The 54,271-nt window shown below is 61.9% G+C and carries 58 protein-coding genes (1 of these 58 cut by a window edge); 26 read left to right on the top strand and 32 right to left on the bottom strand.

Annotated features, from left to right (window positions below; genetic code table 11):
* A protein-coding gene (mnmC, locus tag ACXJKE_RS00290; protein ID WP_457278586.1) for an FAD-dependent 5-carboxymethylaminomethyl-2-thiouridine(34) oxidoreductase MnmC crosses the window boundary here: on the bottom strand, positions 1-844 show its start. Its footprint begins 1,070 nt before the window's first position; the window shows 844 of its 1,914 coding nt (coding positions 1-844); its start codon is at positions 842-844; the stop codon falls past the left edge of the window.
* A gap of 150 nt (positions 845-994) precedes the next feature.
* The gene (locus tag ACXJKE_RS00285; protein WP_457278585.1) at positions 995-1,267 is read right to left on the bottom strand and encodes an oxidative damage protection protein; all 273 of its coding nucleotides are present in this window, start codon (positions 1,265-1,267) and stop codon (positions 995-997) included.
* A 145-nt stretch (positions 1,268-1,412) separates the two neighbouring features.
* Here ACXJKE_RS00285 and ACXJKE_RS00280 point away from each other — a divergent pair, with 145 nt between their 5' ends.
* From ACXJKE_RS00280 to ACXJKE_RS00270, 3 genes are all read left to right on the top strand, one after another.
* Positions 1,413-2,453, top strand: a complete 1,041-nt coding sequence (locus tag ACXJKE_RS00280) for a sulfate ABC transporter substrate-binding protein (RefSeq protein ID WP_457278584.1) — start codon at positions 1,413-1,415, stop codon at positions 2,451-2,453.
* Positions 2,454-2,595: 142 nt separating this feature from the next.
* On the top strand, positions 2,596-3,195 hold the full coding sequence (gene ssuE / locus ACXJKE_RS00275) for an NADPH-dependent FMN reductase (protein ID WP_457278583.1): 600 nt from the start codon (positions 2,596-2,598) through the stop codon (positions 3,193-3,195).
* A gap of 107 nt (positions 3,196-3,302) precedes the next feature.
* Positions 3,303-3,518 (top strand): TOBE domain-containing protein, encoded by a 216-nt coding sequence (locus ACXJKE_RS00270; RefSeq protein WP_457278582.1) that lies wholly within the window; start codon positions 3,303-3,305, stop codon positions 3,516-3,518.
* A gap of 133 nt (positions 3,519-3,651) precedes the next feature.
* Here the strand turns inward: ACXJKE_RS00270 and ACXJKE_RS00265 are convergent, their stop codons facing one another.
* The 3 genes from ACXJKE_RS00265 to ACXJKE_RS00255 are packed head-to-tail and all read right to left on the bottom strand — an operon-like array spanning position 3,652 to position 6,963.
* A complete protein-coding gene (locus tag ACXJKE_RS00265) occupies positions 3,652-4,695 on the bottom strand; it encodes a Bug family tripartite tricarboxylate transporter substrate binding protein (RefSeq protein WP_457278581.1) in 1,044 nt (347 codons plus the stop codon).
* A gap of 58 nt (positions 4,696-4,753) precedes the next feature.
* Positions 4,754-5,962 carry a CaiB/BaiF CoA transferase family protein gene (locus tag ACXJKE_RS00260; protein WP_457278580.1) on the bottom strand — a complete coding sequence of 403 codons (1,209 nt, stop codon included), beginning with the start codon at positions 5,960-5,962 and terminating at the stop codon, positions 4,754-4,756.
* A gap of 23 nt (positions 5,963-5,985) precedes the next feature.
* Positions 5,986-6,963 (bottom strand): hydroxymethylglutaryl-CoA lyase, encoded by a 978-nt coding sequence (locus ACXJKE_RS00255; protein WP_457278579.1) that lies wholly within the window; start codon positions 6,961-6,963, stop codon positions 5,986-5,988.
* 125 nt (positions 6,964-7,088) lie between these two features.
* On the opposite strand from ACXJKE_RS00255, the gene ACXJKE_RS00250 reads away from it, so the two are divergent.
* The 4 genes from ACXJKE_RS00250 (at position 7,089) to ACXJKE_RS00235 (ending at position 9,673) form a co-directional block, all read left to right on the top strand.
* The gene (locus tag ACXJKE_RS00250; protein ID WP_457278578.1) at positions 7,089-8,000 is read left to right on the top strand and encodes a LysR family transcriptional regulator; all 912 of its coding nucleotides are present in this window, start codon (positions 7,089-7,091) and stop codon (positions 7,998-8,000) included.
* Between the two features lie 355 nt (positions 8,001-8,355).
* A complete protein-coding gene (locus ACXJKE_RS00245; protein ID WP_457278577.1) occupies positions 8,356-8,721 on the top strand; it encodes a hypothetical protein in 366 nt (121 codons plus the stop codon).
* Entirely contained in the window at positions 8,708-8,956 is a 249-nt protein-coding gene (locus ACXJKE_RS00240; RefSeq protein WP_436154840.1) for a hypothetical protein, read from the top strand. The genes ACXJKE_RS00245 and ACXJKE_RS00240 overlap by 14 nt, the downstream gene beginning before the upstream one ends.
* A gap of 162 nt (positions 8,957-9,118) precedes the next feature.
* Positions 9,119-9,673, top strand: coding sequence for a DsbA family protein (locus ACXJKE_RS00235; RefSeq protein ID WP_457278576.1), 555 nt, complete (start codon positions 9,119-9,121; stop codon positions 9,671-9,673).
* Here ACXJKE_RS00235 and ACXJKE_RS00230 read toward each other — a convergent pair.
* Positions 9,670-10,191 (bottom strand): N-acetyltransferase family protein, encoded by a 522-nt coding sequence (locus ACXJKE_RS00230; RefSeq protein ID WP_457278575.1) that lies wholly within the window; start codon positions 10,189-10,191, stop codon positions 9,670-9,672. The two genes, ACXJKE_RS00235 and ACXJKE_RS00230, sit on opposite strands and share 4 nt — an antisense overlap.
* A 146-nt stretch (positions 10,192-10,337) precedes the next feature.
* On the opposite strand from ACXJKE_RS00230, the gene ACXJKE_RS00225 reads away from it, so the two are divergent.
* On the top strand, positions 10,338-10,898 hold the full coding sequence (locus ACXJKE_RS00225) for a helix-turn-helix domain-containing protein (protein ID WP_457278574.1): 561 nt from the start codon (positions 10,338-10,340) through the stop codon (positions 10,896-10,898).
* Positions 10,899-10,917: 19 nt separating this feature from the next.
* On the opposite strand, the gene ACXJKE_RS00220 is transcribed toward ACXJKE_RS00225, so the two are convergent.
* On the bottom strand, positions 10,918-11,514 hold the full coding sequence (locus tag ACXJKE_RS00220) for a hypothetical protein (RefSeq protein WP_457278573.1): 597 nt from the start codon (positions 11,512-11,514) through the stop codon (positions 10,918-10,920).
* 134 nt (positions 11,515-11,648) lie between these two features.
* Here ACXJKE_RS00220 and ACXJKE_RS00215 point away from each other — a divergent pair, with 134 nt between their 5' ends.
* The 5 genes from ACXJKE_RS00215 (at position 11,649) to ACXJKE_RS00195 (ending at position 14,000) form a co-directional block, all read left to right on the top strand.
* Complete coding sequence (locus ACXJKE_RS00215; protein ID WP_457278572.1) at positions 11,649-11,972, top strand: DUF6172 family protein; 324 nt, start codon at positions 11,649-11,651, stop codon at positions 11,970-11,972.
* A 2-nt stretch (positions 11,973-11,974) separates the two neighbouring features.
* Positions 11,975-12,478, top strand: a complete 504-nt coding sequence (locus ACXJKE_RS00210) for a hypothetical protein (protein ID WP_457278571.1) — start codon at positions 11,975-11,977, stop codon at positions 12,476-12,478.
* A gap of 53 nt (positions 12,479-12,531) precedes the next feature.
* On the top strand, positions 12,532-13,014 hold the full coding sequence (locus ACXJKE_RS00205) for an ankyrin repeat domain-containing protein (RefSeq protein WP_457278570.1): 483 nt from the start codon (positions 12,532-12,534) through the stop codon (positions 13,012-13,014).
* Between the two features lie 53 nt (positions 13,015-13,067).
* Positions 13,068-13,463, top strand: coding sequence for a type II toxin-antitoxin system PemK/MazF family toxin (locus ACXJKE_RS00200; protein ID WP_457278569.1), 396 nt, complete (start codon positions 13,068-13,070; stop codon positions 13,461-13,463).
* 69 nt (positions 13,464-13,532) lie between these two features.
* The gene (locus ACXJKE_RS00195; RefSeq protein WP_457278568.1) at positions 13,533-14,000 is read left to right on the top strand and encodes a hypothetical protein; all 468 of its coding nucleotides are present in this window, start codon (positions 13,533-13,535) and stop codon (positions 13,998-14,000) included.
* Positions 14,001-14,178: 178 nt separating this feature from the next.
* Here the strand turns inward: ACXJKE_RS00195 and ACXJKE_RS00190 are convergent, their stop codons facing one another.
* From ACXJKE_RS00190 to ACXJKE_RS00175, 4 genes are all read right to left on the bottom strand, one after another.
* On the bottom strand, positions 14,179-14,958 hold the full coding sequence (locus ACXJKE_RS00190) for a hypothetical protein (RefSeq protein WP_457278567.1): 780 nt from the start codon (positions 14,956-14,958) through the stop codon (positions 14,179-14,181).
* Positions 14,958-16,094, bottom strand: coding sequence for an AAA family ATPase (locus tag ACXJKE_RS00185; protein WP_457278566.1), 1,137 nt, complete (start codon positions 16,092-16,094; stop codon positions 14,958-14,960). The genes ACXJKE_RS00190 and ACXJKE_RS00185 overlap by 1 nt, the downstream gene beginning before the upstream one ends.
* A gap of 183 nt (positions 16,095-16,277) precedes the next feature.
* A complete protein-coding gene (locus ACXJKE_RS00180) occupies positions 16,278-17,537 on the bottom strand; it encodes a DEAD/DEAH box helicase (protein WP_457278565.1) in 1,260 nt (419 codons plus the stop codon).
* Positions 17,538-17,766: 229 nt separating this feature from the next.
* Positions 17,767-19,242, bottom strand: coding sequence for an MFS transporter (locus ACXJKE_RS00175; RefSeq protein WP_457278564.1), 1,476 nt, complete (start codon positions 19,240-19,242; stop codon positions 17,767-17,769).
* A gap of 103 nt (positions 19,243-19,345) precedes the next feature.
* Here ACXJKE_RS00175 and ACXJKE_RS00170 point away from each other — a divergent pair, with 103 nt between their 5' ends.
* Together ACXJKE_RS00170 and ACXJKE_RS00165 are read left to right on the top strand one after the other, a co-directional pair.
* Positions 19,346-20,356 carry an ornithine cyclodeaminase family protein gene (locus ACXJKE_RS00170; RefSeq protein WP_457279759.1) on the top strand — a complete coding sequence of 337 codons (1,011 nt, stop codon included), beginning with the start codon at positions 19,346-19,348 and terminating at the stop codon, positions 20,354-20,356.
* 34 nt (positions 20,357-20,390) lie between these two features.
* Complete coding sequence (locus tag ACXJKE_RS00165) at positions 20,391-21,539, top strand: DSD1 family PLP-dependent enzyme (protein ID WP_457278563.1); 1,149 nt, start codon at positions 20,391-20,393, stop codon at positions 21,537-21,539.
* A gap of 102 nt (positions 21,540-21,641) precedes the next feature.
* Here ACXJKE_RS00165 and ACXJKE_RS00160 read toward each other — a convergent pair whose 3' ends face one another.
* Positions 21,642-22,439: an extensin-like domain-containing protein gene (locus ACXJKE_RS00160; protein ID WP_457278562.1), complete on the bottom strand. Its 798-nt coding sequence runs from the start codon at positions 22,437-22,439 to the stop codon at positions 21,642-21,644.
* Positions 22,440-22,638: 199 nt separating this feature from the next.
* Here ACXJKE_RS00160 and ACXJKE_RS00155 point away from each other — a divergent pair, with 199 nt between their 5' ends.
* On the top strand, positions 22,639-24,375 hold the full coding sequence (locus tag ACXJKE_RS00155) for an FAD-dependent oxidoreductase (RefSeq protein WP_457278561.1): 1,737 nt from the start codon (positions 22,639-22,641) through the stop codon (positions 24,373-24,375).
* 19 nt (positions 24,376-24,394) lie between these two features.
* Positions 24,395-24,655, top strand: a complete 261-nt coding sequence (locus ACXJKE_RS00150; protein WP_457278560.1) for a UBP-type zinc finger domain-containing protein — start codon at positions 24,395-24,397, stop codon at positions 24,653-24,655.
* Here ACXJKE_RS00150 and ACXJKE_RS00145 read toward each other — a convergent pair.
* From ACXJKE_RS00145 to ACXJKE_RS00100, 10 genes are all read right to left on the bottom strand, one after another.
* Entirely contained in the window at positions 24,652-24,912 is a 261-nt protein-coding gene (locus tag ACXJKE_RS00145; RefSeq protein WP_457278559.1) for a hypothetical protein, read from the bottom strand. The two genes, ACXJKE_RS00150 and ACXJKE_RS00145, sit on opposite strands and share 4 nt — an antisense overlap.
* A gap of 59 nt (positions 24,913-24,971) precedes the next feature.
* On the bottom strand, positions 24,972-25,469 hold the full coding sequence (locus ACXJKE_RS00140) for a hypothetical protein (RefSeq protein WP_457278558.1): 498 nt from the start codon (positions 25,467-25,469) through the stop codon (positions 24,972-24,974).
* A 112-nt stretch (positions 25,470-25,581) separates the two neighbouring features.
* Positions 25,582-26,202 carry an HAD family hydrolase gene (locus ACXJKE_RS00135; protein WP_457278557.1) on the bottom strand — a complete coding sequence of 207 codons (621 nt, stop codon included), beginning with the start codon at positions 26,200-26,202 and terminating at the stop codon, positions 25,582-25,584.
* 37 nt (positions 26,203-26,239) lie between these two features.
* Positions 26,240-26,662 (bottom strand): VOC family protein, encoded by a 423-nt coding sequence (locus ACXJKE_RS00130; RefSeq protein WP_457278556.1) that lies wholly within the window; start codon positions 26,660-26,662, stop codon positions 26,240-26,242.
* 74 nt (positions 26,663-26,736) lie between these two features.
* Complete coding sequence (locus ACXJKE_RS00125; RefSeq protein WP_457278555.1) at positions 26,737-27,381, bottom strand: glutathione S-transferase; 645 nt, start codon at positions 27,379-27,381, stop codon at positions 26,737-26,739.
* Positions 27,382-27,452: 71 nt separating this feature from the next.
* The gene (yidD, locus tag ACXJKE_RS00120; protein WP_457278554.1) at positions 27,453-27,794 is read right to left on the bottom strand and encodes a membrane protein insertion efficiency factor YidD; all 342 of its coding nucleotides are present in this window, start codon (positions 27,792-27,794) and stop codon (positions 27,453-27,455) included.
* A gap of 64 nt (positions 27,795-27,858) precedes the next feature.
* The gene (locus tag ACXJKE_RS00115) at positions 27,859-28,365 is read right to left on the bottom strand and encodes a hypothetical protein (RefSeq protein WP_457278553.1); all 507 of its coding nucleotides are present in this window, start codon (positions 28,363-28,365) and stop codon (positions 27,859-27,861) included.
* Positions 28,366-28,533: 168 nt separating this feature from the next.
* A complete protein-coding gene (locus tag ACXJKE_RS00110; RefSeq protein ID WP_457278552.1) occupies positions 28,534-29,628 on the bottom strand; it encodes an acyltransferase family protein in 1,095 nt (364 codons plus the stop codon).
* A 28-nt stretch (positions 29,629-29,656) separates the two neighbouring features.
* On the bottom strand, positions 29,657-30,988 hold the full coding sequence (locus tag ACXJKE_RS00105) for an MATE family efflux transporter (protein WP_457279758.1): 1,332 nt from the start codon (positions 30,986-30,988) through the stop codon (positions 29,657-29,659).
* A gap of 188 nt (positions 30,989-31,176) precedes the next feature.
* Positions 31,177-31,764 (bottom strand): DUF2239 family protein, encoded by a 588-nt coding sequence (locus ACXJKE_RS00100; RefSeq protein WP_457278551.1) that lies wholly within the window; start codon positions 31,762-31,764, stop codon positions 31,177-31,179.
* A gap of 265 nt (positions 31,765-32,029) precedes the next feature.
* On the opposite strand from ACXJKE_RS00100, the gene ACXJKE_RS00095 reads away from it, so the two are divergent.
* The 5 genes from ACXJKE_RS00095 to ACXJKE_RS00075 all read left to right on the top strand — a co-directional run bounded on the left by ACXJKE_RS00095 (position 32,030) and on the right by ACXJKE_RS00075 (position 37,024).
* Positions 32,030-33,091 carry a methionine ABC transporter ATP-binding protein gene (locus ACXJKE_RS00095; RefSeq protein ID WP_457278550.1) on the top strand — a complete coding sequence of 354 codons (1,062 nt, stop codon included), beginning with the start codon at positions 32,030-32,032 and terminating at the stop codon, positions 33,089-33,091.
* 3 nt (positions 33,092-33,094) lie between these two features.
* Positions 33,095-33,760: a methionine ABC transporter permease gene (locus tag ACXJKE_RS00090; protein WP_457278549.1), complete on the top strand. Its 666-nt coding sequence runs from the start codon at positions 33,095-33,097 to the stop codon at positions 33,758-33,760.
* A 171-nt stretch (positions 33,761-33,931) separates the two neighbouring features.
* Positions 33,932-34,726, top strand: a complete 795-nt coding sequence (locus tag ACXJKE_RS00085; protein ID WP_457278548.1) for a MetQ/NlpA family ABC transporter substrate-binding protein — start codon at positions 33,932-33,934, stop codon at positions 34,724-34,726.
* Between the two features lie 24 nt (positions 34,727-34,750).
* Positions 34,751-35,887, top strand: coding sequence for a sigma-54 interaction domain-containing protein (locus ACXJKE_RS00080; protein WP_457278547.1), 1,137 nt, complete (start codon positions 34,751-34,753; stop codon positions 35,885-35,887).
* Between the two features lie 198 nt (positions 35,888-36,085).
* Complete coding sequence (locus ACXJKE_RS00075; protein WP_457278546.1) at positions 36,086-37,024, top strand: TauD/TfdA dioxygenase family protein; 939 nt, start codon at positions 36,086-36,088, stop codon at positions 37,022-37,024.
* A 197-nt stretch (positions 37,025-37,221) separates the two neighbouring features.
* Here ACXJKE_RS00075 and ACXJKE_RS00070 read toward each other — a convergent pair whose 3' ends face one another.
* From ACXJKE_RS00070 to ACXJKE_RS00045, 6 genes are read right to left on the bottom strand one after another with little or no spacing between them, the layout of a single operon-like run.
* A complete protein-coding gene (locus ACXJKE_RS00070) occupies positions 37,222-37,548 on the bottom strand; it encodes a 4Fe-4S dicluster domain-containing protein (protein ID WP_457278545.1) in 327 nt (108 codons plus the stop codon).
* Positions 37,545-39,146: an FAD-binding protein gene (locus ACXJKE_RS00065; protein WP_457278544.1), complete on the bottom strand. Its 1,602-nt coding sequence runs from the start codon at positions 39,144-39,146 to the stop codon at positions 37,545-37,547. Before ACXJKE_RS00065 ends, ACXJKE_RS00070 begins: the two co-directional genes overlap by 4 nt.
* Entirely contained in the window at positions 39,146-40,498 is a 1,353-nt protein-coding gene (locus ACXJKE_RS00060) for an LLM class flavin-dependent oxidoreductase (protein ID WP_457278543.1), read from the bottom strand. Before ACXJKE_RS00060 ends, ACXJKE_RS00065 begins: the two co-directional genes overlap by 1 nt.
* 28 nt (positions 40,499-40,526) lie before the next feature.
* Entirely contained in the window at positions 40,527-41,366 is an 840-nt protein-coding gene (locus tag ACXJKE_RS00055) for an ABC transporter permease (protein WP_457278542.1), read from the bottom strand.
* Positions 41,359-42,213, bottom strand: coding sequence for an ABC transporter ATP-binding protein (locus tag ACXJKE_RS00050; protein ID WP_457278541.1), 855 nt, complete (start codon positions 42,211-42,213; stop codon positions 41,359-41,361). Before ACXJKE_RS00050 ends, ACXJKE_RS00055 begins: the two co-directional genes overlap by 8 nt.
* Positions 42,210-43,238 (bottom strand): ABC transporter substrate-binding protein, encoded by a 1,029-nt coding sequence (locus ACXJKE_RS00045; RefSeq protein WP_457278540.1) that lies wholly within the window; start codon positions 43,236-43,238, stop codon positions 42,210-42,212. The genes ACXJKE_RS00050 and ACXJKE_RS00045 overlap by 4 nt, the downstream gene beginning before the upstream one ends.
* A 332-nt stretch (positions 43,239-43,570) precedes the next feature.
* On the opposite strand from ACXJKE_RS00045, the gene ACXJKE_RS00040 reads away from it, so the two are divergent.
* On the top strand, positions 43,571-44,119 hold the full coding sequence (locus tag ACXJKE_RS00040) for an NADPH-dependent FMN reductase (protein WP_457278539.1): 549 nt from the start codon (positions 43,571-43,573) through the stop codon (positions 44,117-44,119).
* A gap of 324 nt (positions 44,120-44,443) precedes the next feature.
* Here the strand turns inward: ACXJKE_RS00040 and ACXJKE_RS00035 are convergent, their stop codons facing one another.
* Positions 44,444-45,355 (bottom strand): TauD/TfdA dioxygenase family protein, encoded by a 912-nt coding sequence (locus ACXJKE_RS00035; RefSeq protein WP_457278538.1) that lies wholly within the window; start codon positions 45,353-45,355, stop codon positions 44,444-44,446.
* Positions 45,356-45,497: 142 nt separating this feature from the next.
* Positions 45,498-46,400 carry a LysR family transcriptional regulator gene (locus tag ACXJKE_RS00030; RefSeq protein ID WP_457278537.1) on the bottom strand — a complete coding sequence of 301 codons (903 nt, stop codon included), beginning with the start codon at positions 46,398-46,400 and terminating at the stop codon, positions 45,498-45,500.
* Positions 46,401-46,585: 185 nt separating this feature from the next.
* Between ACXJKE_RS00030 and ACXJKE_RS00025 the strand changes: the two genes are divergently transcribed.
* On the top strand, positions 46,586-47,731 hold the full coding sequence (locus tag ACXJKE_RS00025) for an alpha/beta hydrolase (RefSeq protein WP_457278536.1): 1,146 nt from the start codon (positions 46,586-46,588) through the stop codon (positions 47,729-47,731).
* A gap of 206 nt (positions 47,732-47,937) precedes the next feature.
* Positions 47,938-48,294, top strand: coding sequence for a cyclophilin-like fold protein (locus ACXJKE_RS00020; RefSeq protein WP_457278535.1), 357 nt, complete (start codon positions 47,938-47,940; stop codon positions 48,292-48,294).
* 125 nt (positions 48,295-48,419) lie between these two features.
* On the opposite strand, the gene ACXJKE_RS00015 is transcribed toward ACXJKE_RS00020, so the two are convergent.
* A complete protein-coding gene (locus tag ACXJKE_RS00015; protein ID WP_457278534.1) occupies positions 48,420-49,070 on the bottom strand; it encodes an FMN-dependent NADH-azoreductase in 651 nt (216 codons plus the stop codon).
* A 243-nt stretch (positions 49,071-49,313) separates the two neighbouring features.
* Between ACXJKE_RS00015 and ACXJKE_RS00010 the strand changes: the two genes are divergently transcribed.
* Positions 49,314-50,219, top strand: a complete 906-nt coding sequence (locus tag ACXJKE_RS00010; RefSeq protein WP_457278533.1) for a LysR substrate-binding domain-containing protein — start codon at positions 49,314-49,316, stop codon at positions 50,217-50,219.
* A gap of 340 nt (positions 50,220-50,559) precedes the next feature.
* Here the strand turns inward: ACXJKE_RS00010 and ACXJKE_RS00005 are convergent.
* Positions 50,560-54,271, bottom strand: a 3,712-nt coding sequence (locus ACXJKE_RS00005) for a calcium-binding protein (RefSeq protein ID WP_457278532.1), incomplete at its 5' end; no start/stop codon positions are given.

Here is a 54,271-nt window from a genome sequence, read left to right as displayed (position 1 = left end):
CGGCTGCGTCCAGCACCACGACCTGCCAGCCGCGACGCGCCAGGCTGGCCGCCACAGCCGCGCCGGCCAGGCCGGCGCCAATCACCACGCAGCGCCCGGGCAGCCGGCGAGCGGGCGAGGGCTGCGCTTTTTTAGGTTCCCACGCCGGGTTGAACTCACCCTGCAGGTTGTCGCGTTTGGGCGGAATGCCCGGCACCTTGTTGACCACAAATCCGCATTGCGCCAAGGCGTCGCGCACGCTGCGTGCAATCGTCCAGGTGGCGATTCGCGTGCCGCGCCGGCAGCAGCGGGCCACCGCCTTGAAGGTGTGCACGTCCCAGATGTCCGGATTGCGCTGCGGGCTGAAACCGTCCAGGTAGACCGAATCTGCCTCAAACGATTGTTCGCGCAGCATGGCCTTGGCGTCGCCGATGCACAGCGTCAGCAAGACTTGGCCGCCTTCAAACACCAGCCGGTGAAAGCCCGGCAGCAGGCCCCACAGCTGGCGCTGCAGCTGTTCGGCGAAGGGAAGTAGTTCAGGGTGGGTTCGGGCGCTGCGCAATACGTCTTCGGCGCTGGCCGGAAAGGCTTCCGTCGAGACGAAATGCAGCAGGCCAGGGCGCTGTGGGTCGGCCTTCCAGGCGGCCCAAGTCACGAGGAAATTCAGGCCCAGGCCGAAGCCGGTTTCAAGAACAGTCCATTGTGGCTGGCCAGCCCAGGCTTCGGGCAGGCCGCAGCCCTTGAGGAAGACTTCTTTAGCCTGGTCCAGGCCGCCCAGCTCGCTGCGGTAGCGGTCGCCAAAGCGCGGGCTGTAGGGGCTGCCGCCGGCTGTGCCGTCGTCCAGCCACTCGATCACCTCAGCCATGGCCGACCAATGCAAGTTTCATTGTTAGTGACAGGCGTGTGGTCCCCGGTTTCAGGCCAGCCGGGGCCGCGGAACCGGCTTTGCCGGGCCGCAGGCGCAGCGGCCCCCTCGGGGGGCAGCGCAGTACGCGAAGCGACAAGCGTGGGGGCCTTATTGAGTCGGGGGAACGTAGCCTTGGACGGCATCGGCGCCGTCGCCGAAGAAGTGTTTTTCCATCTGGCGCGCCAGGTACTGGCGGGCGCGGGCATCGGCCAGGTTCAGGCGGTTTTCGTTGACCAGCATGGTTTGCTGCTTCATCCACTCCGCCCAGGCTTCCTTGCTGACTTCTTCCCAAAGGCGCTTGCCCAGCGGGCCGGGATAGGGCGGAAAGTCCAGGCCTTCGGCTTCTTTACCGAGTTTGATGCATTTGACGAGGCGTGCCATGGGGTAGTTCTTTCGTAGGGCTAAGGTGTCTAAGGATGTTTGTGGAATAAAGAACTGATTTTTTATTCGTTCCAGTTTCTAAGGTCTGCTTCCAGAATCCATTTTGTTCGCATTTACACGCAATTTTTTGGAAAAGAGAGCAACCATGACTTCACGCCGCAACTTTATCAATGTTTCCGCCCGCACTGCCGTGGCGGCCGGTTTGGGTTTGACGCTGGCAGGGTCACTGCTGACCGCCCAGGCCCAGCAAGCGCCCGTCACGCTGCTCAACGTCTCGTATGACCCAACCCGTGAGCTTTACGTCGAATACAACGCGGCCTTCAGCAAATACTGGAAAGCCAAGACCGGCCAGGATGTGACGATCAAGCAGTCGCACGGCGGCTCCGGCAAGCAGGCCCGCTCCATCATTGACGGCCTGGACGCCGACGTGGCCACCCTGGCCCTGGCCGGCGACACCGACGCGTTGGTCAAAAACGGCGGCTGGTTGTCGGCCGACTGGCAAAAGAAACTCCCGCACAACTCGTCGCCCTACACCTCGACCATCGTGCTGGCCGTGCGCCAGGGCAACCCCAAAGGCATCAAGGACTGGGACGACCTGATCAAGCCCGGCATCACCGTGATCACGCCCAACCCCAAGACCTCGGGCGGCGCCCGCTGGAACTACCTGGCCGCCTGGGAATTCGCCAAGCGCAAATACGGCAGCGATGCCAAGGCCAAAGAGTTCGTTGCCAAGCTGTACGGCAATGTCTCCGTGCTGGACACCGGAGCGCGCGGCTCCACCATCACCTTTGCCCAGCGTGCCCAGGGCGACGTGCTGATCGCCTGGGAAAACGAAGCCTACCTGCTCGAAAAAGAATTCGGCGCCAAGTTCGACGTGGTCGTGCCGTCGCTGAGCATCCTGGCCGAGCCCGCCGTCGCCGTGGTCGACAAAAACGTCGACAAGAAGGGCACCCGCGCCGTGGCCGAGGAATACCTGAAGTACCTCTACTCTGAAGAAGGCCAGGACATCGCCGGCAAGAACTTCTACCGCCCCGCTGTTTCGCAGAAAGCCATTGCCAAGTACGCCAAGCAGTTTCCCAAGCTGAACCTGTTCACCATCGACCAGGCCTTCGGCGGCTGGGCCAAGGCTGATAAAGAGCATTTCGCAGACGGCGGCTCGTTCGATCAGATCTATACAAGGAAGTAACCCCCCGAAGCGGCCTGCGGCCGCCTCCCCCCGAGGGGGCGCCCGCTGCGGCCCGGCGAAGCCGGTTCCGCGCCGGCACTGGAATGAGATAACTGGCACACGCCGCTTGGCACTTAAGGCAAATCAGGAAGAACTTTAAATAATGTCCGTACAACAATCCGTGCTGCTTATTGCCGGCAGCCCTTCCGAACAGTCCCGCTCCGCCGCACTGCTCGACTCCGTCAGCGACAGGCTGGCCCTGCGGGGTGGCCTGGTGGTCGATCGGCTGAACATCCGTGAGCTGCCGGCTCAGGCTTTGCTGCTGGCTGAGTGGGGTCATCCGGCGATCGTCAAGGCGATTGACCAGATTGCCCGTGCGCGCGCCATCGTGGTGGCCACGCCGGTGTACAAGGCGGCTTACAGCGGCCTGCTCAAGGTGCTGCTGGATTTGCTGCCGCAAACGGCGCTGAAGGAAAAAACCGTGCTGCCGCTGGCCACCGGCGGCAGCCCGCACCACATGCTGGCGCTGGACTACGCCTTGCGCCCGGTGCTGCAGGCGCTGGCGGCCCGCCACATCCTGCCCGGTGTGTATGCCACCGATTCGCAGGTGCCGCAGTCGGCCGACAAGCGCTACGAAGTCGGCCCCGAGATCACCGTGCGTCTGGACGATGCGGTGCTGACCCTGCTGGCCGAAAGCTTCCGCATGGCGGCCACGACAGGCTTTGAGCCGGTGCATTTTTCGCGGGTGCGATGTAGCGTCTGACGCCCGTCCCGGTGCGCGGGGTTTGCAGGCCGCTGTGTAAGGCCTGCGCCATTGAATTCGCTGAATTTCAGCGCAACGAGTTTTAAACCAGTTTCAGGAAAATTTTTATGTCCATCCAAGCCATCAATGTCCGCAACCAGTTCCGCGGAAAAATCAAGGAAATCATCCGCGGTGACGTGGTGTCTGAACTCGACGTTGAAACCCCATGGGGCATCGTCACGTCGGTCATCACCACGCGGTCGGTCGACCAGCTCGAACTGGCTGTCGGCAGTGAAGTGGTGGCACTGGTCAAGTCGACCGAGGTGTCCATTGCCAAGCTGTAGGCCGTCCCGGGCGGGTTGATTGCCAAATTGCTGCCTGGCGCTTTATTGACGGGCGCAAGCAGCTATTAAAACCATAGCAATCCAGGGCCGTCCCGTTGTGATGAACAGCAGGGCGGCCGCCCGTGCGTGTGCCTTACTGCAGTTCGACGCCCGCCTTTTTCACCAGCTGCGCGTACTTCACCAGTTCGCTGCGAAAGTACTGCGCGGCGGCTTCCGGGCTGCCGGGGTTGATGGTGTTGCCCTGCTTGAGCATGGCTTCCTTCACTTCGGGCGTGGCATAGGCGGCAACCACCGCGTCGTGGATGCGTTTGACGTCGGCCGCCGGCAGCTTCGCGGGGCCTATCACCGCGAACCAGCCTTCCATGTTGTAGTTGGGCAGGCCTTGTTCCGCAATGGTCGGAATGTCGGGCGCCGCGGGTGAACGGGCGCTGCCGCCCACACCGATGGCGCGCAAGGCGCCGCTCTTCAGGTGCGCCTGCACGGCAGGGAGCGCCAGCACGCCCATGTCCACCTGCCCGCCGATCATGTCGGCAACCATGGGGCCCACGCCCTTGTAGGGAATGTGTTTGGCCTTGACCTGTGCTTCGTCCAGAAACATCTGCGCAGCCAGGTGCAGGATGGTGCCGTTGCCCGACGACGCATAGTTGTAGGCGTCGGGTTTGGCCTTGAGCAGGGCGACCAGCTCTTTCACGTTGGTGGCCGGCAGTTTGGCGGGGTTCACCACCAGCACCATCGGCGTGGTGCCAATGACGGTGATGGGCGTGATGTCGGCCACCGGGTCGAACGGCAGCGACTTGTAGACGCTGGGGTAGATCACGTGGTTGTTGGACACCACGCTCAGCGTCATGCCGTCGGGGGCAGCCTTCACAAGCGCGGACGTGCCGACAATGCCGCCTGCGCCGGGCTGGTTTTCAATCACCACCGGGTTGCCCAGCGCCTTGCCCAGCGCAACACTGGCCGCTCGCACGATGGTGTCCACGCCCGAACCGGCGCCCACCGGCAGGATGAAGCGCACCACCTTGTCGGTGGTCTGGGCCATCAATCTGCGCGGCGAAGCCAGGAAGGCGCCACCGGCAAAAAGGGCGCCCAGTCCCCAGAGGGCCTGGCGCCGGGTTGCGGGTTTGTTGCTCAAGGCTGAGGTATCGGTACTGCGGATCATCTTCATCTTCGGGGTCATTTTGTCTCCTTCATTGTCGTGAGTCGCGCAAATCGGCTGGCAGGTTCAACTCACTGCCTCAACTGACGGCCGCTTGCCGGTGCAGGTCATCCATTTCACCCGTGCTGTAACCCAGGCCTGCCAGCAACTCGCGGGTGTGTTCGCCCAGCGTGGGCGGGTGCAGGCGAACCCCCAGGCGCTCCCCCTGCATGGTGATGGGGAATAGGGTGGTTTTTACCATCTGGCCGGCCTTGGGGCCATCGGGCAGGCGCACGTCGGCCAGGCCGCCGGTGGCCAGCAGGTGCTCATCGTCGAACAAATCCTCGGGCCTGCGGATGGGCGCAAACGGCAGGCCGGCTTTTTCCATCACGGCTGAAAGCTCTGCCGCAGCGCGCGGGGCCAGCCGCGCCGCTAGGTCCTTGAGCAGGGCGGGGCGCACCGCCACACGCTGGTTGTTGGTGGCCAGCGCCGGGTCGGCCTTGAGGTCGGCAAAACCCAGCACGGTACAAAAGGTCTGCCACTGCGCGTCGCTCACGGCCGCCAGGAAGATCTGTTCACCGTCCCGGACCGTGAACACGTCGTACACCGCCCAGGGGTTGTCGCGCGCGGGCATGGGGGCCGGGTGTTTGCCTGTCATGGCGTACTGCAGCATGTGCTGGCCCATCAGGAAGACATTGTTTTCATACAGCGCCGACTGCACTTCCATGCCCTTGCCGCTGATGCCGCGCTGGATCAGCGCACCCAGCGCGCCGATGGCGCCGAAGAGCCCGCCCATGATGTCGTTCACGCTGGTGCCGGCGCGCAGCGGGTCGCCGGGCCGGCCCGTCATGTAGGCCAGGCCCCCCATCATCTGCACCACCTCGTCAAGCGCGGTGCGGTGGTCATAGGGCCCGGGCAAAAAACCCTTGTGGCTGACGTAAATGATGCGCGGGTTGACGGCGCTGAGCGCGGTGTAGTCCAGGCCGTACTTGGCCATGGTGCCGGGCTTGAAGTTTTCGGCCACCACGTCGGCGCTGGCGCAGAGCTTGCGCGCCACTTCGGCGCCCACCGGATCGTGCAAATCAATGCCTATGCTTTTCTTGTTGCGGTTGAAGAGCGGAAAGAAGCCCGAGCCGGCGCCCAGCAGGCGGCGGGTCCGGTCGCCGTCAATGGGTTCGACCTTGATGACTTCGGCGCCCATGTCGGCCAGCACCATGCCGCAGGTGGGGCCCATGACCATGTGGGTGAACTCCACCACGCGCAGGCCGGCCAGCGGCTGTGGGGTGGTGGATTCGGGAATAGTTTGCATGCAGGTGTTCCGGGGGAAAAAGCTCAAGCCGCAGCGGGGGCAGCAGATGCGCGCATGGATTTGGGCAGGCCCGCGCGCCACAGCGTGCCGTGCAGGGTTTCGCCTTCAAGCCAGCCCGCCACCCGGGTGCGCAGCGCCATCAATTTGTCAAAGTCAATGCCAGTTTCGATACCCATGCTGGCCAGCATATAGGCAAGGTCTTCAGTGGCCACGTTGCCGCTGGCGCCGGGCGCATGCGGGCAGCCGCCTATGCCGGCCAGGCAAGCGTCAAAGCGCGTCACGCCGGTTTGCAGCGCGGCATACACATTGGCCATGCCCAGTCCGCGGGTGTCATGAAAGTGGCCGCAGTCAAGCCGCTCACCGGCCACCTCAAAAGCCTGCTCAAACAGCAGGCGCACCATTTCCGGGTCGGCGTAGCCCACGGTGTCCGCCAGGCCCACGCGGTCGGCACCGGCGTCCAGCACGGCGCGCAGCAGCCGCAGCACCTCGGACGGCTCGACCCGGCCCTGCAGCGTGCAGCCAAAGGCCGTGCTCATGCCAACTTCGATCACGATAGGTGAGCCCGAGGCATCACGCAGTTCGCGGATGCGGGCGATTTCTTCGACCACGTCGTCGGGCGTCTTGCGCAGGTTGGCCAGGCTGTGGGCGTGGCTGGCCGAAATCGGCAGCAGCATCAGGTCGGCGCCGGATTCGATGGCGCGCTCGGCGCCTTTGAGGTTGGGCACCAGTACCGATGTGACCAGGCCGGGCAGTGTTTTGGCAAAGGCCACCAGCTCGGCGGTGTCGGCCAGCTGCGGCAAGAGGCGCGCGGGCACAAAGGAGCCAACCTCGATCTCGCGCTGGCCGGCGTCGTAGGCCGCCTGGATCCACTCCAGCTTGTGCGCGGTCGGCATCACGGCGGCAATGCTTTGCAGGCCGTCACGCAGGCCGACTTCACGAATCGTTGCCTGCCGGGGGAGGGCAGGCCTTGAAGGCAGGTTCACTGTGGTCTCCGTTGTCATTCTGTTCATTCTCAGGGCGCAGCTGCAGTTTAGAATTTCCCAAAAGGCTTGGTTGATCAATTCCGGAAGCACTGACATTCCGATTGGGAATATCAAATCTGCCCCCTGACCGCCAGGAGCCGCCCATGAGAGACCTCGACATGACCACGCTGCGGCTGTTCGCGGCGGTATGCGACGCACGCAGCATTGCCCGCGCGGCCGAGCAGGCCAACATCGTCGGCTCGGCCATCAGCAAGCGGCTGGCCCAGCTCGAAGACACCGTCGGCACGCCGCTGCTGGTGCGGCGCCGCCGCGGTGTGGAGCCCACGCCCGCCGGCGAAAGCCTGCTGGAACACGCGCGCACCATGCTGGCCAGCGCCGAGCGCATTGAACGCGACATGGCCGCCTATGCCCAGGGCGTGCGCGGCCAGGTGCGCATCCTGGCCACGGCTTCTGTCATGGCCGAGTCGCTGGCCGACGACGTGGCGGCTTTTTTGCAGGAGCCGGCGCACCATGACATCCAGGTCGACATGGAAGAGCGCGTCAGCCCCGATGTGATTCGCGGCATCAAGGAGGGTGTGGCCTCGGTCGGCATTTGCTGGGACGCTGCCGACCTGAGCGGCCTGCAGTCGCGCAGCTACCGCACCGATCACCTGGCCATCGTGACCCACCCGTCGCACCCGCTGGCAGGCGAGAAAACCCTGCACTTTGAGCAGACGCTCGACTTCGAGCATGTCAGCCTTCCCGCGCACAGTGCTGTGCAGGTGCTGCTCTTGCGGGCTGCTGCGCTCAAGGGCAAGGTCGTGGTTCACCGCGTCATCGTGTCCAACTTCGAGGCCGCCTTGCGTGTGGTCCGCGCCAACCTGGCCATCAGCGTGGTGCCGCGCGAGGTGGCTGAGCCTTATGCCGCCACCTATGGGCTGCGTGTGATGCCGCTCGCCGACCCCTGGGCCCGCCGGCGCTTTGCCATCTGCTTTCGGGATGAGGCGGCTTTGTCGGCGGCGGCAAAGCTGCTGGTGGCCCATCTGGCGGCAAAAGGGTTGCCCGATGGAGGGTGAAAAGTACCGTAGACGCTCTGCGCGGTATTTCGGGTGCTATCAAATCAGGAGCTACTTGCGCTTACCAGCATTGGCCTGCAGCTACTTTTCATCCATTAAACAGCGTTCAAAAGACGTTTGGTAACACCTGCAGGCACGCCAAATGGCCTCTGGAAGCCCGGGGAAAGCTTCCGGGCCTGCCGTTTAGAGGTAAAATAGGCCTCCAACCCACAGCAGACAAGCGCGAGCAGCTATAAAAAATATAGCGCGCAGGGCTGATCCAGGCTAGCCCGAAAGGGGGCCAGCAACCGCCGAAGGGCGGTTACCTGGTCCGCAAAGTGCTTGATTTAGGGGAAGGAAGCCCCAAATTCACTGCATGAACGCCACCCAACCCCATCCCCACAAAACCGACCTCACGGTCACCCACGTACTGGCCGAGCTGCTGGAACGGCTTGAGCACAGCGCGGTGCCGGTGGGTGCCGAGCAGTATCGCTCCGTGGTGCTGCACCTGGTCAACGAACTGGGCGATGTGGAACCCGGCATGGCGCTGGGCGCGCTGCTCGACACGCACCCGGCTGCGGCAGAGCTGTATGAAAACGTCAATTACCAGTACGCGGGCCTGTGCCGGTCTGCGCTGGACGCCTCGCTCGCTGCCGAGCTGAAGGCCAAAGAGGCCATTGAAAAGGCCATGAAACCCATCAACCCCCAACTGAAGGAAGACCCCAACCATGGCAAGAGCTGACGCCAAAACCGCCGTACTCGCTGACGGCCTGCGCTACAAGTCCAAGGTGTCGGGCTCACCGTTTGCTGCCACCACGTCATTTGGCGCTGCCACGATGTCGTGTTTCATGTGCGGCAAGCACCGCGCCCGCTCCCTGATGGGCACCCGTAAAGTGCTGGGCAAGTCCCAGGCCGTGTGCTCGCCCTCGTGCAAGGCACTCGACGAAGCCCTCGAAAACGCCGCCAACCAGGCCTGAAGCTGAACCACGGGCCGGCAACCGCCGGCCTCTACCTGGCTATCCACGGCTACCCACAACGCCGATGGGGCCGTACGGCTCCTTGATCACCGCGCACACCCGGGCGCATACTGTGCTGAAGACATTTTTCAATGTCTGAACACACAGCTAAAGGTGATTTTCATGGCCGATTCGTCCCAACCCGACCCGTTTCTCGAACCCGACGATGCCATCGACCATATCCATGGCCCGGCGTCGGCCCCGGTCACTGTCGTGGAATACGGCGATTTCGAATGCCCGTCCTGCTTTCAGGCCTATGGCGCCCTGAAGGTGATGCTGCCGCACTTCGGGCGCCAGCTGCGTTTTGTCTTCCGGCACTTTCCGCTGCGCGAAGTGCACCCCCATGCCGAGCTGGCCGCAGAAGCGGCAGAAGCCGCCGGCGCGCAACACAAGTTCTGGCCCATGTATGAGCTGTTGTTTACCAACCAGCACCACCTCAAAGACAAGCACCTGCTCGACTACGCCGCCCAGGCCGGCCTGGACATGGCCCGCTACCAGAACGAAATGAACGACCACGTCTACCTGCAGCGCGTGCAGGAGCACATGCAAAGCGGCCGCCACCTGGGCGTGCGCTCAACGCCGGCGTTTTATGTCAACGGCGTGTTCTGTGATGTGTCGTTTGGGCTGCAGCATCTGCATGAGGCTATCGACAAGGTGTTGACCAGCCAACAGACTTAACCGTCAACAGGCTGAAGCGGCGTCTTTAACGTCTTCTGCAAAAACGCCAGGTCCAGCCAGCGGCCAAACTTGAAAGCCGCCTGTTTGATCGTGCCGCTGTGCTCAAAGCCCAGGCGCTTGTGCAGCGCAATGCTCACAGCGTTGTCCAGGTCAATCGCGCCGACCAGAACGTGCATGCCTTGCGCTTCAGCCCTGGCCACGATCGCCTCCAGCAGCTTGTGCCCCAGGCCCAGGCCGCGGCTGTCTTTCTCCACATAGACCGAATGCTCGACCGTGTACTTGTACGCCGGAAACGCGCGGAAGGTGCCGTAGCTCGCAAAACCCAGCAGCTTGCCGCTGTCGTCTTCCATCCCGACCACAGGAAAGCCGTTGGCACGCTTGGTGGCAAACCAGGTCACCATGCTTTCAGGTGCGCGTGGTTTGTAGTCATACAGCGCCGTTGAGTTGACGATCGCCTCGTTGAAGATGGCCAGGATCTGGCCGGCATGGCGTTCTTCATTGCATTCGACGAGATGCATGGGAAGTCCTTTCGCAGGGGTGTTCGGGTTGGGGGCCGTGTGGGGTCAATGTGGCGCAAATAGATCGTCTACTATAAGAGATTATTTATCCCCTATGATAGACGAATGTATTTCCCGTATTTGTCGTATTTCCCGGAAGGCACCCCATGACGATTGATGCCCTGATCGCGTCGCGGCTGCTGGCATTGCGCCAGGCCCAGGGCCTGAGCCTGGCACAACTGGCCGAAGTGTCGGGCGTCAGCAAAGCCATGATTTCCAAAGTGGAGCGCGTCGAAAGCAGCCCGACCGCCGTGATCCTCGGCCGCCTCGCCGCCGGCCTGGGTGTGCCGCTGGCGCAGCTGCTCACCGAAGACAAGGAAGCAGAAGCCGGCCGCAGGCTGCGAAAGAAGGCAGGGCAGTCCGTGTGGCGCGACCCGCAAGCCGGCTACCTGCGGCGCCAGGTGGCTGAGCGCGGGCCCGACCACGGCGTCGAGATGGTGGAAGTCGAGCTGCCGCGGTCGGCCAGGGTGGCTTACCCGCGATGGAGCGGCCAGCCCTACCGGCAGCGCCTCTGGCTGGTGGAAGGCGGCTTGCGCGTTGAGTACGGTGAAGAAGTTTTCAAGCTCGAACCCGGCGACTGCCTGGACTTCGGCGTTGACCGCCCCGTGGCCTTTAAAACCCTGGGACGCAGCGCCTGCCGCTATTTGCTGGTTGTCTGGCCCGGGTGAATTTGTCGCTCCTTACCCATTAACTGGCGGCAGCAGACCCCGGCACAGCAGCGACGTTCAGCGCCGCATGGCGCGCGCGTATGCGCCGCACCTGCAGCGCCGCTCCAATGATGTAAAGCAGCAAAAGCACACCCGTGGCGGCCTTGAGTTCGGGCGCATCGGCGTTGGGCAGCAGTGGCGCACCCAATGGCAGGCGCGTCGATGTCTCTGTGATGGCCGGGATCATGTGGAACAAAAAGGTGATCGAATAGCCCAGCGTTTCAACATACGGCGAGGCACGGCCCAGCACCTTGGTAGTGCCCGCCACCCAGGCAATGCCCAGCACCAGCAAGGTGATGATGCCCAGCGCATGCGGCTTGCCGAAGCCGCCGTGCTGGAAGATGCCAAAGCCGGTGAGGCAGGTGAGCACGGTGGTCCAGATATACACCTTGCCCAGTGTGGACGCGGCAATGATTTCCTTGTCGCGAAAGAAGGCGATCACGGCAGCCGCAACGGCCACCAGGCTGATGGCGGTGTGGATCACACCGAGGTAGGTCAAACCATAGATCATCGGAATCTCCTTGTGCCCCTGCCAGGTGAGGGACGTGGGGTTGAACAAGCTGACATGGGTACCCATGCAAACGCCATGCCGCGCAGATTGTTGCTGGTGACGCCGCTTTTGCCTATGACTTTTCGGCTTGCCCGGCCACGGCCCGATAATCGGTAGTACACCGTGGCCGCAGCGCGCCACTTTTTAGACCAGAAGTACTCATGAAAAAAACCTACCAGCTCACCATCGAAGGCAAAAATCGCGACCGCCTGCTCGATGCCGCCAAACACGACATCCGCAAATACCTCAAACGTGAACGCGCCAAGGCCTTGCCCAAGGGCGTGGATTTTTGGGACTTTGATTGCAAGTCGGGTGCGAGCGATGCTACGGTTGCGGAGGTGCCGGTGGCAGACCTCATCAAGTCGATTGACGAGATCGTGAAAGACGGCGCGCCGCAGTTCTATGTGGAAGTGGTGGCCAAGGGTGGCGTCAAGGCGCCCCGTGCGCGCAATGAGGGTGACGACGATTTCGCTGACGTCGAATAAGCATGCGCAGACTCTTTGCACTCCTGCTGATGGCCGCATGCGCCACCTCAGCAAATGCAGACCCGAATCTTGTCGGCCAGTGGAAGTCTGACTCCGAGATCAGCATGCGCTTCAATAACGAGCGCGCAAAGCTGGACAGCAAGACGGCCCTGTTTCTTTCGCAGCTGATGGGGCATATGACCCTGACCTTTACGGCCGATGCCATGACTTCCGAGCTGCCGGACCTGGAGACGAAAACGCAGGAGGGCCGAAAGAGGCCACTGACAGGCTTTCGCGAAACGCATCCGTATCGTGTCCTGGGCGTTGCTTCGGATTCGGTTGCAATCAAAACCGTTGCGGTAGTGACCGGCAAAGACGCCATCGTTGTCTATAACTTCATAAGCCCAGACATGCTGTGGGTGTACGCAGGCGGCGAAGACAACTCGCAGAGCCTTCATCTGCGTGAATACTATGTGCGGGTGAAGGATGCTCCCAAGCCGGATGTGCCGAAAAGCGCTCAGCCTTAGAGAAGCCGCTCTCGCAAGAGAGCCCGTTCAAGGTTAATTCCCGAAAGCAGAAAATGTTGACCAGATTGAGCGGTAGTCAAAAGCGCCTGCAGCGATTCGTGTTTTTGCTGTTCGGCCTGTTTTTCGCATCCGTGGTTGCTGCAGCCGACAACTACGATTTAATGATGCGAGCCATCGAGCGCAATGATGCAGTGCAAGTCAAAGCGCTGATTGCCGGCAAGATTGATCCCAACCTCCGCAAGGACAGCCGGGCATCCCCAACGTTTATGACATTCGCCGCATACCACGGCCGGACGGAAATACTTCAACTTCTTCTGGGTGCAGGCGGCGACGTGAACAGCCGGGATGGGGACATGCAGACCCCTCTGATGCAGGCAAGCAGCCGTGGCCACATTCGTGCCGTGAAACTTCTTGTCAAAGCGGGTGCGAGCCTCAATGAAGTCTCGAAGTGGGGCGACACCGCTTTGGCCCAGGCGCGCCAAGCAGGTCACGGCAAAATGGCTAAGCTGTTGATCGACGCGGGAGCGACCCCGTAACCTCAGGCGGACCGCCTGAAGCGCTGGTTGTCCGAGGTGAGAAACTACGACCTATGGACAGAGACCCCGAAGCCCCACAAGGCCCTTTCCCCGACACCATCAAGCAAGGTGATGTGTTCTGGATAGAAGCGGACCCCTCACGCGGCTCCATCCCGGGCTCTCCGCATCCCCATGTCGTTGTGCAAGACGACGTGTTCAACCGCTCCCGCATCAGCACCGTCATTGTTTGCGCGCTCACCTCCAACCTGAACCGCGCCACAGAGCCGGGCAATTTCCTGCTGGAGCCGGGTGAGGGCAATCTCGAGAAGCAGAGCGTGGTGGTTGTGTCGCAGGTGTCTTCCGTGTACAAAACACGTCTGGGTGCGCACGTCGGGACGCTATCGGGTGAACGTGTTCAGCAGATATTGGCGGGTATGCGATTTCTGCAGGCATCGTTTCTCCATCGATAGTCCCGGGAGCACCGTGTCAGGCAATTTCTGCCGCCCGTGCCCATTGTTCGCTACCTGAAGGCCAACACCATGCAAGCGCCGAGTGCCTCCACCATCACACTGCTTGTGCTTCTTCCGTTGATCGTGTGGCGCGTCTACGCGCGCTTTCGCCGCATGGTCGGGCGCCAGCGCCTGTCGAGGATCCGCCCCTGGGTCACTTTGATCATTTTTCCCGTGCTGCTTGTGTTGCTTGGCTTTGCTGCGCATGAACACCTCGAAATGCTTGGGTGGCTGGCCGGTGGCCTGGGCCTGGGCGCATTGCTTGGTGTTTTCGGGCTAAGCAAGACGCGCTTCGAACCCACCCCCCAAGGCCTGTTCTACACGCCCAACGCCCACCTGGGCATTGCGCTTTCACTGCTGTTCGTCGGGCGTATCGCCTATCGCCTGTTTGAGGTCTATGCCGCGGAACCGGCGGTGCAGCACGGAATGGGTGATTTCGCACGCAGTCCGCTCACGCTTGCTGTTTTTGGACTGCTTGCGGGCCAAGAGGGAGCGTGAGGCGTTGGGGCGAGAGTTTTAACTTACACCTTCGTCAGATCAGGACTGGAGGGCTTTGAGTACCTCCGCGCCCGGGAGCTGGGTCCGAGCAACAACTTATGCTGGCCGTTGCTTCTTAGCTACTGCTCGATCTCCTGTGCGCGATTCTGTTGGCATAGAAAGGGGATCTAGTTATTAGTTACTGAGCCAGTGGCAGTTGATCCGGATTGTTAGGTTGCTGTTGGGTAAAAAGAACACCAACTGCTTCAAATACTCTATTTAGAGCGGGTCCTTGTCGATGAGCGATCATTTGCATGAGGCCTAGTGCGTGAAAGAGACTTCGGCCATTTACGGTTAGATGTCTAAGGCCTAGCTCTATGAGATTTTTGCCTCTGACTAAGGTCACATAGTTATCCATGATTTGTGTCCGAAGTTCCGTGGGGTAGTCTTCCCCATCCATCAGCTGCATGCGGTCATTACGGTAGTTAGGTTGATCCAAAATGGCACGCACATGTAGATCTAAGCCTGGTCCCTCTCCACGGATATACCGCGACAACTCCAAAGCGAACCATTCGACAAAATTATTAAGGTCCGCTAGAAAGTTTGGTCTACGAGCTGCTTCGATCATGTTCAGTACATCGCCATCCGAAAATAGGTCGTTCTCAATTGAATACCCGGAGGTAAAGATCAATTCAGGGCAACTGAAGCCTTCGGGAATACCTGTGATGGCCCAACTATCTCGATCTGCTATGAAGCCGAGTTTTGTATTTGTGATCTCTTCTTTTCGTTCGAAGACTTTCAATAAACTTGACCTACCCCCAGCTGTCATTAAGGAAAGAGAAATATCTGCATGAAGTTCCTCAAGCTTTCTGAAAACGACAATGTCGTCATCTCCTTCAACTAACAGCGTAGGTAAGCTTGATCGTTTGATGGTTGACAGTAGTTCCTCGGGAGTCAATTCAACTAGGCCGCGAGCCATTACTCTACCGCTCCGTCTCCGCGATTGGAGTCTATGCAGATTTCTTTGTCCGGATACTTGCTATAGATAAAAGGAGAGTGCGTAGCTATGACGAATTGATTAGTAGTTTTCTGACTTAGCAAAATAGGAAAGAGTTGGCGCTGCCAATCTACATGCAGACTCAATTCCGGCTCGTCTATAAAAATAACGCTTTCTTGATGAAAGGCGTTATAGCAAATGAAACTAAGCATTTGCTTTTCGCCCGCCGACAAACGATCTGATCTGACCTCCGTGGCAGCATCTCCGAACGTCAGCCGGTTGCTGATTCGTATCCCCTCGTGCTCAAATAACTTTCCAATGAGTATTTTTACGGCTTCGAGTGGCGACATGATTTCCTCACGTCGTAAGTCCATGGTTTCCACCATAAAACGCACATCGTCCAATACAACGTTGGCGCGCTGAATTCTGGAATCGTCAGTATTACTGCCGAAAAGATCTTGATCATCCTTTTTATAAAGTTTGATTTTCTCGATGATGCTTTGTGATACTTGGTTTTGCTCTTCCGCCACAGCATCTGACAAATTGGTGTACTTGAGCAAAAGTAGCGCAACGATATCAACAGTCGAAATTGAGGCAACGAATTTATGCTTTGCATTTGTGAGCTTTGTAGCCAAGGCAATCAAAGCATCCTCAATGTCTGTTTTGGCTCGACCTGCACGACGCGCGGTGGAATCCAGTGAAGTTGAGATGCCGAAACCACCCTCAATACGCCTAAATGTAGGTAAGAACAATGACCCACCGAGATTTAGCAATTGCTCATTCGCGCCGTCTTCAGCGTACTGAGGAAATTCATCGTCGGGACCATCTTCATAAAGTGTTGACCCCTTCTCAGTAGTTACTTCAACTCTACAGCTGACAGCGGCTGTTCTTGTTACGGTGCATATGTATTGATCAGTTACCAGAGTTGCTGATTTAAAGGGCACCTCTCTCAATGCCATCATGATGTTGCCACTCATGACGTACCAAACGAGCTTCATCAGAGTTGTTTTTCCCGCCCCGTTTTTTCCTGTCAGGATATTAAGATCATCCAGAAAGTTCTCTTTTAGGCTGTTTCCTCGACCCATGAAATCCGTGACGCTGATACTTATCAGTTTCATATTCTTCATTCCCTAAAAATCGAACTCTTAATCGCGCGGACTAGATGCATCAGCCGTCGCGAGTCTTAAATCCTTGTCATCCTAATACGAAAACCGAAATCTTCTTACCTTAATACCGGTGACGTTTATTCAAACAAATGGTATGTATCTCGGAGAGTTTGTGACGGGAGAAATTGGGTTGAACTATGTTTTTTGTGCAGCCCGCAACTTATCCTTCTTGCTAGGCCGCTTCCCCTTGACCCCACCAGTCCCCGCAGGATCCGCCGGATTCACCACCGCGACTTCCACCGGCTCAAACCCCGCCACCTGCTCGCGCGGCACCTTGATGCCCAGGCGCTTTTCGATCAACTTGAAGTGCGCCTCAGTCGCTGCACTCACAAAACTCACGGCTACACCCGATTCACCAGCGCGGCCGGTGCGGCCTATGCGGTGGGTGTAGTCCGTCACTGAGCGCGGAAGGTCGTAGTTCACCACCACGGGCATTTGTGCAATGTCGATGCCGCGTGCGGCGACATCCGTGGCCACGACCACCTGCACGGCCTTGATCTTGAAATCCTGCAGCACCTGGGTGCGTTTGCCCTGGCTGAGTTCGCCGTGGAAGGGTTCGGCTTCTATGTCTACTTTTCGCAGCTTGTCGGCCACGATTTCTGCGGCGTGTTTGGTGGCGACGAAGACCAGCACGCGTTCCCATTTTTCGGTTTGCACCAGGTGGCGCAGCAGCTGGGTGCGGCGGGGGGCGTCGACTTCGATGGCGCGTTGGGTGATGTCGGGCACGGCTTGTACAACTGCTTCCACCTCAATGCGCTGCGGGTTGTGCAGCAGGCTGGCGGCCAGCGCTTCAATGGCGGGCGGGAAGGTGGCTGAGAAAAATAGCGTCTGGCGTTTGGCCGGCAGCAGGGCGAGGATGCGGTTCAGCTCTTCGCCAAAACCCAGGTCCAGCAGGCGGTCGGCCTCGTCGAGCACCAGGGTGCCGGTGCTGCCCAGCGTCAAGGCGTTGTGGTCAATCAGGTCGAGCAGGCGGCCCGGCGTGGCGACCACGATGTCGGCGCCGCCGCGCAGGTTCATCATCTGCGGGTTGATCGACACGCCGCCAAACACGATGGCGACCTTGATCCGCTTCGGCAGGTATTTGGCAAAACTGACGATGGCCTCACCGACCTGCGCGGCGAGTTCGCGTGTGGGTACAAGAATCAGCGCGCGCACGGGCCGGTGCTGACCGGTGTTAGTGGCTTGTGAATTGACCAGCTGTTGCAGCAGCGGCAGCGAAAAAGCCGCCGTCTTGCCGGAGCCCGTCTGGGCAGAGCCGAGCACGTCGCGCCCTTCAAGAATGGCCGGAATGGCGGCGGACTGGATGGGGGTGGGCGCGGTGTAGCCTTTTTCCTCCAGGGCGCGCAGCAGCAGCGGCAAAAGCGAGGGCGTAAAACCGAGTGAGCTAAAGGGCATGGGGAAAGTGTGAAGGAGAGAAGAGGGGGAGGGCCGCGCGCAGGGCGCGTGCGGTGAGGCGGTGCGCTGCCGTCTGAAGCCCCAAGTTTAAGCCTCGGGCCTTCTTCAAGGCTGTATTTGGGTGGTGGGTGTTAGCCGCATTGCCTTCCGCACCTGCCTGGCCCAAGAGGCTGCTATGAAAAATATAGCTGCTCGGGCAAGTTCCTATTGGGCTACAGCCACTATTTGCTCAAGAATTTGGCCCTGGTTGCTGCACAGGCGCCAGAAACAGCAGCGCACAGGCCGATGCCCCCAGCGCGCACAGCACGCAGCCCAGCACCACCCAGCGAAACGCGGCCACCAGCACCTCGGGTGAAGCGGCCTGCAGCGGCCCGCCCAGGCTGGCGGCAAACACCACGCCCAGCACCGCCACCGCCAGCAGGCCGGCCACGCGCGCCACGGCGTTGTTGATGCCGGAGGCAATGCCTGCGTGGGTAGACGGCACGGCGTTCATCACCGTGGTGGTGAGCGGCGCCACGGCAATCGTCATGCCCAGGCCCATCACCACCATGGCCGGAAAAAAACCCGCCCAGTAAGACCAGCCCACACCGGGCAGGGCCAGCAGCGCAAAACCCGCAGCCGCCACCGCCGGGCCGGCCATCAGCATGCGCCGCGCGCCGAAGCGCTCTGTGAATTTGGCGGTAGCCGGTGACAAAAATCCCAGCAGCAGCGACAGCGGCAGCAGCGTGGCGCCTGCGGCGGTGGCGGAATATTTAAAGGCGCCAATCAGCACAAAAGGCAAAAAGAACAGCGCACCGCTGAGTGCAAAGTACAGCAGCAGCGTCAGCAAATTGGTGCCGACAAAGTCGCGCGACTTGAAAAGGCCCAGCGGCATCATGGGCGCCCGCGTGTGCGCCTGCGCGTAGACAAACGCCACCAGCAGAACCACGCCCGCCGCAAACGGGCCCAGCACGCTGATGGCCTGCCAGCCGCGCTCGGGCGCCAGCGTGAGGCCGTACGTCAGCGCGCCCAGGCCGCTGGCCACCAGCAACACGCCCAGCCAGTCGAGCTGCTGCGGCGCCTCGGGGTCGCGGCTGTCAGGCACGGCGTACAGCGCCAGCCACACGGTGGCCACCGCCATGGGCACATTCAGAAAGAAGATGGACCGCCACGACACGGCATCGACCAGCCAGCCGCCCAGCACCGGCCCTGCCGCGCCGGTAATGGCGGCCCACGCGGCCCAGGTGCCGATGGCTTTGCCGCGCGCTTCGCCCTCAAACACATTGCCGATGATGGCCAGGCTGGCCGGCACCAGCAGCGCCGCGCCCACACCCTGAATGGCGCGCGCAGCAATCAGCGCGAGTGGCCCAGGGGCAAAGCCACAGGCCACCGAGGCGGCCGTAAAAATGGCAATGCCGAGAATGAAGATTTTGCGGCGGCCAAACCGATCGCCGAGCGAGCCGCCCACCAGCACCAGCGAGCCCAGCGCCAGCAGGTAGGCATTGATGACCCACTGCATGGCGGCCAGCCCGCCAGCCGAGTCACCAGCCAGGTCGCGCTGGATGGCGGGCAGGGCGATGTTGACAACCGAGCCGTCGATGAAGGCCATCGAAGAGCCCAGCACGGTGGCGGCCAGCGCCAGCTTGGGGTGCGCCGTCTTGCCGCAGTCGCCGCCCTGGGCGCGGATGATGCCTTCGTCACAAGGGGCGTGCGGGTTGGCGGGCATGGGGTCTCCTGCGGTAACTGGTTGGGAGGTGAATCGTTGATTTGACAAATTGTCTGACAATAGATAATATTTCCAGATGACGACACACCTCGCGCAGCCACCCATGCCCCATCCTGCCAGTTCTCCGCCGTCAAAGGCAAGCAGGCCGGCTGATGCCCAACTCCTGCTGCTGGACAAACACGCGGTCGAATCCCTGCTGCTGCCCGCCGATGTCCTTGCGGCCACGCGCGAAGCCTTTGTGCTCCACAGCCAGGAGGAGGGCCGCGTGTTCTCCCTGGTGCGTGAAAGGCTGGCCACCGGCGGCGTGTTTGGCATCAAGTCGGGTGACGTGGGTGCGCAGTCGCTGCTGGGCTTCAAGGCGGCCGGTTTCTGGCCCGGCAATCTTGCGCGGGGCGCCGACGCCCACCAGGCCACCATCATGCTGCTCGACCCCGCCACAGGCCGGCCGACCTGCCTGATCGACGGCAACGCCGTCACCACCGAACGCACAGGCGCCGCCGGCGGCCTGGGCCTGCAACTGGCGCGGCAGGACAGCCGCACGGTGTGCGTCTTCGGCACCGGCGTGCAGGCGCAGGCGCAACTGCGCTTTGCCCTTCGCCAACTGCCCGGGTTGCGCCAGGTGTTTTACGCCACGGCCAGTGGCCTGCCCAAGGCTGAGTTTGAAGCGATGTTTGCGGGTGGCCCCTGCGCCATCTCGCACGCGGCAGACGTGAATGCCGCCGTGGCCCAAAGCGATGTGGTGATCACGGCCACCACCGGCAAGGGCCCGCTGTTCGAGCTGGCTGCTCTTCAGCCCGGCACCCACATCAATGCCGTGGGCAGCGACACCAAAGGCAAACGCGAGCTGCCTGAAGGCTTGCTCGCCAGGGCGCGCGTGTTTGTGGACGATGCCGCCCAGTCGCGCAGCATCGGCGAGCTGCAATGGGCGCCCGACACCGCCTGCACTGAAATCGGCGATGTGCTGTCGGGCAAGGCCACCTTTGTGCGCGGCGCCGGCGACATTACCTTCTTCGACATGACCGGCATCGCCCTGCAGGACCTCACGGTCGCCCGCCTGCTGGAGCAGCGCGCGCGCCTTGCCGGCAAGGGCCAAAGCATTGCCTGGCCCTGGTGAATTGTTTGATGCACTTACCGTTCTGGAGATTCCCTTGACCACCACCCAGCCCAACCCCCTGGCCACACTCGACACGCCCGCTGCCGTGATCGACCTCGCACGCATGCAGCGCAACATCGCGCGCATGCAGCAACGCATGAACGCGCTGGGCGTTCGCTTCCGGCCGCACGTCAAAACCAGCAAATGCACACCCGTCGCGCGTGCGCAGGTGGCCGCGGGTGCGCAGGGCATTACCGTGTCCACACTCAAGGAAGCCGCGCAATTCCATGCCGACGGTTTCACCGACATCCTCTACGCGGTCGGCATGGTCGCCACCAAGCTGCCGCAAGCGCTGGCCCTGCGGCGCCAGGGTTGCGATTTGAAAATCATCACCGACAGCCTGGCGTCAGCCGCCGCCATTGCCGCCTTTGGCCGCGAACACGGTGAAAAGTTTGAAGTCTGGATAGAAATCGACAGCGACGGCCACCGCTCCGGCATCAAACCCGGGGAGGCCGCCTTGCTGGACGTAGCCCGCACGCTGCACGAAGGCGGCATGCAACTGGGCGGCGTGATGACACACGCCGGCTCTAGCTATGACCTCAACACCCCCGAAGCGCTGGTGGCGATGGCCGAGCAGGAGCGCGCCGCCTGTGTGGAAGCTGCCGAACGCGTGCGCGCCGCGGGCTTTCCGTGCGCTGTTGTCAGCGTGGGTTCCACGCCGACGGCGCTGTCAGCCGCGCAGCTCAAGGGCGTCACGGAAGTGCGCGCCGGTGTGTATGTGTTTTTTGACCTGGTGATGCACAACATCGGCGTGTGCGGGGCAGACGACATCGCACTCAGCGTGCTGACCACGGTGATCGGGCACCAGCCCGAAAAAGGCTGGGCGATTGTGGACGCGGGCTGGATGGCCATGAGCCGCGACCGCGGCACGCAAAAGCAGCAGCATGACTTTGGCTACGGCCAGGTGTGCCGCACGGATGGCACGGTATTGCCGGGTTATGTCCTCAGCGGTGCCAACCAGGAGCACGGCATCCTGTCGCATGAAGGCGCGCCCGACACCGACATTGCCGCGCGCTTTCCCATCGGCACACAGCTGCGCATCTTGCCCAACCACGCCTGCGCTACTGGCGCGCAGTATCCGGAATATCACGCGCTGGCGGAAGACGGTGCGCTGGCGACCTGGAGCCGATTGCACGGCTGGTGATCTCTGGCTTCCATGCGGCCGGATGCTATTAAAAGCATAGCTGCTCGCGCAATCATCTATTGGGCTTCAGGCCTTTTTTTCTTGAGAATTCCTTGAGCTGACTCACTTGCACATGCTGTAGCCGCCGGTCTCCAGGTGGAAGTGGTCCTTATGCGCGGCGTTGTAGTCAGGGCCCAGTACGCCCTTGAAGTATTTGCAGGCCCCTTTGTGGGCGTCGCGCAGCAGCAGCGCCTCGGGCCCGGGCGGCGCAGCGTCGTCTTCGTCGGGCCAGTGTTTCAGCACCGTGACGCGCTTGCCGCTGGCCAGTGTGAAGGCAGAAATGTCCAGCGCATTGGCGGTGGCATGGCGGCTGCGGGCACGGGCCGGTGCATTGGGCGGCGCGCCTTCGCCGCCGCCGTTGATGTTGCGGCAGGCATAGCTGCCCAGGTGGTCAATGCCCGCCACGCGCTGGCCAAAATGCAGCTGCGCGGCTGGCTGCAGCGCATTTCTTTCCCACATGAAGAACGACAGCGCCATGGGGCAACTGAGCGGCAGGGCCGCGCCTATGCGCACCGGCGCCGTGCGCAGCCGCACCGCATTGCTGAACCCGCAGCCGTCGCCCGTGCTGCGGTCGGGCAATTCGTCGTACTGCATGCCGGTGCTTGCCAGCGCGGCCAGGCAACGAGCAGGGTCGTTGCGGGCACGTGACAGTTTGTAAAAGGTCAGCATGTTGGGCGGCGCCGTCACTTCCAGTGGCGCCCACGGGTTGATGTGCGTGGGAATCTGCAGGGCGCCGCTGTAAACCCCGTACGCCGCCGTGAGCAGGCCGCTCCATGCGGCCAGCCATACCCAGCGGCCCCAGCGCAGCCGCCTGGCAGGCACTGCGTCGGGCGGAAGGCCGGAGTCTGGGGGAAGGGGCATGGCGTTCGTTGATAAGCGGGGGTGCAGCCATGAGCGTACAGGCCTGCTAGCCCAAGATGGCCGGATTTGTTCTCTTGCGCCGAAATCCCGACTGCTGCAGGAGGATTCGACATGCAATTCGTCGTTTAATGGCATCGTCTGACTGATGCCAAAGCCCACGCGCACAAGCTGCGGGCAACAGGCTTAACGGAGTATTTTGATGGCCGACGACACAACCCACACCCCAGCCCAATCCCCGCTGGCTGCCGACACCAGCCGGCACCACCAGATGTTTCCGGTGCTCAGCGCCGCTGAAATTGCACGCATCCAGCGCTTCGGCAAGGTGTTGCAGTTCAAGAAAGGCGAGAGGCTGTTTGCCGCCGGCGAGCCCGGCCCCGGCATGTTTGTGCTGCTCAAGGGTTCGGTCACCATCACCCAGCGCGACGGCCTGGGCCATGTGGTGCCCATCGTCAACCAGGGGCCGGGCCAGTTTCTGGCCGAGGTTGGCCAGCTGTCTGGCCAGAACGCGCTGGTGGATGGCCATGCCGAAGAAGATGTCGAAACCCTGCTGGTGCCGCCCGGCCAGTTGCGCGCGCTCATCATTGCCGAAGCCGACCTGGGCGAACGGCTGGTGCGCGCGCTGATTTTGCGGCGCGTGGCCTTGATAGAAGCCGGCGCCAGCGGCCCGGTGCTGATCGGCCAGCCCAACTCGGCCGGTGTGGTGCGCCTGCAAAGCTTTTTGAACCGCAACGGCGAGCCCAACCATGTGGTGGATATCGCCCAGGACGCAGGCGCCGCCGCACTGATGGAGCAATACGGTGTGGCCGCGGGTGATGTGCTGGCGGTGTGCCCGGATGGCTCGGTGTTGGTGAACCCCGACGAGAACCAGCTGGCGCGCTGCATCGGCATGGTCGACACGGAAGAGCACGACGAGCTGTTTGACGTGATCGTGGTCGGCGCCGGGCCCGCCGGGCTGGCCACGGCGGTATACGCCGCATCGGAAGGCCTGCATGTGCTGGTGCTTGACTGCCGTGCTTACGGCGGGCAGGCCGGCGCCAGTGCGCGCATTGAAAACTATCTGGGTTTCCCTACCGGCATTTCGGGCCAGGCGCTGGCCGGCCGTGCGTACGTGCAGGCGCAAAAGTTTGGTGTGGAAATGCTGATCCCCGCGCAGGCCCAGTCGCTGGACTGTGCCCACAAGGCCATCAGGGGCGAGCTGCAGGTGAAGCTGACCGACGGCCGCAAGTTGCGCGCCAAGACCATGGTGGTGGCCAGCGGTGCCCGCTATCGCCGGCCCGAAGTGCCGCGCCTTGAAGAATTTGAAGGCCGCGGTGTCTGGTATTGGGCTTCTGCGCTGGAAGCCAAAATGTGCAGCCAGACCGACGTCGTGCTGGTGGGCGGCGGCAATTCGGCCGGGCAGGCGGCGGTGTTTTTGTCGCAGCATGCGGCCAAGGTCAACATGCTGGTGCGCGGCCCCAGCCTGGCCGCCAGCATGTCGCGCTACCTCATAGACCGCATTGAAGCCGCGCCCAACATCGAGCTGCTGCCGCACACCGAGGTGGTGAAGCTGCACGGCGATGATGATGGCGACGGCAATGGCGGCACAGGCCTTTCCGGTGTGACCTGGCGAAACCGCAAGAGCGGCACCGAACACGCGGCGGATGTGCGCAACGTGTTCCTGTTTGTCGGCGCTGATCCCGAAACCAGCTGGCTGACGAGTTGCGGCGCAGCCATTGATGCACACGGTTTTGTCCGCACCGGGGAGGCCGTCACCTGCAAGCACTCCGACTACAAACCCGCGCCGCTGGAAACAAACATTCCGGGCCTTTTTGCCATTGGCGATGTGCGCAGCGGCTCCGTCAAGCGTGTGGGCGGCGCGATAGGCGAGGGCGCTGCAGTGGTGGCCATGATCCACCAGCACCTGGCGGCGATGGAGCGTACGGCTGTTGCTGCCTGACGAAATTCTGGAGATTCACATGCGCATCAAACCCTGCACCCACGTTCCTGCGGAGATTCATTCGCCCAATGCAAGAGGCTGTGAAGAATGCCTGAAGATGGGCGACACCTGGATGCATCTGCGGCTCTGTGTGCACTGTGGCCATATCGGTTGCTGCGACGACTCAAAAAACAAACACGCCAGTAAACACCATGCAGCCACAGGGCACGCGGTGATCCAGTCCTTCGAACCCGGAGAAAGCTGGATGTGGTGTTATGAACACCAGTTGCAGGTGGGCTAGGGCGCGGCAGCGTGCGGGGGTGCCGCCTTGGTGGTCTTGGTGAACTCCGTCGTGGCCACCATCACCGGGCTGGATTTCGGGCTGCGCTGCCAGTGTTCGTCGGCCGCTTTTTCCACCGCGTCCTTGTCGTAGACGCCTTTTGAGAGGTCGGCCCAGACGTGCACGTAGGCCCGGCACCAGGCGTCGTGTGCCTCGTTGACCTTTTCTTCGGAAAGCTCCGGGGTGGGGCCTGGAGCTGGCTCGGATTCTGTGACCATGCAGCCATCCTAGCGGCCTACGGCCGGCGAGTCCACTGCCGACGAGCGGCCCTAACTGCCTATTTTTTGACGATTTTCTCAGTGGCAGGAAGCTGGGTGTCGGCGTCTTCAATCCATACCGAAGAGGACTCTTTCTTGAGCTCACCTTTCACCACGTACTTTCCATTGGGTTGTGGCGTGAAATCCACCACGCCTTCAACCGAAAAGAAGGTTCCTGCCATCTGGCTCGCGATGGCTTGTATGGGTGCTGCCGTGGTGTGGCTGGCGCGCAGGGAGACTTTCATTGGTTTTGCCGGAACTTGCCTTTCGACGATTGACGTGGTCAATGCGAAGCCCCGTCCGTGGCTGGCGCTGGCGCTTGCCCCGAAGCTGTTTGCAATGCGGTTGCCATCCACGCCATCAAGCACGAAAAGCTGCGCCTTGCTGCCGTCTTCTGCAAAGCCGCTGTCAGCGACGGTTGCGACGGGGCCGGTATAGCCTTCCGGGACAGGCTTGTAATTAGCGCATCCGGAAAGTACGACAAGGAGAAGGGCAGGCGCGATGAGTTTAAGTTTCATGTTATGAATTTTAATGGTGCGCGGACTACGCTTGATTCTAGTTGCCGTGATTCGCGTCGCGGTGCAAACGGAGCGGATTAAAAGCAGCTCGTTGTTTGCCTTGGAAAAATACCTATTTCACACAACCTATGGTTTGAAGCGCAGCCCTGACATCCGCCGGCCCCCGCACATGGACCGCCTGCAGCCCGGCGGCCCTTGCGCCTTCGACGTTGTCGGGATGGTCGTCAAAGAACAGGATGGCGTTCAGGGGGACGCCCATCGCGTCAGCGACGTATTCAAAGGCCCGGCGCTCGGGCTTGCGATAACCTATTTCAGACGACACAAAAATTCGCTCGAATGACTGCGCCAGGCGGGGGTAGAGCGCTGTCCACGCCACCTGGTGCGCGGCGTTCGTGTTGGAAAAAACGTAGCACGGAAGATGGGCACGGGCTTCCTGCACCAGGCTGAAAGTCTCGGTGATTTCGCCGCCGAAAATGGCGTTCCATCCTTCGGCGATGCGCACCGGATCATCCTGCAACTCCAGGTTCGCGGCCAGGTGCGCGAAGTATTGCGCTGCCGTGATTTCACCGCGTTCATGCTGCTGATAAGGCAGATCGGCGCTGAAGGTGGCTTTCAGTTCTTCAAGGGACAAGCGGGAAATCGGCTGCCAGTACTCAAGCACGCGGTTGAAATCGACATCGATCAGCACGCCGCCGAGATCAAACAGCAGGGCCTGGATTTTGTGTGTAGTCATGGGATGGATGATTTGTATTTTTGGTATGCGCTACGCTTCAATCGCCGGCTGACCACTGGGGGTTCCATACCGCCTCCCACAGATGCCGGTCTGGATCCTGGAAATAGCCAGCGTAGCCGCCCCAGGCGGTGTCATGTGCTTCCTGGGTGATTACGGCGCCCGCTTTTTTGGCCTGCGCCATGACGGCATCAACTTCTGCTTTCGAAGAGACGTTATGGCCCAGTGTGAATTCGGTTACGCTGGCATTCTCCAGCGGAACACCCGAATCATGGGAAATGCTTTTGCGCGGCCAGAGGGCGAGCTTCAGGCCCGCCTGCAAGTCGAAGAATGCCACGGCGCCATGTTCGAGCTCGGCACCAACAATGCCTTCTGTCTGAAGGCCAAGGCCATCGCGGTAGAAGCGAAGCGATCTTTCCAGATCATCAACGCCGACAGTGATGACCGTAATCCGTGGCTTCATGGGAACTCCTTATATTGGGTTGATGTGTCTCAAACATGCGCCCCTGATATCAAGGCTTGCCAGGCGTATGAAGTCTATTCCTGGCGATAAATACTGTCCCCGTGCGGTGCTGCCATGAACTCAGGCAGTTGCTCAGCCCGGGCAGAGAATTCACACAGGGCCGGGTAGTCGGCGGCGTTTACCACCTCTGGAATCATGGCTTGCGTGAAGTGCCAGGTAATGCCCACGGTCACACCGTCCTGACCCATGGTGCCGCTGGTCGCAGCCAGCGGTTTGCGCTGGAGTTCTGATTCCAGCTCGCCATAGGCCGCCAGCAACTGGCCCGTCACGCGTGATACCCAGGGCTGGTGCAACTTTTCAGCGGGGCGCAGGTTGCGTTCATAGATGATTTGCACGCTTTTTTCACAGGCGGCCATGGCCAGGCCAATCACGCGCAGCGCCTGCTGGCGTTCGGCGATGGCCGCCGGCATCAGGCTTTTGGGTGGCGCCTGCTGGGCGGCCAGCGCCTCGGCGTAGTCGATGATCAAGGTGGAGTCCATCAGCACCGTGCCGTCGTCACACACAAGGGAGGGCGCTTTGACAACCGGGTTGATCTGCCGGAATTTTTCGAAGGTGCTGAACACCGAGATCGACTGGTGTTCAAAGCGCAGGCCGAGGAGTTGCAGGGAAATGGCTACGCGGCGAACGTAGGGCGAGTCGAGCATTCCGATAAGTTGCATGGGGGCTCCGGCAGAACTGGTGGTAATGGGAGCCGCTATGTTAAAGCCATGGAGCCGGCGTCGCTGATGCGTCAAAAATCGCAGCTACCGCAGTCCAGGTCAATGCAGTCGGTCGGACTGCAAGAGTCGCCGCATGAATTCTCGTCCTTCTTTTTTTTCGGGTCTTGTTCCGGGGCTGCCGCTGCGGCGATCGCAGCGGCCAGCAGGACTGCATAGGCATTGCGGCACCGTTGCAGTTGGCGGGGCAGCGCGCGAAACAAGGCAATCACGCCATACCGCAGCACGATCTTGCGGGCAAACTCGGAGCACGAGGAATGCCCCGTATGTGCGCGATGGGCGCAGCAATAGCCTTTGTGGGGCGAGACATACCGCTGGTAACCACTGATGGAACCGGCTGCGATGTAGCGAAGCATGACGTCCTCCCGGGGCGGCATTGTCGTGGACCATGCCAAACTTTTTTTGTATGAGCGGCCCATCTCAGGGAGACAGGTTGCGAGCCGATTCTATGAAATGCGGATCCTGCGCGCAATGCGCCGTGAAGGTGTGGGCGAGGCTCTTGAATTTTTCAACCTGCCAGGCGAACTCCCCTTCAAAAGCCGATGGGTCAGTGACTGCATAGCCGCCATAACCATAGACAGCCGCATATGCCGCGTAGCCTGCAGCTTCCAGGGCACGGCCGGCAAGGGCATTGGCCACGGCATAGGTGGCCGAAACCGCTGCGTGGGCCGAGCCATCAATGGAGTTGGAGCCCCTGTGGCTATTGGCAACCGCTGCAATTTCTTGTGCCGCCTGCGCCAGGGCGGGGCGGTCTGATTTTCCTTCGACGAAAGACCGAAGGACCGCCAGGCAACGGATGGCTTCCGGGTTTTCGAGCAGGTGTTCTGCGCGTTGTGCGCAGGCCAGCCCAAAGGCAAGGCGAAGCGGTTCATGCTGCGGTTCGCTAACGTTGATCGCAGCTGCCAGACGTGAAAGTTCCTCGTTCATGAAACATCTCCCGGGAGAAGCTATCGTAGCGCCTCCCGCAGGCCTGGCGGTGAAAGGCTATGGAAAGTCGCAGCCGGTGGCCGACAACGCCACTGAAGAAGGGCGTGCGCGTAAACGCCGGGTGGACGTGGTGATCACACTCAAGGGCAAGCAGCCCGGGTCGCGTGGTTATGGCGACCTGGTTGCGGCCGCTTGCTGGACTGGGGGCCCGAACTTGCGCGGCAGCAACCATGCGGCCAGGTACCGCTGGCGTTTCGCAATTTCCAGCACGAGCAGCGGCAACGCGATGCCCGCAGCCAGGCTTGCCGCCCCAACCAGGTAGTCGTTGTGGCTGAAGCGGGAAAGCAGCAGGAAGGCCCGCCCCTGCGCGACGGGATGAAACACCAGGATGAGCAGGCTGCCGGAGCCTATGTAGGTCAATGGGCGCTGCAGCCGCGGATACCGCGCCAGCAGTGCAGAGATGCAAAGCACCATGTAAATGCCCAGCGCGGCCTGCAGTGTCGCAATGAGCGGCTCGCCGTAGATGCGCAGATTCAGGTCCATGGTCTCGTTGAAGTGGTAGTGCAGCGCCGCAAAGGCAATGGCCGCGGCAAGCAGCCTGATGGCGTTGAATTTCACGGCCATGACCTGTTCGCGCAGCAGAAACCCGAACAGCAGGCAGGCTGAGCTGATGAGGGTCAAATCGAGGCTCCAGGGCAGCCCTGGCAAGCGGGCGAGGCCCATGAAATGCAGGCTGGCCGTGTCGATTTGCCAGAAGCTCCCAATCCAGCGGATGCCCGCGGCCAGCAGCATCGAGGCGGCCAGAAAAACCCAGCGTGCGCGGTGTTCAACGGCCCTGGTGGCGCGCAGGATGGCCATGGCCACCACCGATGCGACAAAGAGGTGCGGCAAAAACCAGAGCGGCGCCCACGCAATGGTGGGTGCGGTGGCATACAACACGCCGAAAAAATAATCAGAGGCGCTTGTGTCGGCGGTGGGAACCATGTCGGAATCAAGCGCCATCAGGATGCCCACCAGCGTCAGCACGACAAAGTAGGGCTTGAGAAGCGCATCGGCCCGCGACAGTGCAAACTTCCGCAGGGAATCGGAGTCTTTCAGGAACAGGCCGGAGAGGAAAAAGAACAGCGGCAGGTGAAACGCGTAAATCACGCGGAAAAGCTCGCCCTTGTTTTCCAGTACCAGGCTGTTGTGCCCGAGCACCACCAGGATGATTCCGATGCCTCTGGCGATGTCGACGGTGGCGTTGCGGTGTGTGTGTGTCATGGTGTGGATCAATCAGGAAATGACGGGCTCAGACCAGGCGCCTGATCGACTTCTTCTTCCAGACCAGCCGGTAATAAGCCGTCTGCAGACCCAGCATGGCGATGAAGGTGACCGGGTAGGCCACCCAGATGCCGTTGATGCCGATGCGGTGGCTCATGAGCCAGGCGACGGGCACCTCCACCAGCGCGATGCAGGAGATGGCGATGCCGGTGGGCACCAGCACCGACCCGCTGGCGCGCATGATGCCCGAGAGCACCGAGGCCATGCCGAAGATGACGCTGCTCCACAGCATGATGTGCAGCAGCGTCTGCGCCACCTCAATCACCGGTTCGCTGGTGATGAAAAAGCCCATCAGGTGGCGCGAGAACAAGTACCCCAGCAGCACGAGTGAGCCGGTCAGCGCCAGGTTCATCAGCAAACCGGTGCGCACGATGGTGCCCAGTTTGTCGGTGCGGCCCGCGCCGATCGCCTGCGCACCCAGGATCGAAGCGGTGATGGCAATCGAAATCGCCGGGAACTGCACATACGCCACCACCTGGTTGACGGCGCCGTAGGCCGCTGTGGCGTTGGAACCATAACTGTTGACCAGCGAGAGCAGGGCGACTTCAGCCAGCGCAATGACGATCATCTGTACACCGGTGGGCACGCCGATCTTGAGCACGGTCTTGAGGATGCTGCCGTTGATGCGCATGTGGCGTACAAATTCCGCGTCCGGCGCCAGCGGGCTGTGGATGCGCCGCAGCCTGAAGGCCAGCCAGGCCGTGGCCGTCACCATCGACAGCACCGAAGCCACCGCACCGCTGGCCACCCCCAGCTGCGGCAGGCCGAACCATCCGCGGATCAGCGCCGGTGTGACGGCGAGGCCCACCAGGGTCGAGATGCCCAGCGTGTAGAGCGGATTGACCGTATCGCCCACGCCGCGCAGCATGGCGGTGGCCAGCAGGTAGACGAAGAGGCCGGGCCCTGCAATCATCATGATGCGGGCATAGAGCGTGGCGTCCGGCAGGATGTCGGCCGGTGTGCCCAGTGCCCTGAGCAAGGGCCCGGTAAAGATACCGCCGAACAGCGCGACGAGCAAACCAAAAATCAGGCCGACGCTGAGGGTGGTGCCCGCAATCGCCTTGACCTTGCCGGTGTCGCGCGCTCCCCAGGCCTGGCCAATCAGCACGGAGGCGCCAGCGCCCAGGCCGATGGTGAAGGCAATGAAGAAAAACAGGATGGGGAAGAAACTGGACACCGCCGCCAGTGCGCCGACGCCGATCATCTGGCCGACATACACGTTGTTCAGCGTGCCCGACAGCGACTGCAGGATGTTGCTGAGCAGCATGGGGCCGAGGAAAGCGGCAAAGGTCTTCCACATCGGCACACCGTCGTTCAATGCGGGCCGGGTGTGCGAAGCGGGTTTCGCCGCCGCGGGCTGTGTTGCCAGCGGCGGGACCGGATCTGCTACGGAAATCGGTGGCGCCGCGATTTCGCCCGCCGTGCGCACGTCGCCCTCACGCACTTCGGTTTCAAGCCGGTGATCAAGGGCGGAAAGATCCGGCGGCTTCATGCGGCGCTCCAACTGGCTGCGGCCAGTGCCGCCAGGTAGGTTCGCACGTCCTCAGGCCAGGGCTCGACCAGGCTGGCAAAACGCAACCGGTCGCCGGCAAACAGGGCGCGGGTGGCTTCTTCGAAGCCGGGCAGGTCGCCTGCGATTTCCGCCATGAAGCGGTAAGCGGCTTCGCGGGAGGCCCGTACCGCGTCGCGTGCCTCGTTGGCCTTGCTCGCCTCTTCCACCAGCTTGCGCAGCGCAACCGAAGCACCGCCGGATTGGCGGCTCAGCCATTCCCAGTGCCGCGGCAGCAAGGTGACTTCACGCGCAACCACCCCCAGCCGGGGGCGCCCCACAGGACGCGTTACCGGTGCTTCGTGTTCGGCGGCGGGAGGGTCGAGCGGCGTGTCGTCGGGCGCGTCCACGGCGTCGGGCCGCAGGTCAAGGTCCAGGCGTTCCCCGTTGGCATCGTTGAATATGCGAAGCAGGATGTCGGCCGGCTGGGGCGTAGCGCGCAACTGCGCGAGCAGCTCGCGGCGAGGGCCCGAGGCAATGCGCTGGAAACCGGCGAAGGCCGTCAGGGTGCGGGGCGTGGCGATCATGGTAGAGGTCATAAAGTCATTTACGGTTAATTTTGTCCGGGTCAAATGAGGAGTTTATATCATCCGGGTATAAATGATCAAGTTTTGGCTGAAAAATGCGTAAATGCCTGTAAATCTGGTTCTATAGCTAATTAATGATCTAACTAGTCTATTTAATATTCTTTTGAGTTTGGGGAAAGCTCGGCTAAATTCGCGTCCTGTTCAAAAAAGAGCCTCACACGTTTTCACAAGAACCGTGAGGGGCGACAAGGTTTAGCGAATTTTCATGATCGAGCTCAAAGGTATTTTTCAAACCTACAAGGGCCCCAGCGGCCCGGTCGAAGCACTGCGGGGCGTCGACCTTCACATCAACCCGGGCGAGGTCTACGGCATCATCGGCCGCAGTGGTGCGGGCAAAAGCTCGCTGGTGCGCGTGGTCAACCTGCTGAACCGGCCGACGGCCGGCCAGGTTTTGGTGGGCGGCCGGGAACTGACTTCGCTGAACGGCGAAGCACTGCGCGTAGCCCGGCGCGATATCGGCATCATCTTTCAGCACTTCAACCTGCTGTCGTCGCGCACCGTGTACGGCAACGTGGCCTTGCCGCTGGAGATTGCGGGTCTATCGGCAGCGGACATCAAGGCGCGTGTTGAGCCCTTGCTGGACCTCGTCGGCCTGAGCGCCCTGGCGGATCGCTACCCGGCACAGATCAGCGGCGGGCAAAAGCAGCGCGTGGGCATTGCGCGCGCGCTGGCCAACCGGCCCAAGGTGTTGCTGTCGGATGAAGCTACTTCGGCGCTGGACCCGGAAACCACGCGCTCCATCCTCGGCCTGCTGCGCCAGATCAACAAGGAATTCGGCCTCACCATCGTGTTGATCACGCACCAGATGCAGGTGATCAAGCAGGTGGCCGATCGCGTGGCGGTGATCGACGCCGGCCGCATTGTTGAAAGCGGCCCGGTGATCGATGTCTTCACGCGTCCGCAACACGAAACCACACGCAGCCTGATCGCCGAGATCGTGCCGCAGGATTTGCCCGACAGCGTGCTGGCGCGCATACGCACCCTGATGAGTGCCGAGCACCCGGAAGAAGGGCAGCTGCTCAGACTGGCCTTTGCGGGGGATGAGTCGGATCGGCCCTTGCTGTCAGACGTGATCCGCCGCTTTGGCATTGACTTGTCCATCGTGCACGGGCAGGTCGATGAAATCCAGGGCAAGCCCTTCGGTTCGCTGGCAGTGTTTGCGCGCGGCGCACGCGAACAGCTCAACGCAGCGGTGGCGCATTTGCGCGGCGCCGGTGTGCATGTAGACCAGGTCGGCGGTGAGCTGGCCGTGGGCGGGAGGGTTTAAGCCGTGTTCAGTAATTTCTCACAAGCCCTGCTCGAGCTCTTTGTCAGCTCGCTATGGGAAACCATCGTCATGGTGGGCATTTCGGGCGCGGTCGGTGCGCTCATCGGTATTCCACTCGGGGTGTTTTTGCGCCTGACAGACGAGGGCGGTGTGCTGCAAAACGCTGGCGTGAATCGCGTCGTCGGCGGCCTTGTCAATGCGGTGCGTTCCACGCCGTTCATCATTTTGCTGGTGGCCATCATTCCGCTGACGCGCTTCATCACCGGGTCTTCCATCGGCACGGCGGCGGCGGTGGTGCCGCTCACCATCGCGGCCGCGCCGTTCATTGCGCGGCTGGTGGAAACCTCGCTGCGCGAAGTCGACCACGGGCTGATCGAAGCCGCGCTGGCCATGGGTGCGACCACACGGCAGATCGTCTTCAAGGTGCTGCTGCCCGAGGCTCTTCCCGGCATCGTCGCGGGCCTGACCATCACCTTCGTGAGCCTTACGGGTTATTCGGCCATGGCCGGCGCCATTGGCGGCGGCGGGTTGGGCGACCTGGGCATCCGCTACGGCTACCAGCGTTTTTTGCCTGAAGTCATGCTGGCCGTGGTGCTGGTGCTCATTTTGTTTGTGCAGGCGGTGCAAAGCCTGGGCGACTGGGCTGTGCGCAGGTTGAGCCACAGATGACCCCGTCCATCCATGACAGCCATGCGCGGCGATGTTGATTGCTACGCTTTTGATAGCTGCTCGCGCACGTTCCCATTGGGTTAGAGCCCGATTTGCCTCTTAAAAATGGCCCTGAAATTGATCTTCAGGGCAAAAAAACAAATTCATTCATCTTCAAAAAAAGGAAACACCATGAAAAAACGCACCCTCATCCAGTCCGCCGTCGCACTCGCGCTGGCCGCCTCGTTCACCGGCGCTGTGCTGGCGCAAGACAAGCCGCTGAAGATCGGCGTCACCGCCGGTCCGCACGCGCAGATTTTTGAGCAGGTCAAAAAGATCGCCGAAAAAGACGGCCTGAAGATCCAGATCGTCGAGTTCAGCGACTACATCCAGCCCAACGCCGCGCTGGCCGCCGGCGACCTGGATGGCAACAGCTACCAGCACAAGCCTTTCCTCGACCAGCAGGTCAAGGACCGCGGCTACAAGATCGTCAACGTCGGCTACACCGTCAACTTCCCGATCGGCCTCTATTCAAAAAAGGTCAAAAGCCTGGCCGAGTTGAAGGAGGGTGCCCGTTTCGGTATTCCCAATGACCCGACCAACGGCGGCCGTGTGCTGCTGGTGCTGCAGGACAAGGGCCTGATCAAGCTCAAGCCCGACGCAGGCCTGAAAGCCACGCCGCTCGACGTGATCGAGAACCCGAAGAAACTGAAGTTTGTGGAGCTCGACGCCGCCCAGCTGCCACGCTCGCTGGACGACCTGGACGCCTCGGCCGTCAACACCAACTACGCGCTCTCCGCCGGGCTGAACCCCAAGGACGCGATTGCCCAAGAAGCCGCCAAGTCACCGTATGTCAACTTGCTTGCCGTGCGTGAGCAGGACAAAGACAAGCCGTGGGTGGCCAAGCTGGTGAAGGCCTACCACTCGGAAGAAATCCGCAAGTACGTGCAGGCCGAGTTCAAGGGCGCTGTGCTGCCCGGGTTCTGAGCGTAGCCAGGCGGAGCGCAAGGCATGAGCCGGTTGCTGACCCTTCCCAATGCCGGCGCCTTGTCGATTCGCGCCAAGGCGCTGGTGTTCGAAGACCCCGGCTCGCTGGCCTTGCTGGAGCGCGTCGACCAGGTCGCGCCGACCGAAGCCACGGTCCTGATCATTGGTGAAACCGGTACCGGCAAGGAATTGCTGGCGCGCCGGATCCACCAGGGCAGCGGACGCAGCGGGCCTTTTGTGGCGGTCAATTGCGGCGCTTTCAGCGAGTCGCTGATCGATGCCGAACTGTTTGGCCATGAAACCGGCGCTTTCACCGGCGCTGCGCACGCCCGCGCCGGCTGGTTTGAGGCGGCCGACGGCGGCACGCTGTTCCTTGACGAAATTGGTGACCTGTCGCTGAGCCTGCAAGTCAAGCTGTTGCGCGTGCTGCAGGAGCGCCAGGTGGTGCGCATCGGTTCGCGCAAGCCGATTGCGCTGGACGTGCGCCTGATTGCCGCAACCAACGTCGACCTGCGCGACGCGGTGAACGCCAGCCACTTTCGCGCCGACCTTTACTACCGCCTGAGTGTTGCCACGCTGGAGCTGCGCCCGCTGTTTGAGCGGCCCGGCGACATCCTGCCGTTGGCGCGACATTTCCTGGCGAGCTACGCCGCGCGCCTGGGCATCAGGGATGCCAGCATTTCGCCCGAGGCAGAGCAGGCCCTGCTGGCCCATGACTGGCCCGGCAATATCCGCGAGCTGGAAAACGTCATCCACTACGCGCTCATCGTCGCGCCGGCCGCAACGCTGCATGTCGCGGACCTGCAGGGCATCCACCGCTCTGCGCGCCTGGCGTCCCGCGCGGCACCTGCTGCATTGCCGGCACCTGCTTCCGTAGAACAGGTTTCAACCCCCATGGTGCAGGGCGCTGCACCAGACAGTTTGCGCGAGGTGCTGCTGCAACGCATGAACCAGGCCGAGCCTGAACTGTTTGACGCCGTCGAGGCCACGCTGGTGAAGACGGCGTTCGAGTTCTGCCATGGCAACCAGGTGCAGACTGCGCATCTGCTGGGCCTTTCGCGCAACGTGCTGCGCACCCTGCTCAAGCGCCATGGCTTGCTCGACAGGTCTGCACAAGCCGCACATGCTGAAGAGAGCAGTTCCGCCTTCGCGCCGCTGTAGCCGAAAAGTCCGTGCTGCGTTCGCAGCAGCCGTTCAACAGTTTTCTGCAGTCGCTTTTGGCAGGCTGCTGCTATGGCAGCAATACCGCAAAAAAACACCTCCCAACCACCGCTTTTCACTGGCACAGGTCATGCGTAGAAGTCTGCAGGCAGCGTCGTTGTTGACGTCTGCTTCTTTCATGACACAAGGAGCTTCTTCATGACAACATTGCCCGTGGATATTCACCCGGTCGCCGGCCGCATTGGCGCCGAGGTGCGCGGCCTGCGCCTGTCTGCCGACCTGCCAGGCGCCACCATCACCGCGCTGAACCAGGCGCTGCTCAAGCACAAGGTGCTGTTCTTTCGCGGCCAGCAGCATCTGGACGACGCATCACAGGAGGCGTTTGCCAAGCGCCTGGGCGAGCCGGTGCCGCACCCCACGGTGCCGGTGCGCCAGGGCACGGGTTTCATCCTTGAGCTGGACTCGGAACACGGCGGGCGTGCCAACTCCTGGCACACCGACGTGACCTTCGCCGTGGCCCCGCCCAAGATATCGGTGCTGCGCGGCGTGGTGATCCCACCCGCCGGCGGCGACACGGTGTGGGCCAACACGGCGCTGGCTTACCAGGGCCTGCCGCCCGCGCTGCGCGAGCTGGCCGAAAAGCTCTGGGTGATTCATGGCAACGATTACGACTACGCCGCCTCACGCAGCGAAGACGAAGTGTCGAGCGAAGGCCTGCGGCATTACCGCGAGGTTTTCACCCGCACATTGCATGAAGCCGAGCACCCGGTGGTGCGCGTACACCCCGAAACCCGCGAGCGCACACTGGTGCTCGGCCATTTCGCGAAAAAGCTGGTGGGTTATTCCAGCACCGATTCACAGCACCTGTTGTCGGTGCTGCAAAGCCATGTGACGCGTCTTGAAAACACCGTGCGCTGGCGCTGGATTCAGGGCGATGTGGTGATCTGGGACAACCGCGCCACGCAGCACTACGCCATCAACGACTACGGCGACCAGAAGCGCATCGTGCGCCGCGTCACGCTGGCCGGCGACGTGCCGATCAGCGTGGACGGCCGCCGCTCACGCGTGCATGGCGGCCAGGCGCAGCCACCGAAGGCCGCCCAACCGGTGGTGCCTGCCGAGGCCGTGGCTGCCTGATTGAGCTCTTGTGTGGCATGGCCGTGCTGCCAGTGCGGCCGGCCATTTTTGCCGGCTTCGCGCCGGCTTTTTTGTGCTTTCGAGCAAAAAAATGGCCGTTTTGATGCATTTTTAGCAATCAAAACGGCCACTAGGCCAATGAAAATGCGCGCCACCAGCTATCAAATAAATAGCATATGGTGGCGATGGGTTGAGGCTCAGGCTCTCTGCAGCAGGTGGTAGCTGTGGTCGTCCGAAGCGGTCGACTTGCGGCCACCGCCCCAGCCCACGGCTTTGCGGTAGCTGCCGAGCAGCGCGCCATGGCGCAAAATTTCTTCGTTCACCTGCACGGATTCATCGGCGCTGGGCGCGACGAACAGCGCGTCTTCCGGGCAGTACAGCTCGCACATGAAGCAGGTCTGGCAGTCTGCCTGGCGCGCGATGACCGGCGGGCCGCCTGGCACGGCGTCGAAGACGTTGGTGGGGCAGGCCGTCACGCAGATGTTGCAGCCGGTGCATTGCGAGGCGCTGATAAGCTCGATCATGCGACCGCTTCCTGGCTGACCCGGATTTCGTCGAGCCCGTTGCTGATGAGGCGGTGCCGCTGCGTGGGGTCAGGCGCGGCATGTTCCTGGCGCCGGTGCATGCCCCGCGTTTCGTTGCGGGCGAGGGCGCTGCGGTACATCCAGCGCGAATGGGCCAGCAGCGCTGCGGCTTCGCGTGTGCGAACCGCCTGCTGCCTGTCGGCCGGTGCGGCCTGGCGCAGGCGCAGCCACAACGCGTCGAGCCGCGACAGAGAATCTTCCAGCACGCCGCCGCTGCGGAACCAGTTGCGCTCATAAGGAAACACTTCGGCCTGCACGGCCCGGATCAGGACTTCGCTGTCGGTGTGTTCGCTGCCCGTGCCCTGCAGGCCCACGCCGCCGGCGCGCAGCACCGCGCGTGCGGCGCTATGCGGGTTTGAGCGCGCGAAACCCGCTGCACCCGCGCCGGCCCAGAACCCGGACGACAAGGCCCAGGCCGCGTTGTGGCTGCCGCCGCCGGTAAAGGCGCCGCAGATCAGCTCACGCGTGGCAGCATCACCGGCGGCATACAGGCCGGGCACAGAGGTTGCGCAGTCGCGGCCCGTAATGCGCAGGCCGCCGGTTCCGCGCACCGTGCCCTCCAGCCGCAAGGTCACGGGGAAGCGCTGGGTGAAAGGGTCTATGCCTGCGCGGTCGAAGGGCAAAAAGAAGTTGGGCTGGGCGGTGCGCATCCAGGCTTTCACCTGGTCGTCGGCTTTATCCAAACGGCCGAACACACGCTGGGTCTGCAATGTTTTGGCAATCAGGCTGCGGCCAAAAGCCGAGCCGGCGCCTTCAATCACGCTGCCGTCTTCGTAGTAGAAGGTGGCCCATTGGTAGAACAGCGACTTGGTGACGGAGGCAAAGGCCGCGCCCAGTCCGTAGGCGTTGGAAAACTCCATGCCTGAAAAATCGGCGCCCACCTCGGCGGCCATCAGATGGCCGTCGCCGGTCAGCACATTGCAGCCCAGTGCGCGGCTCAGGAAGGCGCAGCCGCCGGTGGCAATCACCACAGCGCCGGCGCGCACCACCCAGGGCTCGAGCGTCTGGCGCTGCTGGCCGGTGGCGCCGCAGACCGTGCCTTCGTCGTCGACCAGCAGCTCCAGCGCCGGGCTGTGGTCGAGGATGCGCACGCCTGCCTCCTTGGCACGCTTGCGCATCAGGCGCATGTACTCGGGGCCTTGCAGCGAGGTGCGGCGCTGCTCGCCGTCTTCGCCAATCGGGAAGGGGTAGCCCCATTCGGCCAGCTGCTGCATGTTGGCGTAGGTCTGCTCAAGCACGCGGTCCATCCACGCGTGTTCGGCCAGTTGCCCGCCCTTGTTGTAGCGGCTGGCTTTGGCGTCTTCGCGCTGCGTGCCTTGCGGTTCCACGTACCAGACGCCTGTGCCCGAAGGCGCCGTGGCGCCCGAGGTGCCGCAGTAGCCCTTGTCGGCCAGCACCACCTTGGCGCCCTGTGCCGCGGCGCTGATGGCGGCCCAGGTTCCGGCGGGGCCGCCGCCTATGACCAGCACGTCGGCATCGTGTTGCCGGGCGCCGGCCGCGTTCGCGAGGGCGGTGAAGTTGAAGTCGCGGCTTCCCATCACGCCACCTTCTGGGCCTTGACGGCGAACTGGTTGACGGGCCGGTCCAGGCCGAGGTTTTCGCGCAGCGTGCTGCCTTCGTATTCGGTGCGGAAAATACCGCGGCGCTGCAGCTCTGGGATCACCAGGTCCACAAAATCGTTGAGCGACTCGGGCAGCACCGGCGGCATCACGTTGAAGCCGTCGGCGGCGCCGTTTTCAAACCACTCCTGGATCTTGTCCGCGATGGTCTCTGGTGTGCCCACTACCACCCAGTGGCCGCGTGCACCCGCCAGGTATTCATACAGCTGGCGCACGGTGAGCTTGTCGCGCCGCGCCAGCTCCAGCACCACGTGAGCGCGGCTGTTCTGGCCCTTGGGCGGTTCGGGAATGTAGGGCGGCGGGGCGTCCAGGTCCCACTTCGTGAGGTCTTCGCCGGGCCAGAATTGAGCAATGGTGTTCAACCCCACTGAAGGGTGGATGAGCTTTTGCAGCTCGGCCCACTTGGCTTCAGCTTCGGCCTGCGTGCGGCCGATCACGGGCGAGATGCCAGGCAGGATCAGCAACTGCTCAGGCCGACGGCCGTACTTGGCCAGGCGGCCTTTCACGTCGCGGTAGAAGGCCTGCGCTTCCGCCAGGCTGGTCCAGGCCGTGAAGATGGCTTCGGCGGTGGCCGCCGCGAGTTCGCGCCCAGGTTCGGAAGAACCGGCCTGCACGATGACGGGGTAGCCTTGCGGCGGCCGCTCGAGGTTCAGCGGACCCTGCACCTTGAAGTATTTGCCGTGGTGGTTGATCTCGTGCAGCTTTGCCGGGTCAAAGTAGCTGCCTGTTTCGGGGTTGCGGATGAAGGCGTCGTCTTCGAAGCTGTCCCACAGGCCCTTCACCACGTCGATGAACTCATGGGCCTGCTCATAACGCACCTCGGGGTCGGGGTGTTTGTCGAGCCCGAAATTGCCGTAGACGTTGTCGGCGCCCGTGGTCACCACGTTCCAGGCCGCGCGGCCCTTGCTGATGTGGTCCAGCGAGGCGAACTTGCGCGCCAGCAGGAAGGGGTCTTCATAAGTGGTGGAAGCCGTCGCCACGAAGCCGATGTGTTTCGTCACGGCCGACAAGGCCGCCCACAGCGTGACCGGTTCGAAGTAGGACACGCGGCCCTGCCGGCTAAAGGCTTCGTCGGTACCGTGGAATGCGACGCCCGGGCTGTCGGCCACAAACACCTGGTCGAACAGGCCGCGCTCGGCGGTTTTGGCCACCTCAATGTAGTGGTCGATATTGACGCCCGAATCGACCTGGGAGCCGGGATGCCGCCAGGCCGCGATGTGGTGGCCCGTGGCCATGATGAATGCGCCCAGGCGAAGTTTGCGTTGAGTCATGAGGGATGTCTTTCTGTGGGTAAAGGAGTCAGCTGTGGGTGGAAGCAGGCTTCCACGCCGTGAAGTGACGCTCCAGCGCCTGCAGCGCGAAGTTCAGCGTGACCCCGATGGCGGTGATGGCGATGATCCCGAAGTACATGTCGGCAATCAGGAAACTGAACTGGGCGTAGATGATCAGGTAGCCCAGCCCGGCCTTGGCACCCACCATCTCGGCGGCAATCAGCACCAGCATGGCCGAAGCCGCAGCCAGGCGGATGCCCACGAACATGGTGGGCACGGAAGCCGGCAGGATGACCTTCAGGAACAGCTGGCGCGGTGTCACGCCCATGGTGCGGGCCGACTTCACGAGCAGCGGATCCACCTGCCGCACGGCCGAGATGGTGTTGAGCAAGAGGGGCCAGGCGCACGAATACACCACGATGGAGACCTTGGACACCTCGCCAATGCCCAGCAGCAGCAGGAAGACCGGCAGCAATGCCAGCGGCGCGGTATTGCGCAACAGCTCAATCAGCGGATTGAGCGTGTTGCCCAGGCGCCGGTACCAGCCGATGGCCAGCCCCAGCGGAATCGCGAACACGATGGCCAGCAGCAAGCCGCCGAGCGAACGGGCCAGGCTGATGGAGGTGTGCTCCCACAGCTGGCCGTTCAGTGCCAATGCCCAGCCGGCGGCAAGCACCTCGCTGAGCGGCGGCAGGAAGGTCGGGTCGGTGAGGCCCAGGCGCGGCGCCAATTCCCACAGCAGGGCCAGCGCCACGATCAGGCCGGAGCGCCAGGTGGCGTTGGCAACTTGTGCCTGCAGGCGTTTCCAGAGCGGCGGCGTGTGAAGGGTAAGCGGTGCGGCGCCCGCGTTCAGGGCAATATCAGACATGGGCGATTTCCTTGAGGATGGGTTGTGAGGAAATACGGGCGCGGCGCTCGCGGCGGGCGGAAGCCACCTCGTCATGCAGCTGCGACCAGATTTCGTGGCGCAGCTCGCCGAACAGCGGCAGCGAGCGCACGTCGTCGGTGCCGCTGCGCAAGGATTCGGGGATGTCCACGATCTGTTTGATGCGGCCCGGCCGGGTGGTCATGATCGCCACGCGCTGGCCCAGCACCACGGCTTCGTCGATGCCGTGCGTGATGAACACAATCGTCTTGCCGGTACGTTGCCAGATTTCGACCAGCTCTTCCTGCAGCGTTTCGCGTGTCTGCGCGTCGAGCGCGGCAAAAGGTTCGTCCATCAGCAGCACCTGCGGTTCGTAAGCCAGGCTGCGCGCAATGGCCACGCGCTGCTTCATGCCGCCCGAAAGCTCATGCGGAAAGCGGTTGGCAAAGTCGGTCAGGCCCACCAGCTCCAGGTAGTGCGCGGCCTTCTCGCGCCGGGCGCGTTTGCCGACACCCGCGACTTCCAGGCCAAAGGCCACGTTGTCCAGTGCGCTGAGCCAGGGGAAGAGGGCGTATTGCTGGAACACCACGCCGCGGTCGCGCGCCGGGCCGGTGATGGGTTGCCCATCAATCAGCACGCGGCCGCTGGTGGGCAGCGCCAGACCGGCCAGCAAATCGAGCAGGGTGGACTTGCCGCAGCCGCTGGGCCCGACCAGCACCAGGAATTCGCCCGGACGCACGTCCAGCGTCACGTCGTGCACGGCAACAAATCGTTTGGCCGCGCCGCCGTCGTCCGCGCGAACGGTGAACTCCTTGCTGACGTTTTCAAAGCGAATTTTTGCGGCGCTCATTTGGCCACCGCCAGCTTGTCGCCGCTGTTGGAAGCATTGGAATAAGGGTTGAACGCGTTGGTGTACAGGTCTGTGGGTTTGACCTGGCCGGGTTTGAGCAAGCCGTCCTTGACCAGCCAGTCGATCCAGATCTGCAGCTCCTTGTCCTTGATCACGCCACCCGTGCCCGCCACGCCGGTGCTCTTCCAGTACTGGATGGTGTCGGCGCTTTCGGCGCGCTTGCGGCCGTCAATGATTTTGACGAAACGTGCCCGGACCTCGGCAGGCGGTGTGTTGCGCGCCCATTCGATCGAACGCGCCAGGGCCGACACCAGGTGGCGGCTGGTGTTGGGGTTCTGCTCGATGAACTTGTTATGCAGAACGATGGAGCCCGCCGTGAAATTGCCGTACAGGTCCCGGTCTGTGAACAGCGGGCGTATGCCGCCGCGCTCCCGCGCCTTGTCGCGCAGCACACCGCCCAAGGTGGTGACTTCGACATGACCCTGGCGCAGCGCCTGTTCACCGGTCACTGGCGGCGTCACCACCAGCGTCACCTGCTTGGCTTCCGCTTCGCTGAGCCTGGCGCGTTCCAGGTATTCGCGGACCATGAACTCATGGTGTGCGCCCAGCGTGTTCACCGCAACTTTTTTGCCGATCAGGTCGCGTGCGGATTTGATCGGACTGTCTTCCTTGACGTAGTAGCCGCTCCAGGTGTTCTCGTCCACCCCGTAGTAGCCCAGCACCGCCTTGATCGGCGCTTTCTTGGCCAGCAACTTCACGACCGCGCCGTTGAAGGCGCCACCCAGGTCGACATCGCCGGTGACCACGCTCTGGATGTCTTGCGGGCCGCTGATGGTGTTGCCCACCCATTTGGCTTTGAGCGGCGCAAGGTAGCCCAGGTCTTCGGCCAACTCGATCCAGGTGACCTGGCCGGCCCAGCCCTGGTAGCGGATTTCGGTTCGTTCAGGTGGGGGTGCGGCATGGCCTTGAGTGGACAGGAGGCCAAACGACAAAGCTGTGAGACCGAGGAAGCGAGTGATATTCATGGCGTGAGGAGTGAGTGGTTGACAGGCTCAACATCGCAGCATCCATGCCAGTGATTTCGGGCTGATTCAGGGGTGATTTCGGGGTTTTCAGGGCGTCCGGGTTGCTTTGTTGCTGCATCCCGGGCAGTCGGCTGTTGGGGTGCTGTCTGGTTTTGCGCAGAGGCGGCCTGGCGTGTTGACGGGAAGCGGGCAGCGCTGCGGAACCTTGGGGTATTTCTGTCCTGAAGTCCTACAGCGCGCGGCGGTGAATTGATTTAAAACCGGGAATGCCTTTTGCGAATTCGTGCATTCGCTGATCAAACCCTTTCATCCTCACCTTCCTGGAGAACCCCATGGCCCAATACAACATCGCCGTCGTCGTCGGCAGCATCCGCAAGGACTCGTTCAACAAAAAACTCGCAGGCGCGCTTGAAAAGCTGTTTCCCGCGGACTTCAGCTTCACGCATGTGCGCATTGACGACCTGCCGCCCTACAACCAGGACGACGACGGGAATCCGTCGGCAGAGGTGAAGCGGCTCAAGGGCGAGATCAAGGCGGCGCAGGGCCTGCTGTTTGTCACGCCTGAATACAACCGCTCGATTCCCGGTGTGCTGAAAAATGCCATTGACCATGCCTCACGGCCTTATGGCCAGAGTGCATGGGACGGCAAGCCTGCCGGCGTGATTGGAGCATCGGTTGGCGCCATTGGCACCGCGCTTGCCCAGCAGCACCTGCGCAATATCCTGGCCTACCTGAATGTGCCTACGCTGGGGCAGCCTGAGGCTTTTGTCCACAACAAGGAAGGTTTGTACGACGCTGATGGCAGCATCAGTGAAGGCAGCCGCAAGTTTTTGCAGGGGTGGGTGGATGCTTATGTTGCTTGGGTAAAGAAGCATTCCTGAGCTTCGTTGCCTGTTTCCGCTCTTGGTTAGCGGTTGCGCTCTTTGCTGAGGGTAGCTGGCCGGGGTTGCCCGGCGGCAAGTAACTTTCTTTTGCGTCGCCAAAAGAAAGTCACCAAAGAAAAGGCGACCCTGCTGTCTGCGTCCCTCCGCTTCGCTGCGGGCAACCTGCGGTGCTCGGTCCAGGCGGGGTCTCGCTCGAACTCGCCTTCGGCTCAGACAATCGCGATCCCTGATCCGCCTGGCCCTGCGCTCCTCGGCGCATACAGAAGGGGTGGGGGAGGAATACCTAAAACCCAAACCCGAATACCGGACGCAAGCTCTCGCTTAAAACGGCGCGTCGCCTTCGATGGTGGTGCGGTAGAGCTTGCGGCGCAGGTGGTCGGGGGTGCCTGCTGCCAGGTGGGTGACTGAGCGGTTGTCCCAGAACACCATGTCGTGCGGCTGCCATTGGTGGCGGTAGATGAGTTCGGGGCGTGAGGTGTGTTCGAACAGTTCGCTGAGCAGCGCTTTGCTTTCGTCCTCTGGTATGCCCAGGATGCGGGTGGTGAAATGCTCGCTGACAAAAAGCGCCTTGCGGCCGTTTTCAGGGTGGGTGCGTACCACCGGGTGGACCACCGGCTTGACCTCTTCCACCTGCTCTTGCGTGAGCTTGGGTCGCCACGGGTTGCGGCTGCGCAGCTCTTCGTATTTGGCGAGGTAGGTGTGTTCGGCGCGCAGGCCCTGCACAGCTGTCTTCAGCGCGTCGGGCAGGGTGTCCCAGGCGGTGTGCTGGTTGGCGAAGAGGGTGTCGCCGCCTTCGGAGGGCAACTCCTGGGCATGCAGCAATGAGCCCAGGCTGGGTTTGTCCTTGTATGACAGGTCAGAGTGCCAGAAATGGCCGGCGTCGCCCAGGCCGATGGGTTCGCCGTTTTCCTTGATGTTGGAGACGATCAGGATTTCAGGGTGGTTTTGCAACTGGAAGTTTTTCAACACATGAATTTGCAGCGGCCCAAAGCGGCGGCTGAAATCAACATGTTGCTGCGGCGTGATGCGCTGGTCGCGAAAGACCAGCACGTGGTGGTCCAGGTGTGCGCGGTGGATGCGGCAGAAGTCAGCTGTGGTGAGCGGTGTGGACAAATCCATGCCCAGCACCTCGGCGCCCAGCGGGGCGTCAAAAGGCCGGATCTCGATGGAGGATTGGGTATGCGTTGCTGCCGATGCATCGGCACGGTCGTTCGGAGTCAAAGTCGCTGTCATCTTCATCTTTCTCATCTGCGTCCTGGGGCGCCGGTCAGCCTATAAATGTAGGAGTGCCGCCGTGCAAAGCGAACTACCTATTCGTCGTTTGTTAATTACTTTTAAGTCTGTTCGGCTTCGCCACACGAGGGCGCCAACCATCTTATCTATCGGATCCACTCACTCGCAACGCTTTCACCACCAGCGAGAAGGCCGGTGAAGGCTGGCGTCTGCTGGGATAGTACAGGTGGTAGCCGGAAAATTTTGGGCACCAGTCCTGCAGAACGCGCACCAGCCGCCCGGCTTCAATGTGCGCCGTCAGTTCGTCTTCCGGCAGCAATGCGATGCCCAACCCCGCCAGTGCCGCGTCGACCTGCGGCGTTGTCGTGTTAAAGATCAGCGGGCCATCCACCCGGACATTGACCTGCCGACCGCGGCGCTCAAAGTCCCAGACGTACAACCCGCCGGAAGTAGGCATGCGCTGGTTGATGCACTGGTGTGCGGTGAGGTCGTGCGGTGTTTTGGGGATGGAATGGACCGCAAAATAACCGGGTGAAGCCGCTACTGCCATGCGCAGCGGCGGGCCGATGGGCAAGGCGATCATGTCTTTGTCGATTGTGTTTCCCAAGCGTACGCCGGCATCAAAACGGTCGGCCACGATGTCGCGAAAACCATAGTTCACGTCGAACTCCAGCTTGATGTCCGGATACTCGCGAAGCAGTGGCGCGAGCTTGGGCAGCAGGGTGCTTTGCAGCACGTGGTCGCCACACGTGATGCGCACGGTGCCTGCAGGTTTGTCGCGCAGGTCGGTCAATGCGTCGAGTTCAGACTCGATTTCGTCAAAGCGGTGGCCGATCGCCTTCATCAGCCGCTCGCCTGCAGATGTCGTCGCGACGCTGCGTGTGGTGCGTGTGAGCAGCCGGATCTTCAAGCCTTCTTCCAGCCCCCGGATGGCCTGGCTCAGCGCTGACGGGGTCACACCCAGCGTGGCGGCGGCCCGGGTGAAGCTGCCTTGGCGCGCCACGGTGACGAAGGCCAAGAGGTCGTTGAGATTGCGTCGAGGCATTGCGGGTCTCTGTTTCGTGGGCTACTGATTAGCCATACTAACAAATTCATTAAGAATTCATTACCTAGTCAATGTTAAAGGTACTTGGCAAACTTCAGGAACTGCGAACGGAACACGGACCACGTCGAACAAGGGCAACCGTCACGCGTAGTGCCTTCTGACCCAACCAAAGAGGAACATCGACCATGAAAACACCATCAGAGAACGACGGCCGCGCAGCGGTCGAACTGTCCAGCGACGCCTCTGGTCGCCGTGAGTTTTTGAGAATGACTGGAACAGGCGTGGCTGCGGCCGGCATGCTTTCGACCGTTGGAGGCGCTGCCTTTGCGGCGGATACGCCGGCCATACCAGGCAGGCCCGGTGGTGCCGATAACTTTTACAAGAGCGACAAGGTGACCATGCAGAAGGTGACTTTCAGGAATCAGTACCGGATGAACGTCGCGGCGAATCTTTTCATTCCCAAAACGCTTGACCGGAAAAAACGCAACCCGGCCATCGTTGTGGGCCACCCCATGGGTGCGGTGAAGGAGCAAAGCGCGAACCTGTACGCCACCAAGATGGCGGAGCAGGGCTTTGTGGCCATGTCCCTGGATCTCGCTTTCTGGGGCGGCAGCGACGGCCAGCCGCGCAATGCCGTTGCGCCGGACCTGTACGCCGAGAACTTCAGCGCTGCAGTGGATTACCTCGGTAGCCAGGCGTTTGTCGACAGGCAGCAGATCGGCGCCATCGGGATTTGCGGCAGTGGCAGTTTTGTCATCAGTGCGGCGAAGATTGACCCGCGCATGAAAGCCATCGCCACAGTGAGCATGTACGACATGGGCGCGGCCAACCGCGACGCCCTCAATCATTCGCAGACGCTCGAGCAGCGCAAGCAGATCATTGCCGCCGCCGCCGAGCAGCGCGATGTGGAATTCAAAGGCGGTGCGATCCAGTACACCAGTGGCACCGTGCATCAACTGACGGCGGACACGCACCCCATCCAGCGCGAGTTTTACGACTTCTACCGCACACCGCGAGGCGAATACACGCCCACGGGCGGATCGCCGCGAACCACCACGCACCCGACCCTGGCCAGCAACGTCAAGTTCATGAACTTTTACCCGTTCAATGACATCGAGACGATCTCGCCTCGCCCCATGTTGTTCATCACGGGCGACCAGGCGCACTCGAAAGAGTTCAGCGAAGACGCCTACAAGCGGGCCGCTGAACCGAAGGAGTTGTTTATTGTTCCGGGCGCCGGCCACGTGGATCTGTATGACCGGGTGACGATGATTCCGTGGGGCAAGCTGACTGCGTTCTTCGGCAAGCACCTGGTGCAGACCGGCGCCTGATGGCGGTTCGGGCGATCATCAATGTGGTGAGCGGCGTCTACGTCGAACGCGAGACCGCCTTTCACTTCGCCGCGCGCAGACGGAGGTTTTGCGCCTCGCTGATGCTTCCACTGCTTTGCGCGAGTAGTCTCGCTGCTGCGGGCGGCGACACTCGGGCAGTTTCCCAACAACCATCTGACCCGACGCCCCGCAGGAAGGCACCCGTGATGAAAATTCAGATGAGCGTGGATGGCATCGTCATTGCGACGGCAACACTTGACAGCAATGACAGCGCCAGAGATTTTGCGGCACTGCTTCCGCTGAACCTGGTCCTGAAAGACTACGCGGCCACGGAAAAAGTCGCTGATTTGCCGCGTGCGCTGTCAACGAAGGGTGCGCCGGTGGGGCACAAGCCCTCCACCGGCGATATCGGTTATTACGCTCCGTGGGGCAATCTGGCGATTTATCACAAGGACTTCGCTTTTTCAGACGGCCTGGTTCGGCTCGGGCGGCTTGATTCAGGGCTGGACGCCATGCGGCGCCCCGGCCCCGTGGCGGTGAGGGTTGAACACGCTCCTCCATGACGCTGCACGGCGCAACGTGTCGGGCCGTGTGCATCAGGCCGATGATGTTGGCGAAAACGAAAAAGCCCGCAGTTGCGGGCTTTTTTCCGTACGGCGTTCCGGCATGGGTGCCGGACGCCTGTGGCTCAGGCCGCCAGCGCGGCTTTTTCCTGGTTGGCAGGCTTTTGCGTGTGGGTCACGATTTCAATCTGCGCAGCTTCCAGTGCGGCAGCCTTGGCGGCTTCGCCCATGGCAAGGCCTTCAGCGCGCACAAAACGCACGTCGGTGATGCCGAAGAAGCCGAACACCACTTTCAGGTAGCTCTCCTGGTGTTCCAGGGCTGTCATCGCGTCGCTGGTTGAATAGACGCCGCCGCGGGCGGACGCCACGATCACCGTCTTGCCGCCGGCCAGGCCCACGGGGCCTTTGTCGGTGTACTTGAAGGTGCGGCCGACTTGCGCAATGCGGTCGATCCAGGCCTTGAGCTGGCTGGGAATTGCGAAGTTGTAGAGCGGTGCGCCCACAACGATCACGTCGGCGGCCAGGAATTGCGTCACCAGGGCTTCAGACACGGCGTTTTCGCGCTTTTGCACGTCGCTCAGGGCGGTGCCGGCAGGCATGCGGAAACCGAGTGATTCGGCGGAGAGGTGGGAAGGTGTGTCGGCTGCCAGGTCGAGGTAGCTGACTTCGGTGCCGGGGTTGGCGGCGCGCCATGAGGCCACGATCTGGGCTGTGAGCTGGCGGGAAACCGAGTTGCCGCCAAGGATGCTGGAGTCGATGTGAAGAAGCTTGGTCATGGTGAATTCCTTGAATTGAAGTGATTGATCGGGTGGGATAAACCGGTTTTCAGGCCGTGTTCACCTTGAACCGCAGCCATGGGATAGATTGTGCGGATGAGTCGAGTGTTTGATAAGTTGGCAATAATGCGACTTATCGTTCTACTGATGAGACAATAAACACCGCAAAATCACGAAATGCCTTCGATCTGGCGCCATCGCACCTGGCGCAAGGCGAGTAAAGGCGACGAAAGGACTTTTCCCATGCAAGACCTCAATGACATGCTGTACTTCGCCGAAGTGGTGGAGCGGGGCGGCTTTGCCGCCGCCGGCCGGGCGCTGGGTTTGCCCAAGTCGCGCCTGTCGCGCCGCGTGGCCGAGCTGGAGGCGCGGCTGGGCGCGCGGCTGCTGCAGCGCACCACCCGCAAGCTTTCACTGACCGAGGTTGGCGAGATTTACCTGCGCCACTGCATCGCCATGCGCGACGAGGCGCTGGCCGCATCGGAAGCCGTGGCGCAAATGCAGGTCGAGCCGCGCGGCACGCTGCGCATCACCTGCCCGGTGACGCTGGCGCAAAGCACGGTGGGCTATCTGGTGCCGCGCTACATGGCGCTTCACCCCCACGTGAAAGTCGACATGCGCGTGACCAACCGGGTGATTGACCTGGTGGAAGAGGGCATCGACATTGCCCTGCGCGTGCGGCCCACGCTGGAAGACAGCGGCAGCCTGATCGTGAAAAACCTGGGTGCCGGCTCCGGGCGCCTGCTGGCCAGCCCGGATTTGCTGAGGCGCCAGGGCACGCCGGAAAAACCGGAAGACCTGCACAAGCTCGACACCGTCGCCATGTCCTGGGTGGACGGCCGGGCGTCGTGGACGCTGTTGGGCCCCGACGGAAAAGAGTTTGTGCTGCAGCACCAGCCGCGTTATGTGGCCGACGACCTGCAAACCCTGAAGCTGGCCGTGCTGGCGGGCACCGGCATGAGTTTTTTGCCCGAGTCCCTGAGCGCGGTAGAGCAGCAGGCGCAGTTGCTGGTGCCTGTGCTGCCCGGCTGGGCGCTTCGTCCCGGTGTGGCGCATGCGGTGTTCACTTCGCGGCGCGGACAGATTCCGGCGGTCCGGAGCTTTCTGGACTTTCTGGGGGAGCGGATGCGGGGTGAAGAGCTGGTTTGATGGCCTGGCCTGGCGGATTAGCCGGCCGCGAGTGCAAGTAAGGCGCTATGAATTTAATAGCTGTTTGCGCTTGTCCCTATTGGGCTGAAGGCGGTTTCGATGCTCAGAAAAGCTGTCAAAACGGCGAAAAAAGGCGGTTTGGGACCTGTGGGCGCAGGTTGAGGCCGGAAATAGCGCCCCGAAAGCTTGTTTTTTTCACGAAAAAAATGGCTACAAGCCAACAGGGATAAGCGCAAGCAGCTACAAAAATAATAGCGCCCGGGCCCGCCGGGAATCACGGCCGACGGCAACCTGGCGGAAGCCGTCGGGCGATTTCAGCGAGCAATATGCTTCAACGCTATTACTGCCAGTTGGCAGCAATCACCGGCGCCAGACTGTTCTGGTAGCTGGCAGGCAAGGTGGTCTCACCTGCTGCCGGCGGGCTGAACGATGCCATGGCTTGCACGAGGTTTTGCACCTGGGTGTTGAGCAACGTCAGCCCGCCGCTGGTCTTGAACTGCTCGACATGGTACTGGCTGTCCAAGTACCAGTTGCTGACCATGAATTTGTCGTCGGTGCCGATGATGCTGACCTCAAGGTCGTTGTTGACCTCACGGAACCAGAGCTGGTCCGCGGCGATACCGGCATCAAACTGGGCAATGTCCACGTTGCCGGCCGTGGCGTCGTCTTCCTCAATGGTGTCACTTCCATAGCCGCGAGCCAGGAAGAATTTGTCGTCACCAGTGCCTCCGCTCAGGGTGTCGGCTCCAGCGCCTCCGTTGAAATAGTCATTGCCCGCGCCGCCTTCCAGCACATCGAGCCCGACCCCGCCGTAAAGGGTGTCATTACCGCCGTCACCGCGCAAAACATCGTTGCCATTGGAGCCCAGCAGGAAGTCGTCACCGGCAGTGCCCACGTAGGTAGACGTGGTGGCCAGGGCGGCCTGATCCCAGACCGTGCCATCGGCGAACTCAACGCGCTCGATCCTGTACGCGCTGTCGAGGAACCAGTTGCCCAGCGTGATGCGGTCGTTTGTTCCTGCGATATTGAGATAGAGGTGCTGCTGGTCGCGGCTGGTGGTCACGTCGCTGGCCAGCACCGTGCTGTCAAAGCGGAACGTGTCCGTGTTGCCTGCCGTCTCGTCGTATTCAACGGTGGTGTCGGATCCGTCACCCCGGCTGTACAGGTAAACATCGTTGCCTTCGCGGCCGTAAAGCACATCGTCTCCCTGCAGTCCTTGCAGGGTGTCGTTGCCGAGGTCACCCGACAGGTAGTCGTCGCCGGCTGTACCGACGACATTGAGTGCAATGACGGTGGCCGAGGCGGCCAGGGTTTGCGAGTCCCACACGGTGCCGTCGGCGAACTGGACCTGCTCGATCTTGAACTGGTCGCCGTTGAACCAGTTCCTGAGCTGGATGCGGTCAGTGCCGCCGGAGATGTTCAGGTACAGGTTGTCCTGGTCGCGGGTGACGGTGACGTCTCCAGCCAGCACACTGGCGTCGAAACGCACGGTGTCGATGTTGCCGGCCGTGGCGTCCAGGTCGTAGAGGTGATCTGAACCGTCTCCGCGCTTGTACAGGTACACGTCGTTGCCGCCGGCGGTGTCGAAGATGTAGTCGTCTCCGCCTGCGCTGTTGAAGGTGTTGCTGCCGGCCCCTCCGGTAATGACGTCCAGGCCTTCGGTGCCCACATACGCAGATGTAGCGGCAAGGGCCTGCTGATCCCACACCGTGCCGTCAGCGAATTGGACGCGTTCGACCTTGCGTGCATCCTCGAGAAACCAGTTCGCTAAAGTGATTCGGTCCGTGGTGCCCTGAATGCTGAGGTACAAGTTCTGCTGGTCGCGACTGGTGGTCACGTCGCCAGCCAGCACGGTGCCGTCGAAACGCAGGGTGTCCAGGTTGCCCGCCGTCTCGTCGTAATCGATGATGGTGTCGGAACCATCACCCCGGCTGTACAGGTAGACGTCGTTACCTTCGCCGCCGTACAAGGCATCGTCTCCGGCCTGGCCGTCGAACACATCTGCTGCGCTTGTGCCGCCCAGCGTGTCGTCTGCGGCTGTGCCAGTCACGGTCAACGCTGCCGCCGTCACAGCCGCACCCGTCCATATCGTGCCGTCGGCAAAAGAAATTCTCTCCAGCCTGCTGAAGATGGTGCCGTCAAACCAGTCCTTGATGGTGATGCTGTCAGCGCCGTTATTGAGCGTGAAGACAGCGTCATTGCCGGTGCGCGAGACGGTTACGTCTTGCTGGGCAATGCCTGCACCGAACACCAGCGTATCCCGGTAGCCTTCGTCGTCCGGATGCGCAGCGAAATAATCTGGCGCAGCCGCATTGGGGTAAAAGCGCACATCATCAGTGATGGTGTCGTGGCCATCACCCAGGTTGAAGACGTAGGTGTCGCCTGCATAGCTGCCAATGAGCGTATCGTCGCCTGTGCCGCCTTCATAGGTATTGGCAGCAATCGCGCCGCTGTAGTGCGGCACGGTCAGCAAGTCGTTGCCGGCACCGCCGATCAGGTGTCCCAAGGCACCCGTGCCGGTCAGTACGTCGTCGTACTGTGACCCCTGCAAAGTGCCGGTTCCCGTCAGGGTCAGGCCGGACATACTGGCCATATAGGCAGAATCCCAGACCGTGCCATCGGCGAACGTGACCTGCTCGATCTGGTAGCCGGTATCGGCAAACCAGCCTGTCACCGTAATCTTGTCGGTGCCGTTGGCATGGCGGAAGATCATGTCATTGCCTGACCTACCCAAGCTGATATCACTAACCAGAATGCCAGCGCCGAACACCAGCGTGTCGGTCGGCCTGAAGTTGGACTGGTTCTCGGTGATGGTGTCCTGCCCGTCGCCCAGGTTGAACTTGTAGGTGTCTGTGAAGCACGTACCGACGATGGTGTCGTCGCCTGTTCCGCCTTCAAACACGTTGTTGTTCGGGCCGTAGTAAAAAGCGCTCAGCGTGTCATTACCGGCGCCGCCAATCAAGGTATTGGACGTGGAACTCTGCTCGCCATAAAGCACGTCATCGCCGTCACCGCCGTCGAGGATGTTCACACCTGCGCCTCCGCGGATGTCGTCGTTGCCAGCGCCGCCATGAAGAATGTCGTTCATGACCGTTCCGGTCATCACATCGTTACCGGCCGTACCGGTAACTTCCAGCCCGGCCGAGGTCAGGGCCGGCTCCAGCCACACAGTGCCGTCAGCAAACTCGACCCGCTCGATCTGGTAACCCGAATCGGCAAACCAACCCTTGACGGTGATCTTGTCGGTGCCATTGGCGTGGGCAAAGACCATGTCGTTGCCCACGCGAACAAAGCTGATGTCTGCAACCAGAATATCTGCGCCAAACACCAGCGTGTCAGTCGGCCTGAAGTTGGACTGGTTCTCGGTGATGGTGTCCTGCCCRTCGCCCAGGTTGAACTTGTAGGTGTCTGTAAAGCACGTACCGCTGATGGTGTCGTCGCCTGTRCCRCCCTCAAACACGTTGTTGTTCGGGCCGTAGTAGAAGGCACTCAAGGTGTCATTGCCTGCGCCGCCAATCAGGGTGTTGGAGGTKGAGCTTTGCTCGCCRTACAGCACGTCGTCGCCGTCGCCCCCGTCCAGGATGTTCACGCCTGCGCCCCCGCGGATGTCGTCGTTGCCGGCGCCACCGTGAATGATGTCGTTCATGACCGTGCCGGTCATCACATCGTTACCGGCCGTACCGGTAACTTCCAGCCCGGCCGAGGTCAGGGCCGGCTCCAGCCACACAGTACCGTCAGCAAACTCGACCCGCTCGATCTGGTAACCCGAATCGGCATACCAACCCTTGACGGTGATCTTGTCGGTGCCATTGGCGTGGCTGAACACCATGTCGTTGCCCACGCGAACGAAGCTGATGTCTGCAACCAGAATGTCCGCGCCAAACACCAGCGTGTCAGTCGGCCTGAAGTTGGACTGGTTCTCGGTGATGGTGTCCTGCCCATCGCCCAGGTTGAACTTGTAGGTGTCTGTAAAGCACGTACCGCTGATGGTGTCGTCGCCTGTACCGCCCTCAAACACGTTGTTGTTCGGGCCGTAGTAGAAGGCACTCAAG

Source organism: Polaromonas sp. P5_D5 (assembly GCF_054049435.1).
The sequence above is the reverse complement of the archived record's forward strand: the minus strand, read 5'-3'. Positions and strand labels throughout refer to the sequence as shown.

Coding starts and splice junctions, on each gene's coding strand:
- ACXJKE_RS00190 (WP_457278567.1), bottom strand. CDS start 14,958: ATGGCTCGCGGCCTAGTTGAATTGACTCCCGAGGAACTACTGTCAACC.
- ACXJKE_RS00075 (WP_457278546.1), top strand. CDS start 36,086: ATGACAACATTGCCCGTGGATATTCACCCGGTCGCCGGCCGCATTGGC.
- ACXJKE_RS00240 (WP_436154840.1), top strand. CDS start 8,708: ATGGCAAGAGCTGACGCCAAAACCGCCGTACTCGCTGACGGCCTGCGC.
- ACXJKE_RS00045 (WP_457278540.1), bottom strand. CDS start 43,238: ATGAATATCACTCGCTTCCTCGGTCTCACAGCTTTGTCGTTTGGCCTC.
- ACXJKE_RS00195 (WP_457278568.1), top strand. CDS start 13,533: ATGCAAGCGCCGAGTGCCTCCACCATCACACTGCTTGTGCTTCTTCCG.
- ACXJKE_RS00135 (WP_457278557.1), bottom strand. CDS start 26,202: ATGACTACACACAAAATCCAGGCCCTGCTGTTTGATCTCGGCGGCGTG.
- ACXJKE_RS00145 (WP_457278559.1), bottom strand. CDS start 24,912: ATGGTCACAGAATCCGAGCCAGCTCCAGGCCCCACCCCGGAGCTTTCC.
- ACXJKE_RS00205 (WP_457278570.1), top strand. CDS start 12,532: ATGTTGACCAGATTGAGCGGTAGTCAAAAGCGCCTGCAGCGATTCGTG.
- ACXJKE_RS00180 (WP_457278565.1), bottom strand. CDS start 17,537: ATGCCCTTTAGCTCACTCGGTTTTACGCCCTCGCTTTTGCCGCTGCTG.
- ACXJKE_RS00050 (WP_457278541.1), bottom strand. CDS start 42,213: ATGAGCGCCGCAAAAATTCGCTTTGAAAACGTCAGCAAGGAGTTCACC.
- ACXJKE_RS00235 (WP_457278576.1), top strand. CDS start 9,119: ATGGCCGATTCGTCCCAACCCGACCCGTTTCTCGAACCCGACGATGCC.
- ACXJKE_RS00280 (WP_457278584.1), top strand. CDS start 1,413: ATGACTTCACGCCGCAACTTTATCAATGTTTCCGCCCGCACTGCCGTG.
- ACXJKE_RS00225 (WP_457278574.1), top strand. CDS start 10,338: ATGACGATTGATGCCCTGATCGCGTCGCGGCTGCTGGCATTGCGCCAG.
- ACXJKE_RS00140 (WP_457278558.1), bottom strand. CDS start 25,469: ATGAAACTTAAACTCATCGCGCCTGCCCTTCTCCTTGTCGTACTTTCC.
- ssuE (WP_457278583.1), top strand. CDS start 2,596: ATGTCCGTACAACAATCCGTGCTGCTTATTGCCGGCAGCCCTTCCGAA.
- ACXJKE_RS00015 (WP_457278534.1), bottom strand. CDS start 49,070: ATGACCAAGCTTCTTCACATCGACTCCAGCATCCTTGGCGGCAACTCG.
- ACXJKE_RS00160 (WP_457278562.1), bottom strand. CDS start 22,439: ATGCCCCTTCCCCCAGACTCCGGCCTTCCGCCCGACGCAGTGCCTGCC.
- ACXJKE_RS00185 (WP_457278566.1), bottom strand. CDS start 16,094: ATGAAACTGATAAGTATCAGCGTCACGGATTTCATGGGTCGAGGAAAC.
- ACXJKE_RS00110 (WP_457278552.1), bottom strand. CDS start 29,628: ATGACACACACACACCGCAACGCCACCGTCGACATCGCCAGAGGCATC.
- ACXJKE_RS00270 (WP_457278582.1), top strand. CDS start 3,303: ATGTCCATCCAAGCCATCAATGTCCGCAACCAGTTCCGCGGAAAAATC.
- ACXJKE_RS00265 (WP_457278581.1), bottom strand. CDS start 4,695: ATGACCCCGAAGATGAAGATGATCCGCAGTACCGATACCTCAGCCTTG.
- ACXJKE_RS00065 (WP_457278544.1), bottom strand. CDS start 39,146: ATGGGAAGCCGCGACTTCAACTTCACCGCCCTCGCGAACGCGGCCGGC.
- ACXJKE_RS00055 (WP_457278542.1), bottom strand. CDS start 41,366: ATGTCTGATATTGCCCTGAACGCGGGCGCCGCACCGCTTACCCTTCAC.
- ACXJKE_RS00095 (WP_457278550.1), top strand. CDS start 32,030: ATGATCGAGCTCAAAGGTATTTTTCAAACCTACAAGGGCCCCAGCGGC.
- ACXJKE_RS00210 (WP_457278571.1), top strand. CDS start 11,975: ATGCGCAGACTCTTTGCACTCCTGCTGATGGCCGCATGCGCCACCTCA.
- ACXJKE_RS00155 (WP_457278561.1), top strand. CDS start 22,639: ATGGCCGACGACACAACCCACACCCCAGCCCAATCCCCGCTGGCTGCC.
- ACXJKE_RS00115 (WP_457278553.1), bottom strand. CDS start 28,365: ATGAACGAGGAACTTTCACGTCTGGCAGCTGCGATCAACGTTAGCGAA.
- ACXJKE_RS00200 (WP_457278569.1), top strand. CDS start 13,068: ATGGACAGAGACCCCGAAGCCCCACAAGGCCCTTTCCCCGACACCATC.
- ACXJKE_RS00105 (WP_457279758.1), bottom strand. CDS start 30,988: ATGTGGAAGACCTTTGCCGCTTTCCTCGGCCCCATGCTGCTCAGCAAC.
- ACXJKE_RS00030 (WP_457278537.1), bottom strand. CDS start 46,400: ATGCCTCGACGCAATCTCAACGACCTCTTGGCCTTCGTCACCGTGGCG.
- ACXJKE_RS00245 (WP_457278577.1), top strand. CDS start 8,356: ATGAACGCCACCCAACCCCATCCCCACAAAACCGACCTCACGGTCACC.
- ACXJKE_RS00150 (WP_457278560.1), top strand. CDS start 24,395: ATGCGCATCAAACCCTGCACCCACGTTCCTGCGGAGATTCATTCGCCC.
- ACXJKE_RS00010 (WP_457278533.1), top strand. CDS start 49,314: ATGCAAGACCTCAATGACATGCTGTACTTCGCCGAAGTGGTGGAGCGG.
- ACXJKE_RS00285 (WP_457278585.1), bottom strand. CDS start 1,267: ATGGCACGCCTCGTCAAATGCATCAAACTCGGTAAAGAAGCCGAAGGC.
- ACXJKE_RS00080 (WP_457278547.1), top strand. CDS start 34,751: ATGAGCCGGTTGCTGACCCTTCCCAATGCCGGCGCCTTGTCGATTCGC.
- ACXJKE_RS00035 (WP_457278538.1), bottom strand. CDS start 45,355: ATGACAGCGACTTTGACTCCGAACGACCGTGCCGATGCATCGGCAGCA.
- ACXJKE_RS00260 (WP_457278580.1), bottom strand. CDS start 5,962: ATGCAAACTATTCCCGAATCCACCACCCCACAGCCGCTGGCCGGCCTG.
- ACXJKE_RS00070 (WP_457278545.1), bottom strand. CDS start 37,548: ATGATCGAGCTTATCAGCGCCTCGCAATGCACCGGCTGCAACATCTGC.
- ACXJKE_RS00215 (WP_457278572.1), top strand. CDS start 11,649: ATGAAAAAAACCTACCAGCTCACCATCGAAGGCAAAAATCGCGACCGC.
- ACXJKE_RS00125 (WP_457278555.1), bottom strand. CDS start 27,381: ATGCAACTTATCGGAATGCTCGACTCGCCCTACGTTCGCCGCGTAGCC.
- ACXJKE_RS00100 (WP_457278551.1), bottom strand. CDS start 31,764: ATGATCGCCACGCCCCGCACCCTGACGGCCTTCGCCGGTTTCCAGCGC.
- ACXJKE_RS00060 (WP_457278543.1), bottom strand. CDS start 40,498: ATGACTCAACGCAAACTTCGCCTGGGCGCATTCATCATGGCCACGGGC.
- ACXJKE_RS00250 (WP_457278578.1), top strand. CDS start 7,089: ATGAGAGACCTCGACATGACCACGCTGCGGCTGTTCGCGGCGGTATGC.
- ACXJKE_RS00085 (WP_457278548.1), top strand. CDS start 33,932: ATGAAAAAACGCACCCTCATCCAGTCCGCCGTCGCACTCGCGCTGGCC.
- ACXJKE_RS00170 (WP_457279759.1), top strand. CDS start 19,346: ATGCCCCATCCTGCCAGTTCTCCGCCGTCAAAGGCAAGCAGGCCGGCT.
- ACXJKE_RS00230 (WP_457278575.1), bottom strand. CDS start 10,191: ATGCATCTCGTCGAATGCAATGAAGAACGCCATGCCGGCCAGATCCTG.
- ACXJKE_RS00025 (WP_457278536.1), top strand. CDS start 46,586: ATGAAAACACCATCAGAGAACGACGGCCGCGCAGCGGTCGAACTGTCC.
- ACXJKE_RS00040 (WP_457278539.1), top strand. CDS start 43,571: ATGGCCCAATACAACATCGCCGTCGTCGTCGGCAGCATCCGCAAGGAC.
- ACXJKE_RS00175 (WP_457278564.1), bottom strand. CDS start 19,242: ATGCCCGCCAACCCGCACGCCCCTTGTGACGAAGGCATCATCCGCGCC.
- yidD (WP_457278554.1), bottom strand. CDS start 27,794: ATGCTTCGCTACATCGCAGCCGGTTCCATCAGTGGTTACCAGCGGTAT.
- ACXJKE_RS00220 (WP_457278573.1), bottom strand. CDS start 11,514: ATGGGTACCCATGTCAGCTTGTTCAACCCCACGTCCCTCACCTGGCAG.
- ACXJKE_RS00130 (WP_457278556.1), bottom strand. CDS start 26,662: ATGAAGCCACGGATTACGGTCATCACTGTCGGCGTTGATGATCTGGAA.
- ACXJKE_RS00255 (WP_457278579.1), bottom strand. CDS start 6,963: ATGACAACGGAGACCACAGTGAACCTGCCTTCAAGGCCTGCCCTCCCC.
- ACXJKE_RS00020 (WP_457278535.1), top strand. CDS start 47,938: ATGAAAATTCAGATGAGCGTGGATGGCATCGTCATTGCGACGGCAACA.